Raw genomic sequence first — 50,927 nt, 5'->3', positions numbered from 1 at the left:
GGCAGGTGGTGAGTGTCTCCCATCACGGCGTTCAACCTCTTGCCGACAACAGTGGCGGTGAGGGCACCCAAATGAGTAACCAGCTTTCCTTTATTCCCAGCACCCAAGAGTGGCGTCCCCCTTATCGATATAAGCCTCTCGCCGATGGGGATGAAGTTGCTACAGTCGTGGGGCCGAAAGGGGAGGAAATCTACACTAATAGCAAAGGGGAAGTGACGGTCTATTTCCATTGGGATAGGCGCGGCGTACCTGACCATAGCGCTTCTTGCTGGGTGCCCGTGACGCATGGTTGGAGCGGAAGTGGCTATGGGTTTATGAGCATTCCCCATGTTGGGCAGCAGGTTTTAATCAGTTACCTGAATGGCGATATTGACCGCCCCGTGATTACGGGATGCATGTACAACGGGCGCAATGCCCCTCCGTTAGATTTACCCGCACAAAAAACACGTACCACCTTTAAAACGTGCACTCATAAAGGGGAAGGCTTTAACGAATTACGTTTCGAAGACCAAGCAGGGCAAGAAGAAGTGTACATTCATGCCCAGCGTGACATGAATGTACATATTCAACATGACAGCCATACCCATGTCCAACACGATGTCAAACAGCGCATTGACCAACACCGCTTTACTGACATTCAAGGGGATGAGCATCTTCACGTTAAGGGAACACACAAAGCCTTAATAGAAGGTGATATCTCTGAACAGGTGCTTGGCAGTTATCATCAGCAAATTAACGGAGCACTGGTGAGTGAAAGTGGTCAAGAGACCCACATCACCAGCCAAGGCAAAGTGGTGATTGATGCGGCAACGGAAATTACCTTAAAAGTGAGTGGCAGTTTTGTGCGGGTGACACCGGGCAATGTGTTTACCTCAGGTAATGTGGCGATTGGTGATAGTGCAGGGGGTTCAGGGCAAGCAGTTAATATTCAATTGCCGGATGGTGTTGACCCGTTTGCGACACCGCCTTATCCCATTAAACCGTATTGTGCCATGCAAGCCCAAGCGACAGGCAGTTGGGTGATTAAACCGAGTGGGGGGCATCAATGAGACTCACCCCTTGGACAACATGGTTAACGACATCGAATGCGGACCCCGTTTATTTACTGCTCAATACGTTAGCCACACCCAACCCGACAGATTTATTGTTTGCCAACGATTGGGTTGAACAGGCATTTCCTATTTACAATGGCACCTCACTGGCCCATTTAATCGGTCAGAGCCCGTGGCTTGTGCAATTAAAGCCGAGTGCGTATGCCCCATTGGGGCAACTGCTTGACCGTAAAGGCTTTAGTGATAACACATGGGGTTGGGCATATCGCAGTTCGCTGGATTGGCAGTACCAGTTACGGCATTGGCAAAACCGCCAATTGGTGGAGCTGAATGAAGAGCTCGTGGTGCTGCGATTAATGGATACGCGCATTGCGAATGTGCTTATTCCCAAAATGCGTGCGGTGGATTGGTCTGTGCTGATGACGCCTGTTCATGAAGTGATGCTGGAGACACCCAGTGACCCTGCTTTTTTTGAATCGCCTACCCGGCATAACCCTTTACCCATTCCTGAACTGCAAGCCCGTCAGTTCATCATGGGGGAACACTTGCAGACTGCGTGGGAAAACTCTGCACAGTTTATCGAGCTGTTAGCGGAAAACCTTGCGTGTGAATTGTGGGAAAATCACGCAGAAGCTGCTCTATCGCTCGACACACCGGAAAGTCAACTTCACCGACGTTTAGTGGATTGGTTACAGCTGCACCCCTCACTCGCGGGGGATATTCATACCCGTACCGCCACACAATTTACGGACTATGCCCAGCAACAAGGCTGGCTAACCACGACAACGGAGCCGTCATGAGTCAGAAAGTCGAATCGTGCATTATCTGTGAAAACTACCGATTTTGGTTAGAACTGCAATTGGTCGATGATAAAGGACAACCCTTAGCCAACGTGCCGTATACGCTCGCCGAGCGAGGTACAGGCCGTACGATGCAAGGCAGCAGCGACTCACAAGGCCTGATAAAAGCGGAAGGCTTAACGGCTCGCCCGTACACTCTGAGCCTTGAAGCACAACCCTTAGCGGATGCTCTCACTGCGATGTCACCGCCTGCTGCTATTCAAGGCAAAGAAAAAACGCTGAATGATTATTGCCGTGAACAGGGGGATCTACTGAGTGAAAATAACCGAGCCGGGGCTTTTAACTCCGATATTCCCTCCGCCGTTTACCGTATGACGGCGGGGCAAATTAACCGTTCAGTGCATTATCAACAACGCGATAACGGTTATCTTCTGTTCTTCCCCTACGACCATCGTCGTGTGATTGCGATTAAACGGATAGCAGAGCCGGTGTTTGCTAAATCGGTATTGCGTGGTGAGGGGAATACGGATGCGGGTGAACATCCTGAAATCAGTAACTACTTTGGTTCCACGGCTGTTTATCAAATGCAGCTTAGACCCATTCAATCTAAACAAGCAAAACCATCTGAATTTTCGATTGCATCTTTATTTGGTATTTCGACGGCTGAGGCTAACCCCTTTATACTCATCCCGTTAGCGACAATGTTCCTTCAGCAAATGGCGGTATCAGGCGGTGCCGTCCAGAGTCAAAATACATGGCAATCTTCGGATGAATTTTATGATGATGACTCAACATCTCGTGCATCACCTTCAATAAAAATGAACGTTTCTCCAACACTGTCAGCACTGAGTATCCTTATGAGTATGGGATATGCGGGGGTTTTTACACGTACAGAATCGAGTGACTCGAGTGATTTACTGACTTATGAGGATTTAAAAGAAAAGGCGCTCGCGAAGGGAACCGCAACCACACGAATACGTATGAGTATTGATGATGGTGGTCAAGTGGTCGGCTATCATACATCTACGGATAGTGGACAAGACCAAGTTCCTGTTAGGATGATGGATCTCGCGTCAGAAGCGGAGACTCAAAAAGTTCGTTCATTGGCGGCCTATCAAGCATCGGAAGGTTTGCGATATGCGGGTAGTACAGCAGAGGTGTACAAATTTATAACCGATGATGGAGAAGACGTTTTTATCAGTTATGCGAAAAACGGTAATTTTTTGGGCGTTCAATCCCAAATCCATGAGGGGGAAAGACAATTTCATACGGGGCATCCGCCGTCACCGCCTTTCGATATTAGACCGCATACGGGTGGCAACCAGCTCCCTGAACCTGTTGATATTACGTCAGCAGGAGGCTTTCCAATCAATGAGGAGCAGCCTCAGATATACATTACACCAGTACCGGATGCGAAAGATTTACGTGATTATATTTTAATTACGCCAACACCATCGATCCCTGCGATATATGTTTATATGCAAGTTAAAGGGAAAAGAACTAAGAATAGGCTACCAGAAGGTAAAAATGGAGATTTAGGCCCTAGTGATGATATATTAGAAAAAAGAAATCCAGAAACGAATGAATTAATTCAAGTAAGGAAATATGACTCAGAAGGTAAACCAGTAAAAGATATAGATTATGGTCATGACCATGGTGCAGGGGATCCACATGTCCATGAGTGGAAATACCCATCAAATTCTGCACCAAACAAAGTAAGGTTAGCAGGAAGACCACTTCAACCTGGAGAGACAATCAATGATTAATAACATTAATTTTCATGATGTAAGTATACATGGTATATTTTATATAGAAGAAGAGGAAACCCTTGAGTTATTTTTATCTAATAATAAAAAATTACAGTTTGAACAAGTTATACATTGGGATTTTTCGGAATTTGAAAAACAAAATATAATACTTGATATTAAGCAGTATCAAGAAATTCCTTTGTGGATTAAAGAAGATTTTGGAATCAAAGAGGCATCACTATTAAATAATTTGCTATGTTTTATAGACTCAAGTGTAGGCCTTTCTGGAATAGTAATATATAAAAATGCAAAATTATTAGAAGATGAAATTTCATAAATAACCACCAACACCCGTTAATATCATTAACGTGTGTCGGTTTTTTTATGGCTTTAGCCAGTTTAAGTCGCGTTAGCGTCTTAAACATAAAACCACCTGCTTTGCGGGTGGAGTCAAAGGGTTATACCAAGAAAAACACCTTTCCGTTACGATATAGATGTTCAAGCTAATATTCGTAACCTAAATAAGGAAAGGTGTTTATGGGCATTAAAGCACAAAGCTCAGCGCATACAAAGTGGCTGTGTAAATACCATATCGTCTTTTCGCCGAAATTCAGACGGAAAGTGATTTTTAATAATATTCGTTCAAGTGTGGGTGAGATTTTACGAGACCTTTGTAAGTATAAAGGTGTTGAAATAATCGAAGGGCATCTGATGCCAGATCATGTTCACATGCTAGTCAGTATTCCCCCAAAGCTAAGCGTTTCAAGCTTTATGGGATATTTGAAGGGTAAAAGTTCGTTGATGATCTTTGATAGACATGCGAATTTAAAATATAAATTTGGCAATAGGAAGTTTTGGTCAGAAGGCTACTATGTAAGTACGGTAGGGCTAAATGAAGCCACAATTCAGAAATATATCAGAGAGCAAGAAAAGTCAGATTTAATCTCAGATAAACTTAGTAGGAAAGAGCATACAGATCCCTTCAAGGGGTAGGCCAAAGTAGCAAAGACATTTAGCTTGAACGAAGAGAAAGCCGCGTCATTTAGGCGCAGTCAGTAATAAGCCCTTATAGGGCTAGAGCAAACCACCCGCTATGCGGGCTGTCTCTTGATCACAAGTCCTTTTCAAGAAACTGAGCGAGCTCATAACCTTCAAGGATGGTCTGCAATTTAAGCCACCCTTCCCAGAGCGTCTTAACTGACGCTCTTCCATTTCGCTTACTGTCTTTCCAACCTCCAAGCCTTGCAAGATGCTCATAAGCCCATTTTGCTGTTGGTATTTTTTCTGGAAGAGGTGTCTTTAACCTTTTAAGCCAAAGTAATTTCCATGCTTTCGGTGACAAGATTTTCTCATAGCTAATATCTTCAATTTGCTCATTTACAAACTTTAATTGGAATATCCTTACTGCTAAAAAAGCATAAATAGTCGCTAATCTATCTAAGTTATCTTTACTCTGCACTCGAAGCTCTTCAACGCCAGTTCCTTCGCTTTTCCAGACCTTGTGATATTCTTCAATCAACCAACGTTTTTCGTAATAATCAATAATTTTCAAAGCATCTTCTGTATTATTTACTGGCTCATTAGTTAAAATATGCCAATTAAGCATCTTCCCGTCATGACCAATTCCAGAGCACCCAACATAGTTGAGATAAATAGGAGTTCCTTTTCTGTTGGACGGGGCTTTTATCGTCACTGCTGCATATTTTACATCCAGAGTGACCTGACTCGCTTTACGACCTCCTCTTTGAGCTATCTGAATTTGACGTTGTTCTACACTTTGCAGCTCTGATGCAAAGTGATAAAGCTTATCTGAACCTTCTTCTATATGGCGGCTCATCATTGACCGCACAACAAAACGTTGTTGGTTCGCTATTTTATAAGTGAGATAATCGTAGATGTCGGCTTCACGATCACAAACCGATATCACATTAGCCATCGCGGTTCCTAGTCGGGCAGCCATATTACGTGATGCTCTTTCCCATTTATAACCTTCCTTTTCTTCGTAAGGGCGTTTTAAACCCTTACGGCGGATACCTCGGGTCTTGATATCTCTCGTCCATCTTTGTTGTTCAATTAATCCAATAACATCAAGTGTTTCAGGAGCAAACAGCAAAATACTATGAGCAAGTAAACCTCGATGACGATTACCTTGGTTCACATGTCCTAAATCTGATTGAATAGAGCGATGGTTGTAGCTTAAGGTGGTTGTATCTTCTATTGCGAGAAGTAGGGAATAGCGGTGAACCTGATTTACTGTCGCATTAAAACCGGCTTCACCAATATCCTCTGCGGATATGTTATCGTTCCTAATAAATCGGTAAGCTCCCTCCATGCAGGCCGGTGACGGAGACGATTTTACTACCGATTTACCTGGATGCTGAGCCAAGTCTGAGGCCATTTTTACAAGCCTAGCCGTTCTTCTTGGGTCTCCAAGTTTAGCATGTCCAAATTGTTCTTTAGCCCACTCATTACTACTTCCCATCATCTCAGAATCCTCAATTAAATCCGTTAAAGATCTGATCGTGAGCTAAGCATTTAGTTCAAAAAAGTCCCTCACATTATGTGAAGGACTTCTGTATAAAAGACAGCCCGCATAGCGGGTGGTTATGATTAAATTTTAAAAAATAGCTTGCAAAGATTAAATTTATTTTAATGACAGAGGTTCAATGAAAATAATCACTACAGTTATCCGCCTCCCCTAAAATAAGCCAGCCTATAGCTAATAAAGTGTCAATTTGTTATTTTTAAAGTGAAAGTGGTAAAGTTTTTAATGTTAAAGTAAAAAATGGTGTTTGGAGTAATGTTAAATAATTAATTAGGTGTTTATATGAAAGATAAATTTTCTTATGAAATAGAAAGTACTAGCATAGATAAATTTACACTTGTATTTATTTTGGGTGTTTTGACTGGGCTAAAGTCAAAAACACTATCTATAGATGAAGCTAATAATTTAATATTTAAACTTTATTACGTTAAGTTTTTTTCAGAGCATAAAGTATCCAAACATGTTACTGAAATAATTTCTAAAGGTTGTGAACTTGAGGATGTACTAGATCTTGCGCCAGAGAAATTTGATTTCAATATTAATGAATTACTTGATGAAACTACTCTTGAAATAGCTAAGTTAGAAAAATTTGAATACTCAAATATCAGATAAATGGTGCAATGATGCGAAGTATAGTAAACGGCAGAAAAATCATTTTAAAAAATGATACTACGAATACAGGAGGTAGTGTACTTACAGCTTCTTCTCTAGCCAAACAAACCCAAGGAGTCGCCTGTGTGGGAGACTCTGTTTATTGTCCTTCATGTAAAAAAACAGGCACTATCGTTGAAGGAGATATCTTAATGAACATTAATGGTATCCCTGTCGCATTAGAAGGTCATAAAGTCGCTTGTGGGTGTTCAGGTGGCTGTATACTTGTCGCAGTAGGTTAAATTATAGCGTGATATCAGTACTTAGGAAAAAATAAAGTCTAGGTAATGACCACCTTTACGAATATTCGCAAAGGTGGCTAAATGATATTATTCAGTTTAAATTGAGTTCTAACTAATCAATATAATCCGCATACCACGGCATCATTTATTTTCGCCTATAATGCACTCACTCTCATTCTGTTATCCTATCTACTAACTAGTATGATAAATATACCCTCCACCGTAAAAAATGCCCCCTTGTTCAAGGCAAACATCACGTCCATAGCGTTCATAGTCAAAGTAATGGGATAAATGACCCAGTTGTGATAAATCATAACAACCACTTTCTTCTATCCAGTAATAACCTAAATCATATTCATTATTGACCCCCGCTAATTGCTGGAAAGAATCTAAATTATCCGCTAAATGAATTAAATCATGAAGTGAACTCGCTGAAGCTCCGATTTCAATTGCCGCCTGATAAAGGTCAGTTTCATCAGGCGATAACATGGCTAATTGCGTGGCTAACTCGTTCAACTCATCTAAAAGGCTGTATTCTGAAATGTAGGAAGAAAGGCCATCAATTGAGGATTCATAGTCCGTCAAGAAATACTCTTCATAGTGAATACCATCAATACCAATACGGGCTAAACAGTGTTCGATCTCTTTTGAGGTTGCCGGAAGCTCAAGCCACTCACCAACCAGTTCGCCTTCGTTATATTTACCTAAATTCGTAATAAAAACAGAGATAATCCCCGATTTTAGGCATGGGGAAGCCGTCGCAGTTATGCGCATATTAATATCCTATTATTGATGTGTTACGTTTTAATAAATGAAGATATTTTGATAAAAGGATCTATTTCCTTTTAGAATACGATATTGATATAAAATCCCCATCAGCTGAAAACAGACAATCTGCTTTAAAAATGATTAATGACGTTTTAGAGCAGGATAATGAGTTGCCTTACAGTCCCGATAACATGTTATGCTTTCTATCATGATTTCATTTTGGGCGGGTTAAAACGAAAAAAGCCCCTGTCCAATAAACTAGGGTCAGTTCATCAGGACAGAGGCTCTTGCTTTGGTGGAATATGGGTTACAAACTAAAATGCATGATAATAAAACTGTGATCATGATTACGTTTTTAGGCATAAGCTATTTCGAAATCACTTTATTTTGGCTTTCCAAAGAATCAATATAATCCGCATACCACTGCATCATTTCACGTCTTCCTTCTAAATATTGCGCATGGTTATAGGTTCCTCGAATAGAGTTTTTATCCTTATGTGCCAGCTGTATTTCAATCCACGCTGAATTAAACCCTTTCTCATGCAAGATTGTACTCATCGTGTGGCGAAAACCATGCCCGGTTGCTTTACCATCATACCCAATTCGCTTTAAGACCATGTTGATACTGGCTTCACTCATTGGTTGATTGATATTGCAACGCCCCGGAAAAACCAGTTGATATTGGCCTGTAAAAGCATGTAGCTCTTTTAAGATTTCAAGCACTTGTTTGGAAAGAGGAACGGAATGCGGTCTACGCATCTTCATTCTTTCTTCGGGAATTAACCAGAGTGCATTATCAAAATCAAACTCACTCCAGTGAGCAGCCCTTAGCTCAATCGTTCTCACTCCTGTTAGTAACAGCAGTTTAGTGGCTAAACGGGTAATAGGACTGCCTGTATATTCCGAAAGCTTCTGCAAGAGCTCAGGAAGCTCTTGAGCGGTAAGGTGAGGGAAGTGTTTTGTTTTTGGTGCTTTAAGCGTTCCCGTGAGCTCAGCGGCTGGATTTACCGTTGCACGTCCTGTTGCAATCGCATAACGAAAAATCTGATTACAGAATTGCCTAACCTTACGCATTTTTTCTAAAGCACCACGCTTTTCAATCATCCGTAAGATCTCCAACATTTCTAAAGGTAGGATCTCGGCAATAGGACGTTTAGCTAAATAAGGAAAGATATCTTTATCTAAAGCATCAAGAACACTTTCTGCATAGCTTTCGGACCATTCTGACGATTTATGGGAGTGCCATTCGATGGCGATCGCTTTAAACGTATTTTCTACGGTGATCTTTTTCGCAAGTTTCTCTAACTTCTTTTGTTCAGCCGGATCGTTACCTTCAGCTAATAGCTTTCTGGCTTCATCTCGTTTAACTCGTGCATCAGCAAGAGAAACATCAGGGTAAACACCAATCGATAATTTTTTCTCTTTACCAGCGAAGCGATATTTCATTCGCCAGTAACGAGCACCATTGGGTTTAACCAGAAGGTAAAGTCCACGCTCATCAGAGAGCTTATACTCTTTGTCTTTAGGTTTGGCAGTCTGTATCTGCCGGGCGCTGAGTGCCATAATGGGGGCCCCTAAATTACATTGAACACGATGAGCCCCCAAAAAAGCCCCCAACAGACACTTGATTTAGGTTGAGTCGTGTTGAGTTCGGTGGAGTTCGATGAGTGATAATACAAGGTAATTCAATGAATATAAAGGAGTTTACTTGACTTGAGGAGACCACTGTAGAAGTGAAAGTGGTGCCCGGACTCGGAATCGAACCAAGGACACGGGGATTTTCAATCCCCTGCTCTACCGACTGAGCTATCCGGGCAACGGAACGTATTAAACCTGATTCCATCCGTTGAGTCAAGGTGCATTATTAAAAGTTTCAACTGTATGCGCTTTTTTTCAACATGTTAGCTAATTTTTAAGCGAAATCACATGAAAAAACTAAGGTTAATGAAAAACGCCAATCTTACCTATGGCTCAAACTGGCATTTTTTCTGTTAGCGTAAGTATTTTTTCTGCGCATTATTTACTTTAATAAGGTAATTACGTGACTCCGCAGCTGGGTGCTTAGTGGATAACGTTTCATACACTTCACCGGGCTCTAAATTATTAATTCGTTGAGCAGCTTGCTTTTTATCATTATGGAAGACACGTAATACGCTACCTGCGCCACCGTTATAGGCCGTTATCACCGCATAGCGGCGTGAAGTACTGTTGCGGATATCCCCTAAATAGTTATTTTGTAAGATGGCTAAGTAAGCAGTACCTGTATCGATATTTTTTTCAGGATCAAATAAATAACTGCGACTTGGAACACCTGACTTCCCTTGTGAACGGAAAACGTCTTTACCTGCCGTATTTGGCATTATTTGCATCAAACCAAGGGCATCTGAACGGCTAACTGCATAAGGGTTGAAACTTGATTCTATTTGCATAATTGCAAGGATCAATGATTCATCAACGCCGTATTTTGCCGCGGATTTTTTGATATATGGTAAATATTTATGGGCACGTTTATCTAAATGGTTAGGAACCAATTGCATCGTTACCGACCAAACAATATTCATACCAGACTGGCGGCGCTGAATTTTATTCTCAACCAGATAATCAGCAAACTTTGTGGCTCGCCACTCCCAGCGAATGGCTTCCCCTGTATTATCTAAGACTTGCCCAAATAAAAATGGTTCTTTGCTGTAGGGGATATCATTGATATCGGAATAAAGGTTAATAGAATTTGGGTCATCACCCATCAATAAGGTGGTGATAATTGCTTTTTTTAAGTGTTGTGAAGGTTCAATGGCTGAAATGGTTTCAACAGTGATAGTCCCTGCATCAAAGTTAATATGGCTGCGGGTCTGATATTCATCCGTATATTTCACGTAGTCTTTTGGGCCTGCAATTAAGACTTCTTTAATCCCCCAAATGTTTTCAATATTGTGGGCAAATTGCCCCATCAAAATATCGAACCCATTGGTATCTTTGACATAATCAGGATTAAAGTCAGTTTTTTGATTGCTAGAACAAGAAATAATTAGAGGGATCAACACACTCAGTACAAATAGTTTTTTCATACCATCCACAGTCTTGAGGCAATAGTCTACCTACAAGGTAGGTAGACAAACAGATTATTTTTCAGGGGTATAGCCGTCAATATGAATATCATGACCTTCAAACAAGAATTTAACCATTTCTTGTTCTAACATTTTACGGTCATCAGGATTCATTGTGTTGAGCTTCTTTTCATTAATTAGCATGGTTTGTTTGGTCATCCATTGGCTCCATGCTTCTTTTGAAATCTCATTAAAAATACGCTTCCCTAACTCACCTGGGTAAAGCTGAAAATCTTGCCCATCTGCATCACGTTGTAAGAATGTACAAAAAATGGTTCTACTCATTAATTTTTCCTCAAATATCAGGTAGTAAGGCGAGCTGTTTTAATAAACTTTCAACTGGGGCTGCAAGGCCAATAGTTGCGCCTAGGTGTAAGTTATACCAGAGTCCTTTGTCTTCATCCATGACAGAATTAAATGCCTTAATATTAACTTTTACAGGGATAATGTCTAAATGAAAATGGCTAAAAGTGTGGCGAAAGGCAATTAATTGCTCTGGTTGGCCATATTGAAGACCTGATTGGCTCAACCATCCATTAAGTTGTTGTTGTGATTCAAATTGTGGGAAGGCAAACAACCCTCCCCAAATACCCGATGGCGGGCGCTGTTCTAACCACACACTATCATTATGTTGCATAATTAAAAACCAAGCACTTTTCTCTGGGATTTTTTGCTTTGGTTTTTTCCCTGGGTATTCCTGCCATGAATGATTGGCATAGGCAATACAACCAAAATTAAGCGGGCAAAGCTCACATTTAGGCTTGCTGCGGGTACAAACCATGGCACCTAAGTCCATCATGGCTTGGTTAAAATATTCAACCCCTTCTTTTGGGGTGACATCGGTGCTGATTTCCCAAAGACGGTTTTCAACCTCTTTTTTGCCCGGCCAACCATCAACCGCATAGGCACGCGCTAATACCCGTTTGACGTTACCATCTAAAATGGGGTAATGCTGCTTTTGCGATAGGGATAAGATTGCACCGGCTGTCGAACGACCAACACCGGGGAGCGCCAATACTTCATCAAATGTTGTTGGAAATTGACCATGGTATTGGCTGGCAATCACTTGTGCAGCTTTATGTAAGTTTCGAGCACGGGCGTAATAGCCAAGGCCAGTCCATAGGTGCAGAACCTCGTCAAGTGGGGCATTAGCAAGGGCGTTTACATCCGCAAAACGGGCAATAAATTTCTCAAAATAAGGGATAACTGTACTAACTTGGGTTTGCTGTAGCATGACTTCTGACAACCAAACATGGTAGGACGACTTTTCTTGCTGCCACGGCAAGGTCTTACGTCCATATTTATGGTACCAGTCGAGCACTGCTCGTGAAAATTGTTGTGCTTCCATTGATAATATTATTTTTATCGATATTTCAGTAATGGTAGGAATTGCAACATAGACGAAGAAGTCTGTAAACGCTTATTGTGTTGTTTAGTGTAAAGTTAGCCAATTATCAACTGCATCCTTGTGGAAGTTTTGCTAAACTCCTATTCCTTACATACTTAGGCTGTTAGGCAAGCTTAAATACGACGTTGTATAACTTGATTGTTGGCACATTAACTTAATTGGGCAACTATTTTTTAGAACCTTTATTATGATCAATAATGTTATCTCCCCCGAATATAATGAAGAAGGGCGGGTTATGCGCCGTGTCCGTAGTTTTGTCCGCCGTCAAGGGCGTCTGACAAAACGTCAGGAAGACGCATTAGAAAAAGAATGGGCTGAAATGGGGATTGATTTTACTAATGAACCCTTTGATTTCCCGAAAGTATTCAATAACTCAAATCCAGTCACTCTGGAGATTGGGTTTGGTATGGGCGCCTCATTGGTGACGATGGCGTCACAAAATGCAGATAAAAACTTTTTAGGTATTGAAGTTCATGCTCCGGGAGTAGGTGCATGTTTAGCATCGGCAAAAGAAGAAAATGCCACCAACCTTCGGGTGATGTGCCATGATGCGATTGAAGTTTTAGACTGCATGATCCCAGATGGTAGCCTATCGATGGTTCAGCTATTTTTCCCTGACCCATGGCATAAAGCTAAGCACAACAAGCGTCGTATTGTGCAAGTCCCATTTGCAGAAAAGATCCGTAGCAAATTAGCGATCGGCGGTGTGTTCCACATGGCGACAGATTGGGAGCCTTATGCAGAGCACATGCTTGAAGTGATGACCAGTGTCGAGGGTTATAAAAACTTATCATCATCAGGTGATTATGTTCCTCGTCCAGAAACAAGACCTGAAACAAAGTTTGAAAAGCGCGGCCAGCGGTTAGGGCACGGTGTATGGGATTTAATGTTTGAGAGGATCAAATAATGGCTAAACAACCACGTAGTCGTCGTTTACGTAAAAAAATGCGTTTGGATGAATTCCAAGAGTTAGGTTTTACGGTTAAATGGAGCTTTAAAGAAGGTACACCGATTGAGGAAGTCGATAGCACCGTTGACCAACTAATTGCAGAAGCGATTGAGCCAAATGGTTTAGCGTTTGAAGCGAGTGGCTATATGAACTGGGAAGGTATCGTTTGCCTGCAAAAAATTGGCAAATGTACTGAAGAACACCGCCAAATCGTTGAAAGCTGGTTAAAATCAAAAGGGATGAACGACGTTGTTGTTTCTGAACTGTTTGATGTTTGGTGGGAATAATCGATGTCTATTTATTGTCATAAATAGACAGAGTTTCTCAGCGGTTTGAAGAGGCATCCAAAATATTGGGTGCCTTTATTTTCTGGAGTCAAAATTTTGAGCGCCATGTTTTCTAACCAGCTACTCAATGACATTCTAGACCAAGTTCGGCCATTAATCGGCCAAGGTAACGTCGCAAACTATATTCCCGCTTTAGGGGCTGTATCTCCTCACCACTTAGGTATTGCGGTATCGACAATTGATGGTGAAATATTTACCGCAGGTGACGCCTACCGACGGTTTTCAATTCAATCGATCTCTAAGGTATTGAGCTTAACCCTTGCAATGACACGCTATGAAGAAGATGAGATATGGCGTCGCGTTGGCAAAGAGCCATCTGGTTTACCTTTTAATTCATTAATTCAGATTGAAATGGAAAAAGGGATACCCCGTAACCCGTTTATTAATGCGGGAGCTATTGTGATCACCGATATGCTGCAATCACGATTAAGTGCGCCCAAACAACGCATGCTGGAGTTTGTCCGAAAGTTAGCGTGTGAGCCAGATATCAGCTATGACACGGCGGTTGCCTACTCAGAAATGGAACATGCAAGCCGTAATGCCGCTATTGCTTATCTAATGAAATCTTTTGGTAATTTTGAAAATGACGTTTTAACGGTTCTCGAAACTTATTTTCATTATTGCTCTCTAAGTATGAACTGTGTTGAATTAGTAAGATGTTTTTCTTACTTAACATCGCAAGGAGTATCATCTTGCTCTATTGACCCTATCATCACACCTCTACAATCGAGGCAAATTAATGCATTGATGATGACTTGTGGTATGTATGATGGCTCTGGAGAATTTGCATTTCGCATAGGAATGCCCGGTAAGTCTGGTGTCGGTGGTGGCATCATTTGTGTTGTACCAAACCAATTTACCGTTGCGGTTTGGTCACCTGAACTCGATTCGGCAGGGAACTCTTTGGCCGGTTGTGCGGCTTTAGAGCTATTAACAAAACGAATTGGGCGTTCTGTTTTCTGATCTCGTTGATTAGAATAACGTTTTACTAGGAGATTTTATGTTACGCCGTACATTAATTGCATTTTCACTCCTCGCCTGTGCGACAAGCCAAGCGGCAGATTATAACTGTTCTGTTACGCCAAAAGATGACATCCTAATGACACCTGACAACGTTCAAGTCATTGGTAGAAGTGGTGACTTAAAAATTACACCCAGTGGCGAGATCACGTTTAATGGTAAAAATATTGCTGCAACAGAAGCCCAAAAACAACAAGCTATCCGCTATCAAACTGCCATCCGTAATGACCTGCCTTGGATCAAACAAGAATCAGAAAAAAAACTCGCTGATTCAAGAGTAACGATGGACAAAATGGTTGTTAAGGTGATCGGAAGTGATAGTAATATCCGTAACAGATTGACTAAGCTAGAAAAAGAATTAAATGGGCAAATTAATCAGATTATTGAAACGCGCCCTAACGGCTATGTATTCCACCATGAAGCAATGAAAACTGTTGAAGTAAAAGGACGGCAACTGATCAATGAAAGTCTTGGTGGGATTTTACAAGATAGCATCAATGAAATGGGGCGCAAGCAGTTGCTATCAGGTGGTGATGCAAGTAAAGCACTACAAGGTATGTTAGGTAATTTAGGGGGCTTACAGCAAGAACTTGAATCCGAATGGAAAAACCAAGAAAAGAGTTTTCAACAGTTTGGCCAACAGGTTTGTTCTAAAGTCACCTCAATAGAGCAGCAACGAGTTTCACTACTTAACTCAATAAAAAATAACTAATTGATTTATAGATATAAACAGTAATGCGTCTAGGCGTATTACTGTTTATATAAGATTATGTAAATTCAGTTTAATAAATGTGATATTAGCACCAATAATGGGAATGAAAATGAAATTGATTCTTATTTGATTGACATATAAGTCACTCACTTTACAATGCTGGTTTGGCTTAATGAATCAATTGGGATCACTTAAATGAAAAAATTCATTCCTGCTGTACTTGTTTCTGTATTGTCGTTCTCTGCTCCTTTCGCGCTTAGCGCTGAAACCTCTGCATTTACACCGAATGCAATTACTGCGCAAAGTGCTGAGAAAGTCACTATCAAGCATCTCTCAGGTGAAACCGAAGTTGCTAAAAAACCGCAAAAAGTGGTTCTATTTGATTTTGGCGTATATGACTCTATGCAAAAATTAGGCTTAGGCGATAAAGTCGTTGCATTACCAACGGCAAATGCACCCGCCTATATCAAAGGCAGCATTCCTACATCCATGGAAAACGCGGGGGGAATGAAACAACCAGACTTAGCCAAAATTGAACAATTAAAACCTGATCTTATTGTGATTACAGGTCGCCAAGGCAAATCTTATGAAGCATTATCAAAAATTGCTCCTACCATCAATTTAGGTTCTGATAGCAAACACTATATTGATTCAGTGAAAGCTAATCTAGCTGTAATAGGTGAGCTGTATGGCAATCAAAAGGCCGTTGATGAGCAATTAGTGGCACTCGATAAAACTATTGCAGACGCTCAGAAAAAAGCGGCTGATTCTAATAAAAAAGTTTTAGTGTTAATGCATAATGATGGCAAATTAATTCCAAATAACCAGTCTGTCGTTTATGACGTGGTAAAAGCACAGCGCGCACAATTGCCTATTGATGAAAATGCAGACAAATCAAAGCGTCGTGTTGTTGATACTAAAACTATTGCTCAGGCAAATCCTGATGTGATCTTAATTGTTGACCGTAGTGAAGCTATCCGTGCAGGGAAATTGGATAAAGCCGTTTTTGAAGATAGCAATATCCAAGAAACAAAAGCTTATAAAGACGGCAAAATTACCTATTTACAATCTGACCTGTGGTACTTGTCAGGTGGTGGTTTAGTGAGCTTAACAGAGCAAATTAATGCGGTTGTTAAGGCGCTTTAATGGATATCTGTCGTTGTCTGCTTGGCAACGGCAATATGTATGATCGCTATTGTTATTTTTACGTGTTATTCGTGTCGAATTTTTATCTCTAATAAAAAGCCAGCTTTTATGGAAATCTCCATTTAAGCTGGCTTTCATTCAATCAACCTATTGTTAATTCATGAAATTTTTTAGCTTAAAGGGATTACTCTTCACCTAAAAATAGCTCTAGTAACGAATTGAGAAATAGCTTTCCATGCTCTGTAATTTGCCACTCCTCATCTGTCTCTGTGATATAACCTTTTACTAAGGCTTCATCAATAGCAGGCCTGACGGTAGATTCAGGTAGCCCTGTGTATTGTGTGAATTCTTGACGAGGCATGGCTTCGAGTAAGCGAAAACGGTTCATGAAGTATTCAAATGGCTTATCTTCAGAATTCACATCATAAGACTGATGGATATAACGGCCTTCCATATAGCCTCGTGGATGTTTGGTTTTTACTGTGCGCTGAATTCGTCCATCTGCAAATGTCATTTTGCCGTGAGCTCCACAGCCAATGCCTAGGTAATCACCAAATCGCCAATAGTTGAGGTTGTGTTCACATTGATACCCCGGTTTGGCATAGGCAGAGGTTTCATATTGCTGATAACCTGCGGCACTTAGCAACTTATGGCCTTCGCTATAAATATCCCACAAGGTATCATCATCAGGCAGAGTCGGAGGACGTGACCCAAATTGGGTATTGGGCTCAATAGTCAATTGATACCAAGACAAATGAGGGGGAGCCAGTTCAATGGCTTGGCGCAGGTCAGATAACCCTTCATCGCGGGTTTGAGCAGGAAGTCCATGCATTAAATCGAGGTTAAAGCTTCTCAAATTCAAGCTGGTGGCTAACTGTGCAGCACGTTTGGCCTCATCTGGCCCATGAATGCGGCCTAGCGTAATGAGTTTATCGTTGCCAAAGCTTTGTACACCAATGGAGATACGGTTGATCCCCGCAGCTTGATAGCCAGCAAAGCGCTCAGCCTCAACAGTACCGGGGTTTGCCTCCATAGTGATTTCTGCTGCGGGATCTAATTGAATACGATGACGTACACCGTCCATCAACGCTTGCATGGACTCTGCGCTCAGTAAACTCGGCGTTCCACCACCAATAAAAATAGTTTTGACTGTGCGAGAGCTAACCCGTTGAGCATCAACGTCGAGATCTGCTAGCAGGTGTTCTACATATTCTCTTTGGGGGATCTCCCCCTTAAGCGTATGTGAATTGAAATCGCAATAGGGGCACTTCTGTACACACCAAGGAATATGGATATATAAACTTAATGGCGGCAGTTTATGCATTCTTGAGTGTATCCAACATCATTGCAAGCGCCTTACCACGATGGGAAACGGCTTGTTTTTCTGCTTTGGTTAACTCCGCAGAAGTACACCCTAGCTCAGGTATATAGAAAATAGGGTCATAACCAAAACCCCCTTGGCCTTTGCGTTCACGAGTGATCACGCCATGCCAACGTCCATGAAATACCAATGGTGTCGGATCTTGGGCATGGCGCATATACACGAGAACACAGTTAAATTGCGCCTGACGTTGGTCATCAGGCACATTCTCCATAGCACTCAGTAACTTAAGCAGATTTTGTTCATCACTGGCATCTTCCCCTGCATAACGTGCGGAATAGATACCCGGAGCACCGCCAAGCGCATCAACGGAAATCCCTGAATCATCAGCAATAGCAGGTAGTCCTGTTTGTTCCGCGGCATGGCGTGCCTTTAGGATCGCATTTTCAATGAAGGTTAACCCTGTTTCTTCTGCGGACTCAACGCCTAATGAGGTCTGAGCCACAATATCCATGCCAAAATCACGTAGCAGGTCGGATAACTCATTGACTTTTCCGGGGTTACCGGTAGCTAAAACAACTTTTTGCATTATCAAAAACTCGTGTTACATGATACCAATGGAATACATCATTGCCGTGAGTGAAGGGTCAATCCATAAGGATATATCCACACGTAAATAATTCAGCGCAATTAAGATAAACATGACTATCATAGCTGAAAAATCTAACCCCCCCATGGCTGGGATGATGCGACGGATTGGAGCCATTAATGGTTCGGTTAATTGGTAGAGTAAGTAATCAACAGGGTTACGCCCTTGGCTGACCCAACTCAAAATAGCGCGGATCAAAATCATCCAGAAGATGAGTTTACCGGTATAGGTTAATAATAAAATAACGCCCATAGGCAGGATGGTAACGCCTAAAATTGGCAGTAAATTAGTGGCCCACATACCAAAAACAATAGCCGCTAATGCCAACACAAATGCCACAACGACAGATGCGGTATCTATGGCACCCATGGCAGGGATCACGCGACGCAGTGGAGCAACAATAGGTTGAGTTGCTTTAACAACAAATTTCGAAAATGGGTTATAAAAATCAGCACGTACCCATTGCATCCAAACACGCAGTAATAAAACAAAAATATAGAGTTGGATCAGTGTAGTAACAACAAAAACTAAAGTCTGCATGGTAAATTCCGCGATTAAATTAAAAAAGTTTTTCCATTTCTTCGGCTCTATCAATTGCTCTTTGCATTGCATTAGCAACGGTTTGCGGAAGATTTTCATTATAAAATTGCTCTAAAGCCATCGCGGTGGTCCCGCCTTTAGAGGTCACTTGCTCACGTAATATTGCGAAAGTAGTGTCGTTTTGTGATTTTGCTAACGCGACAGAGCCCTCTATCGCATTGAGAACTAATTCACGGGCTTGCTCTGCATCATAGCCAAGCTGCTCCGCTTTTTGCTGCATGGATTCCATAAATAGGAACAAATATGCAGGCGAGCTTCCTGTAATCGCAATAATGTTATTGATTTCTTGCTCTTGCTTGCACCAAATGGTTGAGCCAACACTTTGCATTAATTGCTGCGTAAACTGCTTATCTTCCTCGGTAACTTTGCCTTGGGCGAATAACCCGCTGACGCCTTTACCCACTAATGAAGGGGTATTTGGCATAATACGCACGAGGTTTAATTGATGGGCAAAGTAATCGTTATAGCGTTCAGCTGGTATTCCTGCTGCAATAGTGAGCACCAACTTTTTATCAAAATCTGTGGCATTTTGTAATGGCTCGCATACCTCCTTCATCATCTGAGGTTTTACCGCTAGCACAATGACCTCGGCGGCTTTCACTGAGGCAAGGTTATTATCGCTGCTAATTATACCATATTGCTGAGCCAGTTTGCTGCGGCGCACAGGCGTTGGAGAACACACGGTTATCATTGATGCAGGATAACCATGGCTAACTAATCCTGCAATAATGGCATGAGCCATATTTCCTGCACCAATGAAGGCTATTTTACGATGTTGCATCTTGTTCTCCTTATTTATTGGTGATACTGGCGAGCGCCAAAAATGGCCGTTCCTATACGAACCAGTGTCGAACCACAGTGAATAGCGGCTCGCATATCATCAGTCATACCCATAGAAAGGGTATCCACTGTTGGGTAAATGGCTTGTAACTGCTTGAATGCTTTATCCATTTGGCGAAATGCAGCACATTGACGTTCATAATCTGCTTCAGGGGCAGGAATTGTCATCAAACCGCGTAATACGAGGTTTGGCATATCAACCAATTGAGCTGCAAGATCAGCAACTTCTTCTAATGTAATACCAGACTTACTATTTTCGTCACTGATATTAATTTGGATAAGAACATTTAATGGGGCTTTACCCTGAGGGCGTTGATCATTCAAGCGTTGAGCAATTTTAGCTCTATCAAGAGTATGGAACCAATCAAAGTATTCAGCCACTAAGCGGCTTTTATTTGACTGTAATGGGCCGATAAAGTGCCAAACGAGATCATTTCTATCAGAAAAATATTGAATTTTTTCAACGCCTTCTTGAACATAGTTCTCACCAAACTGGCGCTGACCAGCTTCTATTGCCTCTAAAATAGCATCACATGGTTTGGTTTTACTGACAGCCAGCAGGGTAATGTCTTGTGGTGAACGTTGACACTCAACTGCGGCATTATGAATACGCGCTGTCACATCAGAGATATTATTTTGAATGGTCATTATTTTATTCAATATGGTTATATTCAATACTGTTTAATTCATGCCATGCATGAACGGCGACGGTTGGCTATAGTGTAAAGCAAATTGCGTCAGAACGGCACCTTTGCATGAGATGATTACAAAAAAATACTGTTTTATACAGATAAGTAACGCATATTCTTAACAATATCGCTATTACTCAGTATCGTACCTGTTTTTTGGTGATGGGAAAGGCGTTAATACCATACTGTCTCTTTGCACTTAAAAACAATTTTTTTGTTATTTATTATAGGATTAAGCCTGTGTCGACCCTCTAGTGACAACTTTTAAGGGAACGAATTCTTTTTCTATGATTTGTGGATTATTTGATATTTTTTCTAATAGCATTTTGATAGCAACTTTCCCTATATATTGAGTCGGAATTTGTACCGTTGATAATTCTGGGTTTAAGTAGCGGCAAAGATCTGTATCATTGAACCCTATTACTGCCACATCGTGAGGAATATGAATGTTCAGGTGTTTGGCAGCCCGATAGATAGCGCCTGCTAAAATGTCGTCATCACAAAAAACAATGTCTGGTTTTTGCATCAGTAATATTTCTGCATTCTTAGTTGATTGTGTAAGATTGAATGATGAATACACGATATACTTGGATTTTTCTGGATTTTCTAATAAATTGAATTGTTGATCAAACAAGTCATGTCGCGTTAAAAAGTGTTGTCTTGGAAGGTCAGTTCTAAAAAAACCCACTCTGAATCGTTTCATTTTACTTGCAATATAAAATGTAGATTCGATCACATTTTTTACCTCTAGACAAATATCGTTGTTTTTTTCGTCATCGGACTCGATAAATATCAGTTTTTCTCGGTAATATCTTAATAATTCTATGTTTTTTTTATCACATGAGTAAATTATACCGCCACTAATAAGCTTACTTTGAAACAATGACATTAGATGCTCATGCCATTGTTTATTGGCATAGCTATCTAAAAGAATCAAAGAATAACCTAATTTAGTTGCGAAAATTTCTGCTGCATGAACAACTTTGGCAAAATAAGGTTGTTGAATGTCTGGGACAATAAAGGCAATCGTTTTTGAACTTCCACTACGTAAAACTTGCGCGTTAATATTGGGATGATAACCAAGCTTTTTTGCAACGCTAAGAATTTTTTCACGCGTTTTATCCGACACTCTACCTTGATAACGACCACTGAATACGAGAGATACAGTTGATTGTGATACATTTGCTAAACGAGCCACATCTTTACTATTAACCGTAGACATTTTCTCTCCAACAATAAAAACATAATCAATTGATAAACAGTAATATCTTCTTATACCAAAAGGTAATGACTGAATGTATTAATATTAAAGGATAAAAACTATTTAAGCCTACTAATTTACTAGTATTCCTCAATGATATGATCACCATCAAGTCATACGTATAACCTATTGTGAAGTACATCACTTTATTTTTACGAATTAGCGGGTACATTGATTGAATATAATAAGTGTTTATGGGATAGACTGTGATTAATTCAAGTTAAGGCCTTTTTAAGTGAAATACCTCGGCTCCCATAATAAAAAAATATATTTACATATTATTTCGTGAGGTAAAAAGACTATCATGAGTATAATCACACGATTAAAAATAGTTTCATTTTTACAGTTTTTCATATGGGGCTCTTGGTTAGTTACTTTTGCGTCATATATGCTAAATACTCTTCATTTTAAAGGTGCGGATGTAGGGTTGATATTTAGCACATTAGGAATAGCCTCATTATGTTCGCCTATTTTAATTGGTCTAATAGCAGATAAAATCAACAATAGAAAATTAGTCTATGTCACAATTCATTTGATATCAGCATTTTTTCTCATTCTAATGGCTCATAGTTCTTCATTTAGTTTGCTTTTTATAATGACCTTGCTTCATCTTTTGTTTTATATGCCAACAATGTCGATATGCAATAGTATAATTTTTGAAGCCATTGGTAAGGAAAAATTAAATTCAGAAGAATATTTCCCTAAAATTAGAGTGTACGGGACGGTTGGTTTTATATCCGCAATGTGGATAATTAGTTTATTAAAATTAGAAATGAGCTATTATCAGTTATATATTGCCGCAATTGCTTCTGTGGTTTTAAGTATTTATTCTATTGTTTTCATATCAATAAATAAACATAATGAATCTGTAATAGATGATCCCCATGCTTTTCAATTTAGCGATTTAAAAGTTCTATTTAGAAAATCTCAAGTAGTTGTTTTTCTGTTTTTTTCTATGCTCTTAGGATCTGTTTTGCAGATCACAAATACATTAGGTGTGCCTTTTTTACAAGATCTTGCTGAATTACCTGAAGCCCAAAATTCAATTTTCTCAGCGTACCCAACAATATTCTTATCAATATCCCAATTTTCTGAGGTGTTTTTTATATTACTACTCCCATTGCTATTAAAGTACATAAAAATAGAGAAAATTTTATTACTAAGTATGATTGCATGGATATTACGATTTGGATTATTTGCGTATGGTGATTTTACATATATAGGAACCATAGCGTTATTTCTCTCCATGATAATTTATGGGTGTGCATTTGACTTTTTTAACATATCAGGTTCTTTATTTTTGGAAAAAGAAATAGCCCCTGAGTTTCGCTCTACCGCACAAGGTGTATTTACTACATTGGTTAATGGTTTTGGTACTTTTTTAGGTGCAATACTTAGTGGTTGGGTATTAGACCTTAATACAACAAATGGTATTGTTGATTGGAAAATGTTCTGGATTATATTCACAAGCTATACGATTGTATTCACACTAGCTTATGTGGTCTATCTGATTTTTACAAAAAACAATGTCAAAAAAGTTCATGTTTAATAAAAATGTAAATATTTTGAGGTATATATTATGTTAGATGTTGAGCAATACTCTGTTCAAGATATGAGTCTGGCAGAACTTGGAATGAAGCGAATCAACTGGGCAAAAACACATATGCCTATCATGAAAAGTTTAATAAAAAGACTTGAACAGGAACAGCCTTTTAAAGGGATGACTATTGGTATTTGTTTGCATGTTGAAGCGAAAACAGGTGTATGGCTTGAAGCCTTAACAAAAGGTGGCGCAAGAATTGCCATTACAGGCTCCCCTGGTTCTACACAGGATGAAACAGCAGCTGCATTGGTTAAATATATGAATGTCAGTGTTTTTGCGAAAAGAAATGAGTCATTTGAGGATCATATTACCTATTGTAAAAAGGTATTAGAAATGAACCCATGCATCATCGCTGATAATGGAGCTGATTTACATGAACTGATCCTGACTGACCCTAAATTTAAGTCATTACAAAAAACAATTATTGGTGCAACAGAAGAAACAACAACTGGTGCAAATCGTTTAAGAGAAAACTTTGATTCTCAACTTTGGCCAACACTGATTATTAATGATACTCAGTCTAAGCGAATTATAGAAAATAGATATGGGGTGGGTTCATCAGTTGTCGAAAGTATTGCACATGCGACAAATGTGATGATACACGGTAAAAAGGTTGTTGTTATCGGATATGGATATTGTGGTTCAGGTGTAGCGCAGCGCTTCAGAGGAATGGGAGCCCATGTAACGGTTGTTGATACAAACCCACTGACTCGGTTGGAGGCTCATTTAGAAGGTTTTCAGACTGCGGAGCTTTTAGATACTTTGCATGATGCTGATTTTGTTATCAGTGTAGTGGGGCGAGATAACATACTGACCACGGAGCATTTTACAGCAATGAAAGATAATGTCATTGTGGCAAATGCAGGGCACTTTCAACGTGAAGTTGATATAAAAGCACTGAATTCCATTACATCTAGTTGCGAAGACGTCACGCCTAATATCAATAAACACCAACTTAAAACAGGTAAAAATATATTTTTAATGTCTGATGCTAATCTAGTTAATTTATCCGCCGGTAATGGTAATCCTATTGAAGTTATGGATTTAGGATTGGCGCTACAAACATTAAGTTTAGAAAAAATAGCTCTTAGTAGCCAAACATTAAAAAATATCCCACAACCAGTTCCCTTTGATATAGAAATGAAAGTGGCACAACTTGCCTGTGATAATTGGATCACACATTAATTTGAGTCAAGATCTACTGATTTAATAAATTCTCACATTAACTGTAAAAGAATTATTATAACAAATTAATTTTGAGTAACTAATATGAATAAAAAATTCTTTAGTTCATTATTAATAAGCTTTTTAATATCATCATCTTATGCTGATAATTTAGTTGAGGTTAATATTCTCAGCACATCAGACATCCATTCTTTTATTAGTGATGATAACTATTATAGTAATACTAAAAGTGAAAATTATGGACTGATACCGTGGATAGGTACTATTGAAAAATTTAGACGCGATAATAAAAACACTTATTTAGTTGATACTGGGGATCTTTTATCAGGAAACCCAATTGGTAATCATGTTATTAAACGCTATAATCAGAATGATGAGTATTATAATATATCTCCTATTATATGTAGCTTGAATGCCTTAAATTATGATATCGCAACGCCTGGTAATCATGATTTTGATAATGGCATTGATTTTCTAAAATGGTCCTACTCAGGTGCAAACTTTCCCGTAGTTCTAAGTAATGTTACGGATAAAGAAAAACAGGAAAGTATCTATCCTGAGTATATTATAAAAGAAAAAAATGTAATCGATGATGTAGGTAAAAGCCATTTATTGAAAATTGCCTATATAGGCTTGGTTCCTCCGCAAACAATGCTGTTTAATAAAACTAAATTGGAAAATAAAATTATATTTTCTGATATGCTAGAATCGGCCAATAGCGCAGCAGATAAGGCTAAAAAAAATGGGGCAGATCTTGTAATTGCGTTATCACATTCAGGGATTGATGTATCACCAATTGAACATGAAATGGAGAATGTGGCTTATTATCTTGCAAGTAATCCAAATATTGATGGTGTTTTATTTGGTCATACCCATGAAATATTTCCTTCTAAAAAAACGTTATCGCATGAAAATATTAATATTGAATTAGGACAAATATTTGATAAGCCTGCGGCCCAACCTGGAAAATGGGGAGAATCAGTATCTGCAATAACGTTTAATCTTGAAAAAAAGGATGACCGATGGATTATAAAAAGTAGTAAAGGTTATCAGTTAGAAAAAAGTGATGTACCTGCTGCGGAAAATACCATTAAAAGCGTATTATCGTGCATTAATGATACTGAAATAGACTTAAAAAAAGATTTAGATAAAGAAGTAAGTTATGATAAGTTTACAATTGATAATAATTTTAATTTAATAGGCAATGAAAGTTTAACAACACTTCTTGTTGATTCAATTCATGACTATATGAAGAATTATATGAATGAAAATGATAAGCTACTTGTTTCCATCTCTCCTTCATTTTCATTAAATGACGATAACTATATTATTGATATACAGGATAGAAAACTCACCAATAGAGATTTAAATAGAATTTTTTACCCTGCTTATTTATCTGCATTAAGAGTAAATAAACAGCAGTTAATTGAATGGTTAGAAATGAGTTCAAATATCTACAACTCCCCTGTAAATGATTCTACTCCTTTGATAAACAAACAGTTCCATAGCTTTTTATTTTACCCAATAATAGGGTTGACTTATGATGTAAATATTAGTAATCAGCCATTATACGATTTGACTGGTAAGCTAAATCAACAGGTGAAAAAAGGAAGAATATCTAATATTCGCTATAATGGTATGGAAATAACGGACGAAGATTCCTTTATTATTGTTGCTAGTAAATATTCGCCTTTTTTTCAAAATAATAAAAACAGCCCTTATTTAGATATTGGGAATGAAAGAAATATTGATATTTTCAGTAATTATATTTCATCACACCATAAATATTCTAAACCTAAAAATAATTATCGCATAATTTCTGACTTACCAGTACAAATGCATTTAGTATTACCACATTACACAGATAAATCAGAGATGTTCTTATGGAATAATCAATATGAATTGAAATTAAATAGCCAAGATAAAAAATGGGTTACTTATCAAATGAAAATAAGCAATTGATATTCGGAGACTATTTTAGGTTGCTGAGAACGCCTAAGGTAGTCTCCATTTTTCAGTAGACGAAATAGGAGCTGGTTGTTAGTTTTGCTCAAACCAACTTTCAAGGATCACTACCGCAGATGCGGAATCGACTTTTCCTTTACTCAGTGCGCGATAGCCACCTTGTTCAAATAAGCCTGCTTTTGCTTCTACTGTCGAGAGCCGTTCATCATGCAATTCGACTTTAACACCAAAACGGCCATGAATTCGATTAGCAAAGTTGCGAGCTTGGCTTGTCACCAGTTGTTCGGTTCCATCCATATTAAGGGGGAGGCCGACAATAACTAACTGAGGAAGCCATTCTTTAAGTAATTTTTCGATTTGTTGCCAATCAGGACGACCATCATTGGCCTTTAACGAGGCTAACGGTCGTGCTGTACCAGTTATTTCTTGTCCAACGGCAACGCCAATACTTTTGGTACCAAAATCAAATGCTAATAAGGTTCTTCCTGACATTAAGCATGCCCTGCCTGCATTGAAATGGTATGAATATTAATACCGATTAATTTTGCTGCTGCGGCCCAACGTTCATTTATTGGTGTATCAAAAATTAGCTCAGGAGAGGCTTCTACAGTTAACCAGCTATTTTCTATGATTTCCCGTTCAAGCTGACCCGGTTCCCAACTTGAATAACCAAGCGCGACCAAAGAATGTGTTGGCGAGCGCTCACTACCTAGCGTTTCTAAAATATCTTTTGAGGTTGTCACCATGACATCGTCATTTAAATGCAAGCTCGATAAGAAACCACCAACTGGAGTATGTAAGATAAAGCCGTGTTCTTCTGCAACCGGACCACCGGCAATGACGGGTTTTTTCAGGTTATGGTGACTAATTTTGTCTGAAATAGTAATTTCGAGCTTTTTAAGCATCGTATCGACGGAAAAATCATCAATAGGCTTGTTAATCACAATACCCATGGCCCCTTTTTCATTGTGCTCACACACATAAACTACTGACTGCTCAAAATAAGGGTCAGTGAGGGATGGCATGGCGATAAGAAAATGGTTTTGCAGATTCAAACTCAGACCCCACTCTAATTTAATTGCTCTATAAAAAGACGCTAAAAAGGCTAAACTTAGGCCTTTTTAGCAATTTATAACTTATTTCTGTAAACGGCGCTCAATCGCATCCATCAACATTCCTGTGATGGAAATATCAAATGCTGCTTCAATTTCACGTGCACAAGTTGGGCTAGTGACGTTAATTTCTGTTAAGCGATCGCCAATAATATCTAATCCAACAAAGACTAAACCTTTCTCTTTCAATATAGGGGCAACTGTACGAGCAATTGCCCAGTCACTCTCACTTAAAGGGCGTGCTTCGCCGCGGCCGCCAGCCGCAAGGTTGCCACGGGTTTCACCTTGAGCAGGGATACGCGCCAAACAATAAGGTACGGGCTCACCATCAACAACTAAGACGCGTTTATCTCCATCTTTAATCGCAGGCAGAAAGTTTTGTGCCATGCAATAACGGGCGCTATGCTCTGTGAGCGTTTCTATAATTACCCCCACATTTGGGTCGTCTTGTTTTAGACGAAAAATTGACGCGCCGCCCATTCCATCTAATGGTTTGAAAATTACATCACCATGTTTTTGATGGAATTCCCTGAGTTTTTTCGGGCTACGGGTTACTAGGGTATCTGGCGTTAACTCTGGGAACCATGCGGTAAACAGCTTTTCATTACAGTCACGTAGGCTTTGCGGTTTGTTGACGATCAAAGACCCTGCTTGCTCTGCTCTTTCTAAAATATAAGTAGCATAAATAAATTCAGTATCAAATGGTGGGTCTTTACGCATTAAGATGGCGTCAAGTGAGCCAAGGGCAATATCCTGCTCCTCATGGAATTCATACCATTTTTCAGGGTTTTCTTCGACAGTAACAATTTTTGTTTGTGCGCGAGCTTCACCTTGGTGTAAATACAGGTCGTTCATTTCCATATAATGGATTTCATAACCACGACGCTGAGCTTCCAACATCATTGCAAAACTGGTGTCTTTTTTGATTTTGATGGATGAAATAGGGTCCATCACTATACCGAGCTTGATCATTTTTTCTCCTTAACCCAGATCACCTAAACGCACTTGTAGTGCAGTGATAGCGGTTAGCGCAGTCGTTTCTGTTCGTAATACTCTAGGCCCTAACAGTATATCGGTAAATTGATAATTTGCTGTCATGGCAATTTCATCCGCTGATAATCCACCTTCAGGGCCTATCAACAATCTCACTTTTTTCAATTGTGTCGGCAGCGTATTAATACTCTCTGTCGCTCGCGGGTGAAGGTTCACTTTGAATGCACCATCTTCTTCTGCACACCAAGTTTCTAGAGGCTGTACAGGACGAATTTCAGGAATACGGTTACGGCCACATTGCTCACAAGCAGCAATCGCAATTTTTTGCCACTGCTGTAATTTTTTGTCTAGGCGCTCTGCATCTAAACGAACGCCGCAACGCTCTGAAAGTAATGGAGTAATAGTATTAACGCCTAATTCCACAGATTTTTGGATCGTAAATTCCATTTTTTCCCCGCGAGATATGACTTGGCCTAAATGTAGGTCAAGTGGGGACTCTCTATCATCAACTTGGCTACTTTTAATATGAACGAAAACATTTTTTTTCGTCGCTTCAGTAATTTCAGCGCTAAAGGTCTGATTACTGCCATCAAACAGTTCAAGCATTTGGCCTGCCGTCATGCGAAGCACTCGGCCTACATGGTTTGTAGCATCATCACCAAGAGAAATCGTTGTGTTTGTTTGAAGTGGCTCTGGGTGATAAATGCGTGGAATGCGCATAGCTTTTCCTTAGTACAGACTCAGTTAATAAATAATATAGCTTTGATGAATATGGGGGCTGTATCTCTAAATACAAGCTTGATGACTTAGTTTATACCGAAAAAAATGGCATTTATAGTGCGTCTGTGCGGTCTCTGGATTATTCAAAGTCGATGAAAAAACAACAAAAGCTTATGGGGTTCGAATAAACCGACATAATAGGACGGAATTAAAGTGTTGGGATTAATAAACTCATCACGTATATTTATTTTTATCTCTCTAATGGAATAAGGAGTGTAAATGAATGATACATGGTTTTTGTTATTATCTAAAATTAATTTAATATTTAATAATTTAATAGCTTACTTATCGAGATTACAGAGTGGTAAAACTGATGTTTTAATTAAATCAACTGGTTTTTATGCTGAAGGCGAGATTTTTTTTGTTTTAATTTTGCTTTTTTTTTCAGTATGGATAACACGAAAACTCTTAATTGATATTCCTGTTAAATATTTTGAAGTTGAGGCTATTAGAGTTGGGTATTCTATTTTATTATTAATCTATTTTATGTTTGGTTGCGTTTTTATTTATTCAATAAATAGTTTTATTATTATTTTTTCTCTATTTACTTTTCTTAATATAGCACTCTTACTTATTATTATTGATTATAAAACAGGGTATTTGCCTGATATATTAACTTACCTACTATTGTGGCTAGGTTTGTTATACCAAGTTTGGGCTCCTGCTGGCAATGTTATCGCAGGAGTTTATGGGGTTGTTTTAAGCTATCTTATCGTGGTGTTACTTGTCACTATTACTGAGGTAATCAAAAATCAACCTCAAATGGGGCGAGGTGACTTTAAATTAATTGCAGCATGTGCAGCATGGCTCGGCGTGTGGCAGCTACCTTATTTCTTGGGACTTGCTGCGGGTTTAGGCTTAATCCATTTTGTTGTGGCATATTGGTTTTTACCAAAATTCAAATCACGATTTAGCACGGTAAAACGACGGAGAAAAATACAGTACGTTAAAGAGGAGACTGCTATGAGTGGGCACGCAATTCCATTTGGGCCTGCTATTTTAATCAGTGCATCAGTTTGGCTGTACATATCGGTTATACAGAATTTAAACGTTATCTAATTCTAAATATTAATACAGCCAATAGCGTGTCGTAGTTTAAGCTGAAGCACTAACCATTGAGTCCAAAAATTGTTGCCATTTATCTGGAGTACCTAGGTAATTTTGTAACGGAACGCGTAGCCATTTTTCTTGTTGTTCAATTAATAACGTGGGAAAACCCGATGAGCCAGATTGAGCGAGTAACGCTTTACTGCGTTGAATATGCGATTCTGTTTCATTTTGCTCACATTGCGCGTAGTCATTGGTATACTGTGTTAAATCTAAACCAATTTCTTGTGCTAAGCCAAAGAGAACGGCGGTGTCATTAATATGGCGGCCAGCAACATAATGCGCTTTTTGGATGGCTTTAAGCATTTCAAAGCCTTTACCTTGCTTGGTTGCGGCTAATATAGCGGTTTGTGGGGGTGTTGAGTCCATGACTAAATTAGGGTCATGTAGCATTTTTATATACTCATCACCAAACACTTGTCTTGTCATTGATGCGATACGTTTATCGGATTGCATAATGTATTGGCGAAAGTCATCATCAAGGTGTAAACGAGCACTGCCTGCCAACATACCTCCACCATGCATTTCAATACTGATATGAGGGTGCTTTGCAGCAATTTCGACTAAAGGGGCTGCGGCGTAACACCAGCCACAATAAGGGTCATAAATATAGTGTAGGGTAAGGGTGTTCATTGGAATTCTCTTTAGATTAACTTCCGATTAATTTGAGTTAAGTTGTATCATTATCATAAATAGATTTATACAACTATATTTCCTATTTCAGCCAATTTGCGCTTTTATGGATATTATTTAAACGATTAAAAAATTATGCATCACACAAAATGGCTGAATGAAGAAATGGTGATTAATTTATTGTGGCCACTGCATTTCACCTTTAATGACTTTAGCACTCAATTCCAAGCTAGATAAGTCATCCAAATGTGGGTATTTAGTAGAAACTTTTTGGATGAGCTCATCTGAGTTCTTACTTGCTTGCGCTGCATTTTCAAAGTCTTGTAAATATTTTTGAGTAAAGGATACGGTCGCAACATCTAACTTAGATGCACCAGTAAAGTGACCAGGAACAACGGTTTTAGGGTTCAAAGCTTTAATACTTTCTAACGTTTGCTGCCAATTTTTTCGTGATTCTTTGGTTTGTGTATCAGCGACCCAAACATGAATATTGTCTGAAACAATAACGCCTCCGACAACGGCTTTCAATGCAGGAACCCATACATAAGTTCTATCTGGTGAAGCGCCATCAAGGCCCTTAATTTCTAACTTTTCGCCATCAACGGTAAAACTGTTTCCTTTAATGACCTCAGGCACTATCACTTTACTCGGAGCTTCATTCTTTAACATCCCTCCCCAATAAGCTAATTTTCCATCTTTAGTGGCTTTGATTGCTTCGACTGTTTCAGCCGTTGCGATTATTTTCGCATTAGGAAATGCTTTGGTGATTGTATCTAACCCAAAATAATAATCAGGATCGGAATGGCTGATATAAACGGTAGTAAGTTTTTTATCGAGTTTTTTAATTTTATCGACTAATTTCTGAGCATCATTGTTTTGGAATTGCGCATCAATTAAGACGACTTCATTTGGGCCACTAATAATTTCCGATGATACTGGGAATACACTGTTATTACCTGGATTATAAACATCTAATGTCAATTGTTGTGCATGTGCGATTTGGAATGTTGCGCTAACTAAGGTAGCCGCTAAAAGGGTTAGTTTCATTTTTTTATCCTAAAATTTAGTTGTACAATAAATGTTCATGCTTGCTGTATGTGTATATTAAATTGCAATCATTGAGCGAAAAACACCATAATTAGGTGTTATTTGTTGCATAAATCGATCAAATGGGTGTGAAATGGATAGACTAAGAGCTGTGCAAGTGTTCATTACTATTGTTGAGCAGGGCAGCTTAAGTGGTGCAGCCGAAAAATTAGACATGTCGCGGGCGATGGTCACGCGTTATTTATCAGAAATGGAACAATGGGCAGGTGTGAGATTACTTAACCGGACAACAAGAAGACTAAGCTTAACCTCTGCTGGGGAAGGCGTTTATCAACAATCATTACAACTAAATGCGCTCTCTCAGTCAGTACCCGTACAACAACACCAGAATGCGAAGGAATTATCTGGTTTAGTGCGAATCAGTTGTTCACAGTCTATAGCACAAAGCGCATTATCTGTTGCTATCGCGGAATTTTTACAGCAATACCCCAATATGATGATTGATATGCATATCTCGAATAAGTCAGTTAATCTTATTGATGAACGTATTGATTTAGCGATTCGAATTACTAATCAACTTGAGCCTAACCTTATCGCTAAACCTTTATCAACTTGCCATTCGGTTATTTGCGCCTCACCGCAATTTTTAAAAGGCAAAAAATTACCAAATAAACCCGCAGACTTGGCCTTATTAGAGTGTTTAACTTATAGCTTTTTTGGGCGTAGTGTTTGGCATTTTGAAAAAGAAGGCGAACAACATACCGTGTTGGTTGACGGTAGGTTAAGTGCTAGCGAGTCGGTGTTTTTAGCAGAAGCAGCATTGAATGGAGTGGGAGTCGCCATGCAGCCTTATTATTCAGTGGCCAACTATTTAGCTTCAGGGGAATTAATCCAGCTATTACCTGATTACCGACCGATGCCATTAGGGATTTATGGTGTGTATACCAGCCGTCAAAAGATGCCGACACCACTGCGAGCCGTTATTGATTTTCTGGCAAACTGGTTTAAGACTTCACCACATTGGCTAGCGTTGATGCATCAAGGCCGAAGTTAAGTCGCTTTCAATTTGATTAAAACTATTTTTTAAATATTGTGTAAAAATATCAGTTAGCTGCGATGATGGGCGATGAATAGGCCTGATCAAACTGACGATGAATGGAATTGAAAAGCTTAACGGGCGGATGACTAACTTACCTGCAGATTGCTGATGAAAGTCTAATGCAGTCAATGGGTTTACAATTGAAATACCAATACCTTTTAAGGCCATTGCACATATTGATGACGCTGAGTGAGTTTCCATTACCATTTTACGATCGACTTGGTATTCAGCAAAAGTCGAGTCAATCAATTGGCGGTAGCTATCTGTTAACGATAAACTAATAAACCGTTGATGCTGAAAATCTTTCGGGCTTAATTGGTCTTTTTGTTCAAGGGGATGCCCAGCAGGCAATACACATACCTCGTTCAAACTGCCTAACGTTTCTTGCTCAGTGCCTGGGGGCATTTGCAAGTGTTCCGTTAAGCCAAAGTCGTAGCGTTGTGCCGAGAGCCACTCCTCTAGAACGGGGGACTCTTGAGGGATCACCGTTAGACTCACATCAGGATAGCTTTCCATAAAGGATTGGCAAACTTGTGGCAGTAGAGATTGCGCAAAAGCAGGAAGGCAAGTAATGGATATTTGGGCGTGTTCAAAACGGCGAATTGTTTCTGCGGAATTTTTGATCCGCTCTAGCCCATAATAGGAGCGCTCAACCTCTTCTAAAAAGCGGAGCCCTTGTGCAGTTGGCTGCAATCGGCCTTTCACCCTATCGAATAATTTAAATTGCAATAAATATTCTAAACGAGCTAATTCACGGCTAATCGTCGGTTGTGATGTATTAAGCAATGCCGCGGCCTCTGTGAGATTGGGTGCCATCATTACCGCACGAAAAATTTCAATATGGCGCCATGAAATTGCCTGCATTTTTTCCCTCAATCATCATGCTATATCAAATATGAATAGATTTTAGCAAAATGGATATTTTTTTTCCCCTATATTCTCTGAATAATAGGCTTAATCATAATAAAAACTTGCAAATGGGAAACCTAATGACTTCTTTCGCCACCACAACCAGCCAATATTTAACGCCTGAATATCTGCGTACATTACCTGCTCAATACGGTACCCCTGTTTGGGTTTATGATAGCGCAGTGATTATCGAGCGTATCAAGCGATTACAGATTTTTGATACCGTGCGTTTTGCACAAAAAGCGTGCTCAAATATCCATATTCTACGCTTAATGAAACAGCAGGGTGTGAAGGTGGACTCAGTTTCGTTAGGTGAAATTGAGCGTGCGCTGGTGGCAGGGTTCCAAGCGGGTCGTGAGAAATCAGAAATTGTTTTTACTGCGGATGTGCTTGATAGAGCGACATTAGCAAAAGTCACCGAATTAGATATTCCTGTTAATGCAGGGTCAATTGATATGTTAGATCAGATTGGTCAGCAAAAATCAGGGCACCCAGTCTGGTTACGAATTAACCCCGGTTTTGGTCATGGCCATAGTCAAAAAACCAATACAGGCGGCGAAAATAGCAAGCATGGTATTTGGCATGAAGATTTGCCCGCTGCGTTAGAGAAAATTCGCCATTACAATTTATCGTTAGTCGGTATTCATATGCATATTGGCTCGGGAGTTGATTATCAACATCTTGCCGATGTCTGTGACTCAATGGTTGCGTTAGTTACGACCGCAGGCGTTGACCTTCATGCTATTTCAGCAGGCGGCGGGTTATCGACACCATACCGTGAAGGGGATGAATTAATTGATGTGCAACATTATTACAGCTTATGGGATAACGCACGTCAGCGTATTGCAGAGCACTTAGGCCATGCAATTGAGCTGGAGATCGAGCCGGGTCGTTATTTAGTTGCTGAGTCAGGTGTACTTCTAGCTGAGGTACGAGCAGTGAAAGACATGGGAAGCCGCCATTATGTCTTAGTCGACAGCGGTTTTAATGATCTCATGCGCCCTGCAATGTATGGTAGCTACCACCATATTTCCGTTTTACCTGCGGATGGCAGTCGTGCTGATGAGTCGCAAGTTAGAGACACGATTATTGCGGGGCCTTTATGTGAGTCAGGGGATGTGTTTACCCAGTTAGAAGGAGGCTTGGTGGTTACCCGCGCTCTACCAGATGTTAAAGTGGGTGATTATTTAGTTTTTCATGATACTGGCGCTTACGGCGCATCCATGTCTTCAAATTATAATAGCCGGCCATTATTGCCGGAAGTGATGTTTGTCGATGGACAACCAAAACTGATCCGCCGCCGCCAAACAATAGAAGAACTGTTGGCGTTAGAGCTATAATTTAAATAATTATTCAAAAGAGTTTAATGGAGCCAGCTATTAAATAAATAGCTGGTTTTTTTGCTTAATTAAGGCTAAAACTACTCATTCAGGTTATTTACAATATTTTCTCATCTGTAAAAATAAATTGGTTTATTTTTAATGGTCTTTTTTATTTAAATGAGAATAATATGAAATGGTTATTAATTGTACTGATTTTTATTCTCAGTGGATATGAGTCATATTCATATAATGAAGACTTTTTACAAAGTAATGACGTTAAACCTCCATCCTATAGGATGCTAGTTTTTTCTACTAATAATATGAAGCATGAAGAAGAGAAAAAACTTTTTCGGACCATGACACCAATTGAAACAGCAGAGAAATTTTATCTACTTAAAAATAGTGCAGATGGAGGTGACGCCAAAACCCATTATCTTTTATTTTTACTATATTTTGATGATTCGGCCTGTTCGGAAAAAGCCTAGTTCATGCAAAGCGGATTGTAGATGAAAATTGTTTGATTGGATTAGAACATTTAAATAAAGCCGTGAAGATTGAACCTGATTTTCAGCTGGGTTTATACCGATTAGCTGACTTCAATAACTATGGTATTGGTATGGAGATTAATTTAGAACAGTCAATGATTTATTGGGAAAGGTTGATAGATACTAAAGGTTATTACCGCTTATTAGCGCTAGATGCAGCAGCTAAAATATATTTTTATGAGTTTAATGAAATTAATAAAGCAAAGAAATATCTAACCGTTTGTGCCAAAGAGGGTGGGGCGAAGTGCTTGTTCGAGTTGAATCATTGGAAAAATAAGCTGAAGTTTCGTCCTTATATTCTGGAGGCTAAAAACAGGGAAAGAAGCGCTGATAGTAACTAGTGGCATGCTTGCTTGTATATATTCCAAATAACTCAAGTTGCATGTAGGTGAAATTGTGAGCGTAGAATCTCAACTCAACAATACCAAGGGACGCTCTGATATGGAAATGCCTTGGGCTGGGTGGAAAGGGAATTTAAAAATTAATGAAGAAAAACTCATTGAATATTTTAATGATTATCTGTTTTAAATATTAAAGGGAACCCGAGAGTTCCCTTTTTAGCTCATGATTACGCTGTTATGCGGCTTTCTTTTTCTTACCGGAGTCTTCAGTTAACGGATCATCCGGAGACTTTTTTGACGGCAGTACCCCTAAATCGTCAAACTCAAACTCATCGACATTAATAGTACGTAAGCGGCTAGCTTCTGCTTTGCATAAAATATCGGCTTCTTCTTGAGTTATTATATTTTCAGGCAACATCTGCTCTGCCAGTTTATCTAAACGGGTGAAGCTGAGTTTGCGTTCTTTTAGGCGACAGATGCGCTCGAAAATAGGTTCAGCTGCGATGATATCTAGCAGAGCTTGGTTTACAAGGCCATGTGGATTGTTTTCAGTTGGCGTTAAGTACTGTCCACGTCCTAGCCTATCGCGAGTTTCTGAGGGTTCCATTAGCAGCTGTGCCAATTTATGGTCAAGTTTGTCAGATGGAGTAGACATTGAACGACCAATCGGGAACAGCGTGAAGCGCATAATTGCCGCAACCATTCTGTTCGGGAAGTTTTTCAATAAATCATCCATGGCCTTTTCAGATTGATACAAGCAATCCTCAACAGCCCATTTAACTAATGGTAAGTCCGCTTTTTGACGCCCCTCATCTTCATAACGTTTTAAGGTGGCAGAGGCTAAATAAAGGTGACTTAAAATATCGCCTAAGCGAGCTGAGATACGCTCACGACGTTTTAAACTACCACCTAAAACCCCCATCGCGACATCGGACAATAAGGCTAAGTTTGCACTTTGGCGGTTTAATATCTGGTAGTAGCGGCGCGTTTCATCTTTCGTTGGGGCACTACTGCCGCGACCGTTGGTCAAACCTAACCAAAAACTGCGGACTTGATTGCTAATCACATGACCAATATGCCCGAATACCGCTTTATCAAATTTATATAGGTTGTTATCTTGCGCCGCTGCTATTTCTTCTAAGACAAATGGATGGCAGCGGATCGCCCCTTGACCAAAGATGATCATACTGCGGGTTAGAATGTTTGCCCCTTCAACAGTAATCGCAATTGGTGCACCTTGATAAGCCCTAGCCACAAAGTTTGATTCGCCAAGGCAAATACCCTTACCACCGGTAATATCCATAGCATCGATAATGGAGCGTTGACCTCTGTGGGTACAATGATATTTTACAATTGCGGAAAGAACGGCTGGCTTTTCACCTAACATGATCCCTGACGTGATCAAGGTTGCCGCAGCATCCATCAGGTAAGTATTGCCGGCGATGCGTGCTAAGGGCTCTTCAATACCTTCCATCTTACCGATAGGTAATCTAAATTGGCGACGGATATAGGAATAAGCCCCTGTTGCGATAGCAATACTTTTTAAGCTACCAGTTGAGTTGGATGGCAAGGTAATACCACGACCAACAGAAAGGCACTCAACTAGCATTCTCCAACCTTGACCTGCCATTTTTGGCCCACCAATGATGTAATCAATAGGGACAAAGATGTCTTTTCCGCGTGTAGGCCCATTCATAAATGGCACATTAAGTGGGAAATGGCGGTGACCAATTTCAACCCCCGGCGTATTGGTTGGTATTAATGCACAGGTAATTCCGAGGTTTTTCTCACCGCCGAGCAACTTATCTGGGTCAGATAACTTGAATGCTAAGCCTAATACGGTCGCGATAGGTGCTAAAGTAATATAACGTTTATTCCATGTCAGACGCATACCCAGCACTTGCTCGCCTTGCCATTCGCCCATGCAAACAACACCGGAGTCAGGAATAGCACCGGCATCGGAGCCTGCTTCAGGGCTGGTTAATGCAAAGCAAGGAATTTCTTCGCCTGTCGCAAGACCTGGTAAATAACGTTGTTTTTGCTCATCAGTACCATAGTGTTGTAATAATTCACCAGGACCTAATGAGTTAGGTACACCAACTGTGATAGCTAAGATACCTGATACACCTGCAAGCTTTTGTAAAACTTGAGATTGAGCATAAGCAGAAAACTCAAGACCCCCATATTCTTTTTTGATGATCATGGCGAAAAAACGGTGATCACGTAAGTATTGCCATACTTCAGGCGTTAAGTCTGCAAGTTCATGACTGACTTCAAAGTCATTTACCATTCCACAGACGGTTTCAACTGGACCATCAATGAACGCTTGTTCTTCAGCGGTTAATTGAGGTTTTGGGTAGTTATGCAACTTGTTCCAATCGGGAGTACCACGGAAAAGGTCGCCTTCCCACCAAGTGGTTCCAGCATCAATGGCTTCTTTTTCTGTGCTAGACATTGGTGGCATGACTTTTTGGAACATTTTCATGGCACGAACAGAGAAAAAGGACTGACGTACTGGACTGAAAACAAAAGGGAATAATACTATAGCGACTGGTAATAACATCCAGTAGCTCCAAATATTTATTATACCCATAACAGCAGTATAAGCTAACAATAATATTGAGCTAAGAACCAAGGATGTTCTGTGGTAACAGAGTACGCCAATTAAGGCGATAAATAACACAATGCTGAGAAGGATCATAGCGAAGCTCCTGTCACTTGTAAGAGGTCTGACCTGTTTGTTGTTTAAATCTATACCTATTAATAAGTGGTTAGCAATATATTTACATCCTAATTACAACTTGGCTCACAAAAACATCAAATATGGGAGGTGATAATTAAAATTTACATTATTACCACTACAAAAAAATCAGGTTATTGGCTAAGGGGAGGAATGCTTTTGTGGCGGAGGTCAAGACAGCACAATCAAAAGTAGAAACAAAATTGTCCCTGTGCAACAATCTGAGTAATAAAGGTTAATTTTGGATATCCAGTAAAACTGAGCAGCTGAAGGTTGTTCGTATTGTTGTGATATTGAGTTATGAATTAATCATATTCGATGTAACGCATTCTTAATTAAGGGGAAACCTTATGTACCAAGACCTGATCCGTGGTGAACTGACTGAAGCTGCTGAAACTTTATCGAATTTCCTTAGTGATGAAGCCAATATTGACGCTATCCAACAAGCTGCGGTGCTGTTAGCTGATTCTTTTAAAGCGGGTGGGAAAGTGCTGTCTTGTGGTAATGGCGGTTCGCACTGTGATGCGATGCATTTTGCTGAAGAATTAACAGGGCGTTATCGTGAAAACCGTCCCGGTTACCCAGCGATTGCAATTTCAGATGTTAGCCATCTATCTTGCGTTAGTAATGATTTTGGCTATGAATATGTTTTTTCCCGTTTTATCGAAGCCGTTGGTATGAAAGGCGATGTATTGTTAGGAATTTCAACATCAGGAAACTCAGGGAATATTATCAACGCGATCAATGCAGCCCGTGAAAAGGGTATGAAAGTGATTACCTTGACAGGTAAAGATGGCGGAAAAATGGCGGGGACAGCAGATATCGAAATCCGTGTCCCTCATTTTGGTTACGCAGACCGTATTCAAGAAATACATATCAAAGTTATCCATATATTAATTCAATTAATTGAAAAAGAGATGGTTAAGTAACGATTTAGTCGTTTCAGGAGTCTTTAAATGTGTGAGTTACTTGGCATGAGTGCCAATGTTCCAACTGATATTACCTTTAGTTTGAGTGGGTTAATTTCTCGTGGTGGGCAAACAGGTCCACACAGAGATGGCTGGGGAATTACGTTTTACGAAGGCCTTGGGTGTCGCACATTTAAAGATCCACAGCCGAGTTTCTTGTCTCCAGTTGCACGATTTGTGCAGGAATATCCGATTAAATCAGAAAGCGTTGTTGCTCATATTCGTCAAGCAAATAGAGGAGATGTTTCACTGGTGAATACTCATCCTTTTACGCGTGAATTATGGGGGCGCAACTGGACCTACGCGCATAATGGGCAGTTAAAGGGCTATCGTTCTTTGAATACAGGGCGTTATTGGCCAATTGGTGAAACGGATAGCGAGTGGGCATTTTGCTGGATTTTGCATCAGCTCAGTGAGAAGTATTCACGAAAACCCTCAAATTGGAAAAGCGTATTTCGTTTTATCGGAACATTAGCCGATCAACTACGCAGCAAAGGCGTATTCAACATGTTGTTGTCTGATGGCCAATATTTGATGGCGTTTAGCTCAACTAATCTGCATTGGCTGACGCGTAAGGCACCATTTGGTAAAGCTAAATTGCTCGATCAAGACATTGAAATTGATTTCGAGCAATGTACTACACCAACAGATATTGTCTCTGTTATTGCCACTGCACCACTAACAGGTAATGAAAATTGGCAACGTATTGAACCTGGGCACTTTGTTTTATTTCACTTGGGTGAACGCATATTGTGATTTCTCGCCTAACAATTTTGTTGGGGTATCGGGTAAGCCAACAACCGCATATTTACCGTAGGCAACTGAAATTTCAGCCGGTCTTCCTGTTCGGTCAAAGTACTGGTAGGCAGGCTGAAGTTGTTTCCAAAATGCATAATGGCTAGAGTTTCGGTAGCGTTGCATATTTTCATTGGTCATTCGGAATGGGTAAATACTGACATTAATAGTGGATTGACCATTCAATAAAGCCGTTTCGACCGTTTGATAAATCTCGCCCATGTGCTTATCTGTCATTGCATAGCATCCCACTGACACACAACTACCGTGGATCATCAAGTAGCTGCCGCTGTACCCCTGTGCTTTATCGAATTCATTAGGGAAACCAATATTAATAGCTCGGTAATACCGACTGTTTGGATTGAGTTGCTCCGCAGTAATTTGATAAAACCCCTCAGGACTTTTAAGGTCTCCCTCTATTTTTTTGGGGCCAAGCCCGCCAGAAAACTTACAGATTGGGTAAGTTTTGGACAGATGATATTTGCCTGAAGGGGTTTTTTGGTAGAGTTCAAGTAAGCCTTCTTGTTTAAATATTTGAATAAAAATTGATGAATTTTGATTATCCAGCGTATTATTCTTAAGTAGAAATGAAGAGTTACTCGCCTCAATAACAGGTGGATAAATGAGCACAAGTGGAAAAATTGCACTAAAAAATTTACTTAATTTCATTCTTAAGCCAAATGTAAAAGGTTTATTGATAATAAAAGAGTATATATTTTATGCATTCTAGACGACTAATACGAAAATTAATATAGCTTGTTAATAGTTTTTAAATGAACCTTTGTTGTGCAAATAACAACCAGTCATCGATAAACGTGAGTTTATTGATCGGAAATAACGAGTTGTTAACGAAGAGATTTAAATATTAATGCAATTTGCTTGAACTATGTCACTTCAATAGCCGGACATAGTGAATGGGAACTGATAAAATTACGCTCGGAAAAAGAAAAATTTTAGTAACAATTTTGTGAGAATACTTGCTTAAGTGACCAAGGTGGCTTGAGCTGTTTTTATTAATGAGTCGCTATCATTCATTGCTGAATCGTTAGCTTAGGGTTTAACTATATAAACTTGTGCAGATCTTATGATTAAAATTAAAAAAGGCCTCAACCTTCCCATCGCAGGTGAGCCAGCCCAAGTGATAGAAGACGGCCCGAAAATTCAACACGTAGCCGTGCTAGGTGAGGAATATGTCGGGATGCGTCCTTCAATGCTGGTTAATGAAGGTGAGCGAGTTATAAAGGGACAGGTTCTTTTTGAAGATAAAAAGAACCCAGGTGTCATATTTACCAGTCCAGCCTGCGGTAAAATTGTTGCTATTCATCGTGGTGAGCGTCGTGTACTTCAATCTGTCGTCATAGAAATCGATGGCGACGAGCAAGAGTCTTTTGCAACATATACTCGTGATGAGTTGCCTGCACTAACAAAAGAGCAAGTCGAAGATAACTTGATTAAATCAGGTTTGTGGACATCTTTACGAACGCGTCCATTTAGTCGTTCTCCACAGCCAGGTTCTACACCTATCGCTATTTTTGTCACCGCAATGGATACTAATCCACTTGCTGCTGATCCTATTTTAGTTATTCGAGAGCAAGAACAAGCATTTAACGATGGGCTTGTAGTTCTCAGTCACTTAACTGAAGGTAAAGTCCATGTATGTCATGGAGAGGGAGATTTACCGAAGAATGTGGCACACAACCAAATTTCTTATACTCAATTTGCAGGGCCTCATCCTGCGGGGTTAGCGGGAACCCATATTCATTTCTTGGAACCCGTCAGTATCAAGAAAATAGTCTGGAGCCTTAATTACCAAGATGTTATCGCCATTGGTAAGCTATTTATTACGGGTCACCTTTATACCGATCGCGTTATTTCACTTGCGGGCCCACAGGTTGAAAAACCTCGTCTGCTGCGTACTCGTTTAGGTGCGGACTTGTATGAATTAACAAAAGGCCAGCTCAAAGAGGGTGAAAATCGGATTATTTCAGGTTCCGTTCTTTGGGGTGTCACATGTGATGAATTCCATCACTATCTTGGCCGTTTTCACAATCAAGTCTCAGTCATCGCTGAAGGGCGTGATAAAGAACTATTTGGCTGGATTATGCCTGGTGTCAATAAGTTTACGATTACACGTACAACGATTGGGCATTTCTTAAAAAATAAGCGTTTTAATTTTACGACAACAATGAATGGCGGTGAACGTTCAATGGTACCCATTGGTAACTACGAGCGAGTCATGCCTTTAGATATCATGATCACTCATTTGTTGCGCGATCTCCTTGCAGGGGATACCGATACATCACAAGAACTGGGTTGTTTAGAGTTGGATGAAGAAGACTTAGGCTTGTGTACCTATGTCTGCCCAGCTAAGTATGAATATGGTCCAGTGTTACGTGATGTTCTGACCAAGATTGAGCTAGAAGGGTGATTCCATGGGTCTGAAGAATTTATTTGAAAAGTATGAGCACCATTTTGAGCCCGGAGGAAAACTCGCTAAATACTATGCATTGTATGAAGCAGTTTCAACAGTGTTTTACACGCCGGGAACGGTGACTAAAGGTCGTTCTCATGTTCGAGATGCAATTGACCTTAAGCGTATGATGATTTTGGTCTGGCTGGCGGTTTTCCCTGCAATGTTCTGGGGAATGTATAACGTAGGTAACCAAGCTATTCCTGCATTACACCAGCTGTATAGTGGCGCTGAATTACAGCAAGTTCTGGCGGGTGATTGGCACTATCGCTTAGCCCAGTTCTTAGGCGCTTCACTTTCGATGGATGCGGGATGGGGAAGCAAAATGCTGCTAGGTGCAGTCTATTTTCTCCCTATTTATGCCGTAGTGTTTTTAGTGGGCGGGTTCTGGGAAGTGTTGTTTGCCATGATCCGTGGTCATGAGATTAACGAAGGCTTCTTTATTACCTCCATTTTATTTGCTCTGATTGTTCCGCCTACTATTCCATTATGGCAGGCTGCATTGGGTATTACTTTCGGGGTCGTTGTCGCGAAAGAAATATTTGGTGGTACAGGGCGTAACTTCTTAAACCCTGCATTAGCTGGCCGTGCATTCTTATTTTTTGCTTACCCTGCACAAATATCGGGTGACTTAGTTTGGACGGCAGCAGACGGCTTTTCCGGTGCAACGCCATTATCACAATGGGCAACGGGTGGGGAACATGCATTAATGAACACAGTCAGTGGTGAGCCGATTACTTGGATGCAAGCCTTCTTAGGCAACATGCCAGGTTCAATTGGTGAAGTTTCAACACTGATGCTGTTTATTGGTGGTGCGCTTATTATGTTCTTCCGCATTGCGTCATGGCGGATTGTGGCAGGTGTGATGGTCGGTATGATCGCTATGTCTTACCTGTTTAATGCAATTGGTTCCGATACCAATCCATTATTCGCTATGCCGTGGTGGTGGCATATGGTACTTGGTGGTTTTGCATTTGGTATGATTTTTATGGCGACAGACCCAGTATCCGCCTCGTTTACGGATAAAGGTAAATGGGCGTACGGCATTCTGATCGGCGTAATGTGTGTTCTTATCAGGGTTGTTAACCCAGCTTATCCTGAAGGGATGATGCTGGCGATCCTGTTCGCCAACCTGTTTGCTCCTCTGTTTGACTATCTGGTCGTTCAAGCAAATATTAAGCGGAGAAAAGCTCGTGGCTAATGAAAAACCAATTAATAACGATAGCGTCGGCAGAACATTTCTAGTCGTTTTTATTCTTTGCCTAGTGTGCTCTATTGTCGTTGCAGGTTCTGCTGTTGGTTTAAAACCGCAGCAGCAAGAACAGATCATGTTAGATACTCAGCGTAATATTTTAAGTGTTGCGGGTTTGCTGCAACCTAAAATGACACCAGAGGAAATTCAAACGACCTATAAGGATCGGATTGAGCCTAAGTTGCTGAATTTTAAAACTAATGAGTTATCTGATAGTACAAGCCATTATGATTTAAATAGTGAGCTTCGCAGCGATGAAACCAGTATTGCTCTTTCTCCTGAGGAAGATATTGCGAAAATTCGCCGCCGTGCGAATAGCGCTGAAATCTACCTAGTGAAAGATGATGAAGGTAAAGTATCTCAAATTATTCTACCTGTTTACGGCTCTGGTTTGTGGTCTGTGATGTACGCCTTTGTTGCTGTAGATGTGGATGGGGTAACTTCTCGAGGAATTACTTACTACGCACACGGTGAAACTCCTGGTTTAGGAGGTGAAGTTGATAATCCACAATGGAAAGCACAATGGCCGGGTAAAAAATTGTTCAATGAACAAGGCATTCCAGCAATTAAAATTGTGCGTGGTGGTGCGACAGATAACCCATTTGGTATCGACGGCCTTTCAGGTGCCACTCTAACATCAAACGGTATTCAGCATATGTTTGATTTCTGGTTAGGGGATAACGGTTTTGGTCCGTTCCTGAAAAAAGTCCGTGAAGGAGCGCTGAATAATGGCTGATTCAAAAGAAGTAAAACGCGTCCTATTGGGACCATTGTTTGACAACAACCCCATTGCTTTACAGGTTTTAGGGGTATGTTCTGCACTCGCAGTGACAACGAAGTTAGAAACCGCAGTGGTTATGACCATCGCAGTAACGTTAGTTACGGCATTTTCTAACTTCTTTATTTCACTGATCAGGAATTATATTCCAAGTAGCGTACGTATCATCGTACAAATGGCAATCATTGCTTCACTTGTTATTGTGGTTGACCAAATTTTACGAGCGTATGCCTATGAGATCTCAAAACAACTTTCTGTTTTCGTTGGTTTGATCATTACTAACTGTATCGTCATGGGGCGTGCGGAAGCGTACGCAATGAAAGCCCCACCAATTGAAAGCTTCATGGACGGTATTGGTAATGGTTTAGGTTATGGTGTGATCCTGATTCTAGTCGGCTTTTTACGCGAACTATTTGGTTCTGGTAAATTATTTGGTATCACGGTTTTTGAATCACTACAAAATGGTGGTTGGTATATGCCAAATGGCCTGTTCCTCCTTGCGCCAAGTGCATTCTTTATCATTGGCATGCTGATTTGGGGATTACGCACCTTGAAACCAGCTCAGGTAGAGAAGGACTAATCTCATGGAACACTATATTAGCCTATTTGTTAAAGCTATTTTCATTGAAAACATGGCGTTAGCATTCTTCTTGGGGATGTGTACATTCCTTGCGGTATCAAAGAATGTGAAAACCGCTTTTGGACTCGGTATTGCTGTAACCGTGGTGCTTGGGATTTCTGTCCCAGCTAATAACTTGGTTTACAACTTAGTATTACGCGATGGCGCAATTGCTGAGGGGATCGACCTATCCTTCTTAAACTTTATCACTTTTATCGGTGTTATCGCAGCGTTGGTTCAGATCCTTGAAATGATTTTAGACCGCTACTTCCCATCATTGTATAACGCGTTAGGTATCTTTTTGCCATTGATTACCGTTAACTGCGCCATTTTTGGCGGTGTTTCGTTCATGGCGCAGCGTGATTACAACTTTAGTGAGTCAATAGTATACGGATTCGGTTCAGGGATCGGCTGGATGCTAGCAATCGTATTGATGGCAGCTATTCGAGAGAAGATGAAGTACTCAGATATTCCATCGGGTCTAAAAGGGTTAGGTATCACCTTTGTGACAACCGGTTTAATGGCATTGGGCTTTATGTCCTTCTCCGGTGTGCAGCTATAAAGGCGAGAAGAATTCATGGAAATAATTATTTTAGGTGTCGTAATGTTTACCCTGATTGTCTTGGTGCTAACAGGTTTGATCCTGTTTGCAAAATCCAAGTTAGTCAATACAGGGAACATTAAAGTTGAAGTCAATGGCGATCCAGATAAAAGCTTTGAAGCGCCAGCGGGTGATAAGCTTTTAGGCATGTTATCAAGCCAAGGTATTTTTGTTTCATCAGCGTGTGGTGGTGGTGGCTCCTGTGGTCAGTGCCGTGTGAAAATAAAAGAAGGTGGTGGCGATATTCTGCCAACTGAACTTTCACATATTAACAAACGTGAGGCAAAAGAAGGCTGCCGATTAGCGTGTCAAGTCAACGTTAAACAAGATTTAAAAATTGAACTTCCAGAAGAAATTTTTGGCGTGAAAAAATGGGAGTGCGAGGTTATCTCCAATGATAATAAAGCGACTTTCATTAAAGAGCTGAAATTGAAGATCCCTGAAGGAGAGGTTGTTCCCTTCCGTGCAGGTGGCTTTATTCAAATTGAATGCCCTGCGCATGTTGTTAAATATGAAGATTTTGATGTACCGGAAGAATACCGTGAAGATTGGGATAAATTTAATCTATTCCGTTATGTCTCTGAGGTTAAAGAGCCGACAGTGCGTGCTTATTCCATGGCAAACTATCCGGAAGAGTATGGGATCATCATGTTAAACGTACGTATTGCAACGCCTCCTCCGCGCAATCCAGATGTTCCTCCAGGGATCATGTCCTCATATATTTGGTCATTAAAACCAGGGGATAAAGTCACTATTTCTGGTCCATTTGGGGAGTTCTTTGCGAAAGAAACGGATGCCGAAATGGTCTTTATCGGTGGTGGTGCGGGTATGGCGCCAATGCGTTCGCATATATTTGATCAACTGCGTCGTTTAGACTCTAAACGTAAGATCAGTTTTTGGTATGGTGCGCGTTCAGTCCGTGAGATGTTCTACACTGAAGATTTCGATCGACTTGCTGCAGAACATGAAAACTTTACATGGAACGTAGCACTTTCTGATCCTATGCCAGAAGATAATTGGGATGGTTATACTGGTTTCATTCATAACGTTTTATATGAAAACTATCTAAAAGACCATCCTGCGCCAGAAGATTGTGAGTTCTATATGTGTGGACCTCCAATGATGAATGCGGCGGTGATTAAGATGTTGAAAGACCTCGGTGTCGAAGATGAAAATATCTTGTTAGATGATTTCGGTGGTTAATTAATCTATTTGATTTAATTGGACTGATCAAAGTCAGTAGACAGTCGCAGGTTAAAGAGGGAAAATATTTTCCCTCTTTGTGATTTTAGTAACTTATTTTAATTACTAATTATTATATTGATTTTAGCTGGATTGATGATTTTTTGACTGAAACATTCTCTGCATGGGTGACAATGTAAAGTGTGTTAATAGTCTGAGTTACTTCAACAATACGTACTCATGATTGACGCGGAGAAAATTATGCTAAATAAACGAATTTATGCCCCTATATTATTATTTCTCACAACATTGCTTCTTGCAGCTTGTGGAGGCCCTGAGCAACAGAATCTTCAAGGGCAAACGATGGGGACCTATTATTCTGTTAAGTATGTCGCAGATACTTCCGATGTAAAACCTGAAGCTATTCAAGCTGAAATAGACAAGCGTTTGGAAGAAGTAAACGATCAAATGTCGACCTATCGCCCAGACTCGGAATTAAGCCGTTTTAATCAGTCTAGAGAAGTTAATACCCCATTTCCTGTCTCAGCGGCAACAGCTAAAGTTGTTAAGAAAGCGATTGAAATTAACGAAATGACGAATGGTTCATTAGATGTAACAGTTGGGCCTCTCGTTAATTTATGGGGTTTCGGTCCTGAAGGACGAGTGACTAAAGCGCCTTCCGACGAAGAATTAGCTAAGCGTCGCGCGTGGGTTGGAATTGAAAAGTTAGCAGTTCAAGGTAATAACCTGATTAAAACCATTCCAGAGCTATATGTCGATCTTTCATCTATTGCGAAAGGTTATGGTGTTGATGTAGTTGCTGAATACTTAGAATCCGCTGGGATCAATAATTACATGGTCGACATCGGTGGTGAAGTCAGAACGAAGGGCAACAATGGTAAAGGTTCACCTTGGCGTATTGCTATTGAAAAACCAGTAACAGATGGGGTTAGCCAAACAGCACAAGAAGTGATTGAGCCGGGCGACCATTCTATTGCCACCTCAGGGGATTACCGCAATTATTTTGAACAAGATGGCGTACGTTTTTCTCATACGATCGATCCTAAAACGGGTCGTCCAATTACCCATAACTTAGTTTCAATAACTGTATTAGCTGAAAATTGCATGAGTGCAGATGGGTTATCAACAGGGTTAAATGTGCTAGGGCCAGAAGAGGGGTTTGCTTTAGCAGAGAAAATGGATATTCCTGTTTTTATGATAGTTAAGACAGATAAAGGGTTTGAAGAGCGTTATACTAAAGCATTCGAACCATTCTTAACCAAAAAACAGTAGATTTTGGAGGATAAAGGAATGCTAAATGTTTTTATTGCAACCTTTGCACTGTTTTTGCTGGCATTTTTAGGTATGTCTCTTGGGTATATTATTAAACGTAAGAGTATTCAAGGTAGCTGTGGTGGGTTAAGTAGTATTGGTGTTGAAAAAGTGTGTGATTGTCCTGAGCCTTGTGACGCACGCAAAAAACGCATGGCACGTGAAGAAGCCCGCCAAAAAATGTTAGATAAGAACCGTATTATTTGAATAGTAATATTAAGTGTTAATATAGTTAGTAATAAGCTGGAGATGTCTAAATAAAATTATTAGACATCTCCAAATATTATTTTATATTGCGTGTGTAAGGATATTATAAATATTTACTAATAATAATTTATAAATAATTATTAACGATAATTAAAAGCCTAGGCTATTTCAACGTTGAAAATAGCTTAATAGCTTAGATGACGTTGCTAAATTATTTTTTGAATGCTTTGGGCGAATCAACCATTACTGCATCCACCCCTATCTCTTTTGCAAGTTGGTAGTCACTGTCACTATTAACACCAAAAACAATAATATAAGCATTACCATTTTTTCTAAAACAATCGATAGCCTCTTTGTCCCACGATAGTGTGGCAGGTGAGCGTGCCTCGCCTAATGTGTATTTTTCAACGACTTCAACTTTACGATGTAGCTCAAAGCCATACCAGCGGGTTGTTGTTTTGTCATTTTTAATTGAGCATTGATGATTCATCACAACATTTGCCAACAGGGTACGAGTATCATCACGACTTTCAAATAATTGTAATTTAGGTGAAAGAGGCTTAAGCGCTTTTAAGAATGCATCATTTGTAGAATAGAAACGAACTTGCTTGAATGCATTGGTCTTATCCAATAATGCAAGTATTGCTTGTGCTTGTATTGCAGGGTCAGCATCTGGTGATTTTAAATCTACATAAAAGGTCGTATTAGGATATTTTTTTAAAATGGTTTCTAACGTACTAATAGTGGTGTCCTGCATGGGGAGTTGCAGGTTATTTTTTTGATTATACTGATAAGCAGCGTTAATTCGATTAAGTTGTTGGGCCGTATAGCTTGATACTGGACCTTTCTGGTCAGTTAGTGAGCCAAGGTCACTTGGGCGATATAAAACGAGTTGATTATCTTTGCTGAGTTGAACGGTTATCCAGATAGCATCGGAATTATTTTTATTTGCTAAATTAATGGCATAAATTGTATTTTCGGGGGCATCAGCAGTCCCTGCTCGGTGTGCAACAATTTGAGGCGATAATGCAAAAGCGGTTTGGCTTGCAAACAATATGAGGGCGGTTGCCATAAATGTAATGTACTTTGATATAGTCGTCATAAGGATTACCCATAAGTCATTTTCTAATTTATTGAACTGAAAAAACGCATTCTTTTTATTACATTTTTAGTTGAGTGTAAGTATTGATATTTATTTTTAAGACAAACTTTAATGTTAATTGCTTATTTATCAGTGTGGCAGGTGATTATTTCAATAATATGAAGCATTTTAATTATCATTAAGTTAGACGCTTTTTACATGAGTGGTTATTCAAAATAGGCAGGTATAATTGCATAAACAGTAAGTGTACTGTATATTTAAGGGTCTTCCCCGATCATGGTGGTCAGACTCAAAATCCCATATCTAAATTACCATAGTGAAACATCACTGCTGTTTTAAATCGTTCTTGATTTCGATAACCTCTTGCTTTGATCCTCAATAATCTAAT

53 protein-coding genes and 1 tRNA gene are annotated in these 50,927 nt (G+C 39.9%); 31 read left to right on the top strand and 23 right to left on the bottom strand.

The window, feature by feature from the left end; genetic code table 11:
• From ACLPIE_RS19960 to tnpA, 5 genes are all read left to right on the top strand, one after another.
• On the top strand, window positions 1-1,049 hold a 1,049-nt coding region (locus ACLPIE_RS19960; RefSeq protein WP_430263470.1), incomplete at its 5' end, for a type VI secretion system Vgr family protein.
• Window positions 1,046-1,852 (top strand): DUF4123 domain-containing protein, encoded by an 807-nt coding sequence (locus ACLPIE_RS19955; RefSeq protein WP_430263469.1) that lies wholly within the window; start codon window positions 1,046-1,048, stop codon window positions 1,850-1,852. The genes ACLPIE_RS19960 and ACLPIE_RS19955, both read left to right, overlap by 4 nt.
• On the top strand, window positions 1,849-3,618 hold the full coding sequence (locus ACLPIE_RS19950) for an S-type pyocin domain-containing protein (protein WP_430263468.1): 1,770 nt from the start codon (window positions 1,849-1,851) through the stop codon (window positions 3,616-3,618). The genes ACLPIE_RS19955 and ACLPIE_RS19950 overlap by 4 nt, the downstream gene beginning before the upstream one ends.
• The gene (locus tag ACLPIE_RS19945; RefSeq protein ID WP_430263467.1) at window positions 3,611-3,937 is read left to right on the top strand and encodes a hypothetical protein; all 327 of its coding nucleotides are present in this window, start codon (window positions 3,611-3,613) and stop codon (window positions 3,935-3,937) included. The genes ACLPIE_RS19950 and ACLPIE_RS19945 overlap by 8 nt, the downstream gene beginning before the upstream one ends.
• A gap of 200 nt (window positions 3,938-4,137) precedes the next feature.
• A complete protein-coding gene (gene tnpA / locus ACLPIE_RS19940) occupies window positions 4,138-4,593 on the top strand; it encodes an IS200/IS605 family transposase (protein WP_430263466.1) in 456 nt (151 codons plus the stop codon).
• 118 nt (window positions 4,594-4,711) lie between these two features.
• Here the strand turns inward: tnpA and ACLPIE_RS19935 are convergent, their stop codons facing one another.
• The gene (locus ACLPIE_RS19935; RefSeq protein WP_430263465.1) at window positions 4,712-6,085 is read right to left on the bottom strand and encodes an IS4 family transposase; all 1,374 of its coding nucleotides are present in this window, start codon (window positions 6,083-6,085) and stop codon (window positions 4,712-4,714) included.
• A gap of 342 nt (window positions 6,086-6,427) precedes the next feature.
• Between ACLPIE_RS19935 and ACLPIE_RS19930 the strand changes: the two genes are divergently transcribed.
• Both ACLPIE_RS19930 and ACLPIE_RS19925 read left to right on the top strand, forming a co-directional pair.
• Window positions 6,428-6,757 (top strand): DUF3969 family protein, encoded by a 330-nt coding sequence (locus tag ACLPIE_RS19930; protein ID WP_430263464.1) that lies wholly within the window; start codon window positions 6,428-6,430, stop codon window positions 6,755-6,757.
• Between the two features lie 11 nt (window positions 6,758-6,768).
• Window positions 6,769-7,038, top strand: coding sequence for a PAAR domain-containing protein (locus tag ACLPIE_RS19925; protein ID WP_430263463.1), 270 nt, complete (start codon window positions 6,769-6,771; stop codon window positions 7,036-7,038).
• 192 nt (window positions 7,039-7,230) lie between these two features.
• Here ACLPIE_RS19925 and ACLPIE_RS19920 read toward each other — a convergent pair whose 3' ends face one another.
• The 6 genes from ACLPIE_RS19920 to mutY all read right to left on the bottom strand — a co-directional run bounded on the left by ACLPIE_RS19920 (window position 7,231) and on the right by mutY (window position 12,258).
• Window positions 7,231-7,812 carry an antirestriction protein ArdA gene (locus ACLPIE_RS19920; RefSeq protein WP_430263462.1) on the bottom strand — a complete coding sequence of 194 codons (582 nt, stop codon included), beginning with the start codon at window positions 7,810-7,812 and terminating at the stop codon, window positions 7,231-7,233.
• 360 nt (window positions 7,813-8,172) lie between these two features.
• The gene (locus tag ACLPIE_RS19915; protein ID WP_430263461.1) at window positions 8,173-9,369 is read right to left on the bottom strand and encodes a tyrosine-type recombinase/integrase; all 1,197 of its coding nucleotides are present in this window, start codon (window positions 9,367-9,369) and stop codon (window positions 8,173-8,175) included.
• 177 nt (window positions 9,370-9,546) lie between these two features.
• Window positions 9,547-9,622: transfer RNA gene (locus tag ACLPIE_RS19910), tRNA-Phe, on the bottom strand.
• A 175-nt stretch (window positions 9,623-9,797) separates the two neighbouring features.
• On the bottom strand, window positions 9,798-10,871 hold the full coding sequence (gene mltC, locus ACLPIE_RS19905) for a membrane-bound lytic murein transglycosylase MltC (RefSeq protein WP_430263460.1): 1,074 nt from the start codon (window positions 10,869-10,871) through the stop codon (window positions 9,798-9,800).
• A gap of 54 nt (window positions 10,872-10,925) precedes the next feature.
• Window positions 10,926-11,195 carry an oxidative damage protection protein gene (locus ACLPIE_RS19900; protein WP_206084721.1) on the bottom strand — a complete coding sequence of 90 codons (270 nt, stop codon included), beginning with the start codon at window positions 11,193-11,195 and terminating at the stop codon, window positions 10,926-10,928.
• Between the two features lie 10 nt (window positions 11,196-11,205).
• The gene (gene mutY / locus ACLPIE_RS19895) at window positions 11,206-12,258 is read right to left on the bottom strand and encodes an A/G-specific adenine glycosylase (protein WP_430263459.1); all 1,053 of its coding nucleotides are present in this window, start codon (window positions 12,256-12,258) and stop codon (window positions 11,206-11,208) included.
• A gap of 247 nt (window positions 12,259-12,505) precedes the next feature.
• Here mutY and trmB point away from each other — a divergent pair, with 247 nt between their 5' ends.
• The 5 genes from trmB to ACLPIE_RS19870 all read left to right on the top strand — a co-directional run bounded on the left by trmB (window position 12,506) and on the right by ACLPIE_RS19870 (window position 16,492).
• Window positions 12,506-13,225, top strand: coding sequence for a tRNA (guanosine(46)-N7)-methyltransferase TrmB (gene trmB, locus ACLPIE_RS19890; protein ID WP_430263458.1), 720 nt, complete (start codon window positions 12,506-12,508; stop codon window positions 13,223-13,225).
• The gene (locus tag ACLPIE_RS19885; protein WP_430263457.1) at window positions 13,225-13,554 is read left to right on the top strand and encodes a YggL family protein; all 330 of its coding nucleotides are present in this window, start codon (window positions 13,225-13,227) and stop codon (window positions 13,552-13,554) included. Before trmB ends, ACLPIE_RS19885 begins: the two co-directional genes overlap by 1 nt.
• Window positions 13,555-13,650: 96 nt before the next feature.
• Window positions 13,651-14,577 (top strand): glutaminase B, encoded by a 927-nt coding sequence (gene glsB, locus ACLPIE_RS19880; RefSeq protein ID WP_430263456.1) that lies wholly within the window; start codon window positions 13,651-13,653, stop codon window positions 14,575-14,577.
• 37 nt (window positions 14,578-14,614) lie between these two features.
• A complete protein-coding gene (locus ACLPIE_RS19875; protein WP_430263455.1) occupies window positions 14,615-15,346 on the top strand; it encodes a DUF2884 family protein in 732 nt (243 codons plus the stop codon).
• 195 nt (window positions 15,347-15,541) lie between these two features.
• Window positions 15,542-16,492 carry a siderophore ABC transporter substrate-binding protein gene (locus tag ACLPIE_RS19870; RefSeq protein WP_430263454.1) on the top strand — a complete coding sequence of 317 codons (951 nt, stop codon included), beginning with the start codon at window positions 15,542-15,544 and terminating at the stop codon, window positions 16,490-16,492.
• 184 nt (window positions 16,493-16,676) lie between these two features.
• On the opposite strand, the gene hemW is transcribed toward ACLPIE_RS19870, so the two are convergent.
• From hemW to ACLPIE_RS19840, 6 genes are all read right to left on the bottom strand, one after another.
• A complete protein-coding gene (gene hemW, locus ACLPIE_RS19865) occupies window positions 16,677-17,816 on the bottom strand; it encodes a radical SAM family heme chaperone HemW (RefSeq protein ID WP_430263453.1) in 1,140 nt (379 codons plus the stop codon).
• Window positions 17,809-18,402: an XTP/dITP diphosphatase gene (locus ACLPIE_RS19860; protein ID WP_430263452.1), complete on the bottom strand. Its 594-nt coding sequence runs from the start codon at window positions 18,400-18,402 to the stop codon at window positions 17,809-17,811. The genes hemW and ACLPIE_RS19860 overlap by 8 nt, the downstream gene beginning before the upstream one ends.
• Window positions 18,403-18,417: 15 nt before the next feature.
• Window positions 18,418-19,002, bottom strand: a complete 585-nt coding sequence (locus tag ACLPIE_RS19855; protein WP_430263451.1) for a YggT family protein — start codon at window positions 19,000-19,002, stop codon at window positions 18,418-18,420.
• A gap of 19 nt (window positions 19,003-19,021) precedes the next feature.
• Window positions 19,022-19,843 (bottom strand): pyrroline-5-carboxylate reductase, encoded by an 822-nt coding sequence (gene proC / locus ACLPIE_RS19850; RefSeq protein WP_430263450.1) that lies wholly within the window; start codon window positions 19,841-19,843, stop codon window positions 19,022-19,024.
• Window positions 19,844-19,857: 14 nt separating this feature from the next.
• The gene (locus ACLPIE_RS19845; RefSeq protein ID WP_430263449.1) at window positions 19,858-20,550 is read right to left on the bottom strand and encodes a YggS family pyridoxal phosphate-dependent enzyme; all 693 of its coding nucleotides are present in this window, start codon (window positions 20,548-20,550) and stop codon (window positions 19,858-19,860) included.
• Window positions 20,551-20,823: 273 nt separating this feature from the next.
• Window positions 20,824-21,813, bottom strand: coding sequence for a LacI family DNA-binding transcriptional regulator (locus ACLPIE_RS19840; protein WP_430263448.1), 990 nt, complete (start codon window positions 21,811-21,813; stop codon window positions 20,824-20,826).
• A gap of 343 nt (window positions 21,814-22,156) precedes the next feature.
• Here ACLPIE_RS19840 and ACLPIE_RS19835 point away from each other — a divergent pair, with 343 nt between their 5' ends.
• The 3 genes from ACLPIE_RS19835 to ACLPIE_RS19825 all read left to right on the top strand — a co-directional run bounded on the left by ACLPIE_RS19835 (window position 22,157) and on the right by ACLPIE_RS19825 (window position 26,602).
• Window positions 22,157-23,401 carry an MFS transporter gene (locus ACLPIE_RS19835; RefSeq protein ID WP_430263447.1) on the top strand — a complete coding sequence of 415 codons (1,245 nt, stop codon included), beginning with the start codon at window positions 22,157-22,159 and terminating at the stop codon, window positions 23,399-23,401.
• A 30-nt stretch (window positions 23,402-23,431) separates the two neighbouring features.
• Window positions 23,432-24,640 carry an adenosylhomocysteinase gene (locus tag ACLPIE_RS19830; protein WP_430263446.1) on the top strand — a complete coding sequence of 403 codons (1,209 nt, stop codon included), beginning with the start codon at window positions 23,432-23,434 and terminating at the stop codon, window positions 24,638-24,640.
• An 84-nt stretch (window positions 24,641-24,724) separates the two neighbouring features.
• On the top strand, window positions 24,725-26,602 hold the full coding sequence (locus tag ACLPIE_RS19825) for a metallophosphoesterase (protein ID WP_430263445.1): 1,878 nt from the start codon (window positions 24,725-24,727) through the stop codon (window positions 26,600-26,602).
• A gap of 78 nt (window positions 26,603-26,680) precedes the next feature.
• Here ACLPIE_RS19825 and ruvX read toward each other — a convergent pair whose 3' ends face one another.
• The 4 genes from ruvX to rsmE all read right to left on the bottom strand — a co-directional run bounded on the left by ruvX (window position 26,681) and on the right by rsmE (window position 29,430).
• Window positions 26,681-27,097, bottom strand: coding sequence for a Holliday junction resolvase RuvX (gene ruvX / locus ACLPIE_RS19820; protein WP_430263444.1), 417 nt, complete (start codon window positions 27,095-27,097; stop codon window positions 26,681-26,683).
• On the bottom strand, window positions 27,097-27,660 hold the full coding sequence (locus ACLPIE_RS19815) for a YqgE/AlgH family protein (RefSeq protein ID WP_430263443.1): 564 nt from the start codon (window positions 27,658-27,660) through the stop codon (window positions 27,097-27,099). The genes ruvX and ACLPIE_RS19815 overlap by 1 nt, the downstream gene beginning before the upstream one ends.
• A gap of 81 nt (window positions 27,661-27,741) precedes the next feature.
• Window positions 27,742-28,689 (bottom strand): glutathione synthase, encoded by a 948-nt coding sequence (gene gshB / locus ACLPIE_RS19810; protein WP_430263442.1) that lies wholly within the window; start codon window positions 28,687-28,689, stop codon window positions 27,742-27,744.
• Between the two features lie 9 nt (window positions 28,690-28,698).
• Window positions 28,699-29,430: a 16S rRNA (uracil(1498)-N(3))-methyltransferase gene (gene rsmE, locus ACLPIE_RS19805; protein WP_430263441.1), complete on the bottom strand. Its 732-nt coding sequence runs from the start codon at window positions 29,428-29,430 to the stop codon at window positions 28,699-28,701.
• Between the two features lie 279 nt (window positions 29,431-29,709).
• On the opposite strand from rsmE, the gene ACLPIE_RS19800 reads away from it, so the two are divergent.
• Window positions 29,710-30,549, top strand: a complete 840-nt coding sequence (locus ACLPIE_RS19800) for a prepilin peptidase (RefSeq protein WP_430263440.1) — start codon at window positions 29,710-29,712, stop codon at window positions 30,547-30,549.
• A 36-nt stretch (window positions 30,550-30,585) separates the two neighbouring features.
• On the opposite strand, the gene ACLPIE_RS19795 is transcribed toward ACLPIE_RS19800, so the two are convergent.
• Complete coding sequence (locus ACLPIE_RS19795; protein ID WP_430263439.1) at window positions 30,586-31,230, bottom strand: DsbA family protein; 645 nt, start codon at window positions 31,228-31,230, stop codon at window positions 30,586-30,588.
• Between the two features lie 177 nt (window positions 31,231-31,407).
• Window positions 31,408-32,277, bottom strand: coding sequence for an MBL fold metallo-hydrolase (locus ACLPIE_RS19790; RefSeq protein ID WP_430263438.1), 870 nt, complete (start codon window positions 32,275-32,277; stop codon window positions 31,408-31,410).
• A 133-nt stretch (window positions 32,278-32,410) separates the two neighbouring features.
• Between ACLPIE_RS19790 and ACLPIE_RS19785 the strand changes: the two genes are divergently transcribed.
• A complete protein-coding gene (locus ACLPIE_RS19785; RefSeq protein ID WP_430263437.1) occupies window positions 32,411-33,331 on the top strand; it encodes a LysR family transcriptional regulator in 921 nt (306 codons plus the stop codon).
• Here ACLPIE_RS19785 and ACLPIE_RS19780 read toward each other — a convergent pair.
• Window positions 33,302-34,240 (bottom strand): LysR family transcriptional regulator, encoded by a 939-nt coding sequence (locus tag ACLPIE_RS19780; RefSeq protein ID WP_430263436.1) that lies wholly within the window; start codon window positions 34,238-34,240, stop codon window positions 33,302-33,304. The genes ACLPIE_RS19785 and ACLPIE_RS19780 overlap by 30 nt on opposite strands.
• A gap of 125 nt (window positions 34,241-34,365) precedes the next feature.
• On the opposite strand from ACLPIE_RS19780, the gene lysA reads away from it, so the two are divergent.
• The 4 genes from lysA (at window position 34,366) to ACLPIE_RS19760 (ending at window position 36,680) form a co-directional block, all read left to right on the top strand.
• A complete protein-coding gene (gene lysA, locus ACLPIE_RS19775; RefSeq protein ID WP_430263435.1) occupies window positions 34,366-35,625 on the top strand; it encodes a diaminopimelate decarboxylase in 1,260 nt (419 codons plus the stop codon).
• A 170-nt stretch (window positions 35,626-35,795) separates the two neighbouring features.
• Window positions 35,796-36,092, top strand: a complete 297-nt coding sequence (locus ACLPIE_RS19770) for a hypothetical protein (protein WP_430263434.1) — start codon at window positions 35,796-35,798, stop codon at window positions 36,090-36,092.
• Between the two features lie 32 nt (window positions 36,093-36,124).
• A complete protein-coding gene (locus ACLPIE_RS19765; RefSeq protein WP_430263433.1) occupies window positions 36,125-36,493 on the top strand; it encodes a hypothetical protein in 369 nt (122 codons plus the stop codon).
• Between the two features lie 55 nt (window positions 36,494-36,548).
• The gene (locus ACLPIE_RS19760) at window positions 36,549-36,680 is read left to right on the top strand and encodes a hypothetical protein (protein ID WP_430263432.1); all 132 of its coding nucleotides are present in this window, start codon (window positions 36,549-36,551) and stop codon (window positions 36,678-36,680) included.
• 48 nt (window positions 36,681-36,728) lie between these two features.
• Here ACLPIE_RS19760 and fadE read toward each other — a convergent pair whose 3' ends face one another.
• Window positions 36,729-39,194, bottom strand: a complete 2,466-nt coding sequence (gene fadE, locus ACLPIE_RS19755; RefSeq protein ID WP_430263431.1) for an acyl-CoA dehydrogenase FadE — start codon at window positions 39,192-39,194, stop codon at window positions 36,729-36,731.
• A 389-nt stretch (window positions 39,195-39,583) separates the two neighbouring features.
• On the opposite strand from fadE, the gene lpcA reads away from it, so the two are divergent.
• Both lpcA and ACLPIE_RS19745 read left to right on the top strand, forming a co-directional pair.
• Window positions 39,584-40,162 (top strand): D-sedoheptulose 7-phosphate isomerase, encoded by a 579-nt coding sequence (gene lpcA, locus ACLPIE_RS19750; RefSeq protein ID WP_430263430.1) that lies wholly within the window; start codon window positions 39,584-39,586, stop codon window positions 40,160-40,162.
• A gap of 27 nt (window positions 40,163-40,189) precedes the next feature.
• Entirely contained in the window at window positions 40,190-40,957 is a 768-nt protein-coding gene (locus ACLPIE_RS19745) for a class II glutamine amidotransferase (protein ID WP_430263429.1), read from the top strand.
• Here the strand turns inward: ACLPIE_RS19745 and ACLPIE_RS19740 are convergent.
• Entirely contained in the window at window positions 40,928-41,665 is a 738-nt protein-coding gene (locus tag ACLPIE_RS19740; protein ID WP_430263428.1) for a L,D-transpeptidase family protein, read from the bottom strand. The two genes, ACLPIE_RS19745 and ACLPIE_RS19740, sit on opposite strands and share 30 nt — an antisense overlap.
• Window positions 41,666-42,080: 415 nt before the next feature.
• Between ACLPIE_RS19740 and ACLPIE_RS19735 the strand changes: the two genes are divergently transcribed.
• The 8 genes from ACLPIE_RS19735 to nqrM all read left to right on the top strand — a co-directional run bounded on the left by ACLPIE_RS19735 (window position 42,081) and on the right by nqrM (window position 49,437).
• Window positions 42,081-43,424 carry a Na(+)-translocating NADH-quinone reductase subunit A gene (locus tag ACLPIE_RS19735; protein ID WP_430263427.1) on the top strand — a complete coding sequence of 448 codons (1,344 nt, stop codon included), beginning with the start codon at window positions 42,081-42,083 and terminating at the stop codon, window positions 43,422-43,424.
• 4 nt (window positions 43,425-43,428) lie between these two features.
• On the top strand, window positions 43,429-44,667 hold the full coding sequence (locus ACLPIE_RS19730; RefSeq protein WP_430263426.1) for an NADH:ubiquinone reductase (Na(+)-transporting) subunit B: 1,239 nt from the start codon (window positions 43,429-43,431) through the stop codon (window positions 44,665-44,667).
• Window positions 44,660-45,454: a Na(+)-translocating NADH-quinone reductase subunit C gene (locus ACLPIE_RS19725; protein ID WP_430263425.1), complete on the top strand. Its 795-nt coding sequence runs from the start codon at window positions 44,660-44,662 to the stop codon at window positions 45,452-45,454. Before ACLPIE_RS19730 ends, ACLPIE_RS19725 begins: the two co-directional genes overlap by 8 nt.
• The gene (locus tag ACLPIE_RS19720) at window positions 45,447-46,076 is read left to right on the top strand and encodes an NADH:ubiquinone reductase (Na(+)-transporting) subunit D (protein WP_430263424.1); all 630 of its coding nucleotides are present in this window, start codon (window positions 45,447-45,449) and stop codon (window positions 46,074-46,076) included. The genes ACLPIE_RS19725 and ACLPIE_RS19720 overlap by 8 nt, the downstream gene beginning before the upstream one ends.
• A gap of 4 nt (window positions 46,077-46,080) precedes the next feature.
• Window positions 46,081-46,677 (top strand): NADH:ubiquinone reductase (Na(+)-transporting) subunit E, encoded by a 597-nt coding sequence (nqrE, locus tag ACLPIE_RS19715; RefSeq protein ID WP_115166709.1) that lies wholly within the window; start codon window positions 46,081-46,083, stop codon window positions 46,675-46,677.
• Window positions 46,678-46,692: 15 nt separating this feature from the next.
• Window positions 46,693-47,919: an NADH:ubiquinone reductase (Na(+)-transporting) subunit F gene (nqrF, locus tag ACLPIE_RS19710; protein ID WP_430263423.1), complete on the top strand. Its 1,227-nt coding sequence runs from the start codon at window positions 46,693-46,695 to the stop codon at window positions 47,917-47,919.
• 240 nt (window positions 47,920-48,159) lie between these two features.
• Entirely contained in the window at window positions 48,160-49,191 is a 1,032-nt protein-coding gene (locus ACLPIE_RS19705; RefSeq protein WP_430263422.1) for an FAD:protein FMN transferase, read from the top strand.
• Between the two features lie 18 nt (window positions 49,192-49,209).
• Window positions 49,210-49,437, top strand: coding sequence for a (Na+)-NQR maturation NqrM (gene nqrM / locus ACLPIE_RS19700; protein ID WP_430263421.1), 228 nt, complete (start codon window positions 49,210-49,212; stop codon window positions 49,435-49,437).
• Window positions 49,438-49,648: 211 nt separating this feature from the next.
• Here nqrM and ACLPIE_RS19695 read toward each other — a convergent pair whose 3' ends face one another.
• Window positions 49,649-50,539, bottom strand: a complete 891-nt coding sequence (locus tag ACLPIE_RS19695) for a glycerophosphodiester phosphodiesterase family protein (protein ID WP_430263420.1) — start codon at window positions 50,537-50,539, stop codon at window positions 49,649-49,651.
• Window positions 50,540-50,927: the final 388 nt, after the last annotated feature.

It is taken from the genome of Providencia sp. Me31A (genome assembly GCF_050487165.1).
Classification (GTDB): domain Bacteria; phylum Pseudomonadota; class Gammaproteobacteria; order Enterobacterales; family Enterobacteriaceae; genus Providencia.
Note: the sequence above shows the minus strand (reverse complement) of the source record. Positions and strands in the feature narration are given on the sequence as shown.

Coding starts and splice junctions, on each gene's coding strand:
- ACLPIE_RS19955 (WP_430263469.1), top strand. CDS start 1,046: ATGAGACTCACCCCTTGGACAACATGGTTAACGACATCGAATGCGGAC.
- ACLPIE_RS19950 (WP_430263468.1), top strand. CDS start 1,849: ATGAGTCAGAAAGTCGAATCGTGCATTATCTGTGAAAACTACCGATTT.
- ACLPIE_RS19945 (WP_430263467.1), top strand. CDS start 3,611: ATGATTAATAACATTAATTTTCATGATGTAAGTATACATGGTATATTT.
- tnpA (WP_430263466.1), top strand. CDS start 4,138: ATGGGCATTAAAGCACAAAGCTCAGCGCATACAAAGTGGCTGTGTAAA.
- ACLPIE_RS19935 (WP_430263465.1), bottom strand. CDS start 6,085: ATGATGGGAAGTAGTAATGAGTGGGCTAAAGAACAATTTGGACATGCT.
- ACLPIE_RS19930 (WP_430263464.1), top strand. CDS start 6,428: ATGAAAGATAAATTTTCTTATGAAATAGAAAGTACTAGCATAGATAAA.
- ACLPIE_RS19925 (WP_430263463.1), top strand. CDS start 6,769: ATGCGAAGTATAGTAAACGGCAGAAAAATCATTTTAAAAAATGATACT.
- ACLPIE_RS19920 (WP_430263462.1), bottom strand. CDS start 7,812: ATGCGCATAACTGCGACGGCTTCCCCATGCCTAAAATCGGGGATTATC.
- ACLPIE_RS19915 (WP_430263461.1), bottom strand. CDS start 9,369: ATGGCACTCAGCGCCCGGCAGATACAGACTGCCAAACCTAAAGACAAA.
- mltC (WP_430263460.1), bottom strand. CDS start 10,871: ATGAAAAAACTATTTGTACTGAGTGTGTTGATCCCTCTAATTATTTCT.
- ACLPIE_RS19900 (WP_206084721.1), bottom strand. CDS start 11,195: ATGAGTAGAACCATTTTTTGTACATTCTTACAACGTGATGCAGATGGG.
- mutY (WP_430263459.1), bottom strand. CDS start 12,258: ATGGAAGCACAACAATTTTCACGAGCAGTGCTCGACTGGTACCATAAA.
- trmB (WP_430263458.1), top strand. CDS start 12,506: ATGATCAATAATGTTATCTCCCCCGAATATAATGAAGAAGGGCGGGTT.
- ACLPIE_RS19885 (WP_430263457.1), top strand. CDS start 13,225: ATGGCTAAACAACCACGTAGTCGTCGTTTACGTAAAAAAATGCGTTTG.
- ACLPIE_RS19875 (WP_430263455.1), top strand. CDS start 14,615: ATGTTACGCCGTACATTAATTGCATTTTCACTCCTCGCCTGTGCGACA.
- ACLPIE_RS19870 (WP_430263454.1), top strand. CDS start 15,542: ATGAAAAAATTCATTCCTGCTGTACTTGTTTCTGTATTGTCGTTCTCT.
- hemW (WP_430263453.1), bottom strand. CDS start 17,816: ATGCATAAACTGCCGCCATTAAGTTTATATATCCATATTCCTTGGTGT.
- ACLPIE_RS19860 (WP_430263452.1), bottom strand. CDS start 18,402: ATGCAAAAAGTTGTTTTAGCTACCGGTAACCCCGGAAAAGTCAATGAG.
- ACLPIE_RS19855 (WP_430263451.1), bottom strand. CDS start 19,002: ATGCAGACTTTAGTTTTTGTTGTTACTACACTGATCCAACTCTATATT.
- proC (WP_430263450.1), bottom strand. CDS start 19,843: ATGCAACATCGTAAAATAGCCTTCATTGGTGCAGGAAATATGGCTCAT.
- ACLPIE_RS19845 (WP_430263449.1), bottom strand. CDS start 20,550: ATGACCATTCAAAATAATATCTCTGATGTGACAGCGCGTATTCATAAT.
- ACLPIE_RS19840 (WP_430263448.1), bottom strand. CDS start 21,813: ATGTCTACGGTTAATAGTAAAGATGTGGCTCGTTTAGCAAATGTATCA.
- ACLPIE_RS19835 (WP_430263447.1), top strand. CDS start 22,157: ATGAGTATAATCACACGATTAAAAATAGTTTCATTTTTACAGTTTTTC.
- ACLPIE_RS19830 (WP_430263446.1), top strand. CDS start 23,432: ATGTTAGATGTTGAGCAATACTCTGTTCAAGATATGAGTCTGGCAGAA.
- ACLPIE_RS19825 (WP_430263445.1), top strand. CDS start 24,725: ATGAATAAAAAATTCTTTAGTTCATTATTAATAAGCTTTTTAATATCA.
- ruvX (WP_430263444.1), bottom strand. CDS start 27,097: ATGTCAGGAAGAACCTTATTAGCATTTGATTTTGGTACCAAAAGTATT.
- gshB (WP_430263442.1), bottom strand. CDS start 28,689: ATGATCAAGCTCGGTATAGTGATGGACCCTATTTCATCCATCAAAATC.
- rsmE (WP_430263441.1), bottom strand. CDS start 29,430: ATGCGCATTCCACGCATTTATCACCCAGAGCCACTTCAAACAAACACA.
- ACLPIE_RS19800 (WP_430263440.1), top strand. CDS start 29,710: ATGAATGATACATGGTTTTTGTTATTATCTAAAATTAATTTAATATTT.
- ACLPIE_RS19795 (WP_430263439.1), bottom strand. CDS start 31,230: ATGAACACCCTTACCCTACACTATATTTATGACCCTTATTGTGGCTGG.
- ACLPIE_RS19790 (WP_430263438.1), bottom strand. CDS start 32,277: ATGAAACTAACCCTTTTAGCGGCTACCTTAGTTAGCGCAACATTCCAA.
- ACLPIE_RS19785 (WP_430263437.1), top strand. CDS start 32,411: ATGGATAGACTAAGAGCTGTGCAAGTGTTCATTACTATTGTTGAGCAG.
- ACLPIE_RS19780 (WP_430263436.1), bottom strand. CDS start 34,240: ATGCAGGCAATTTCATGGCGCCATATTGAAATTTTTCGTGCGGTAATG.
- lysA (WP_430263435.1), top strand. CDS start 34,366: ATGACTTCTTTCGCCACCACAACCAGCCAATATTTAACGCCTGAATAT.
- ACLPIE_RS19770 (WP_430263434.1), top strand. CDS start 35,796: ATGAAATGGTTATTAATTGTACTGATTTTTATTCTCAGTGGATATGAG.
- fadE (WP_430263431.1), bottom strand. CDS start 39,194: ATGATCCTTCTCAGCATTGTGTTATTTATCGCCTTAATTGGCGTACTC.
- lpcA (WP_430263430.1), top strand. CDS start 39,584: ATGTACCAAGACCTGATCCGTGGTGAACTGACTGAAGCTGCTGAAACT.
- ACLPIE_RS19745 (WP_430263429.1), top strand. CDS start 40,190: ATGTGTGAGTTACTTGGCATGAGTGCCAATGTTCCAACTGATATTACC.
- ACLPIE_RS19740 (WP_430263428.1), bottom strand. CDS start 41,665: ATGAAATTAAGTAAATTTTTTAGTGCAATTTTTCCACTTGTGCTCATT.
- ACLPIE_RS19735 (WP_430263427.1), top strand. CDS start 42,081: ATGATTAAAATTAAAAAAGGCCTCAACCTTCCCATCGCAGGTGAGCCA.
- ACLPIE_RS19730 (WP_430263426.1), top strand. CDS start 43,429: ATGGGTCTGAAGAATTTATTTGAAAAGTATGAGCACCATTTTGAGCCC.
- ACLPIE_RS19720 (WP_430263424.1), top strand. CDS start 45,447: ATGGCTGATTCAAAAGAAGTAAAACGCGTCCTATTGGGACCATTGTTT.
- nqrE (WP_115166709.1), top strand. CDS start 46,081: ATGGAACACTATATTAGCCTATTTGTTAAAGCTATTTTCATTGAAAAC.
- nqrF (WP_430263423.1), top strand. CDS start 46,693: ATGGAAATAATTATTTTAGGTGTCGTAATGTTTACCCTGATTGTCTTG.
- ACLPIE_RS19705 (WP_430263422.1), top strand. CDS start 48,160: ATGCTAAATAAACGAATTTATGCCCCTATATTATTATTTCTCACAACA.
- nqrM (WP_430263421.1), top strand. CDS start 49,210: ATGCTAAATGTTTTTATTGCAACCTTTGCACTGTTTTTGCTGGCATTT.
- ACLPIE_RS19695 (WP_430263420.1), bottom strand. CDS start 50,539: ATGACGACTATATCAAAGTACATTACATTTATGGCAACCGCCCTCATA.